The organism is Myceligenerans halotolerans (genome assembly GCF_054782975.1).
The window spans coordinates 29852-86510 of the sequence record NZ_BAAGRL010000027.1 but is presented as its reverse complement, the minus strand read 5'-3'; the positions used below and the strand labels follow the sequence as shown (position 1 = coordinate 86510).

Annotated in this window: 54 protein-coding genes and 8 tRNA genes (1 of these 62 only partly in view); 19 read left to right on the top strand and 43 right to left on the bottom strand. The window is 71.0% G+C overall.

The window, feature by feature from the left end:
* The 22 genes from ACYVK5_RS18320 to ACYVK5_RS18215 all read right to left on the bottom strand — a co-directional run.
* A protein-coding gene (locus ACYVK5_RS18320; protein ID WP_460707393.1) for a RelA/SpoT family protein crosses the window boundary here: on the bottom strand, nucleotides 1-709 show its 5' portion. 1622 nt of this gene lie to the left of the window's left edge; only the first 709 of its 2331 coding nucleotides appear in the window; it begins with the start codon at nucleotides 707-709; the stop codon falls past the left edge of the window.
* Between the two features lie 70 nt (nucleotides 710-779).
* Nucleotides 780-1364 (bottom strand): adenine phosphoribosyltransferase, encoded by a 585-nt coding sequence (locus ACYVK5_RS18315; RefSeq protein ID WP_460707392.1) that lies wholly within the window; start codon nucleotides 1362-1364, stop codon nucleotides 780-782.
* A 198-nt stretch (nucleotides 1365-1562) separates the two neighbouring features.
* Nucleotides 1563-2657: a protein translocase subunit SecF gene (gene secF, locus ACYVK5_RS18310; RefSeq protein WP_460707391.1), complete on the bottom strand. Its 1095-nt coding sequence runs from the start codon at nucleotides 2655-2657 to the stop codon at nucleotides 1563-1565.
* Nucleotides 2657-4567 carry a protein translocase subunit SecD gene (gene secD / locus ACYVK5_RS18305; protein ID WP_460707390.1) on the bottom strand — a complete coding sequence of 637 codons (1911 nt, stop codon included), beginning with the start codon at nucleotides 4565-4567 and terminating at the stop codon, nucleotides 2657-2659. The genes secF and secD overlap by 1 nt, the downstream gene beginning before the upstream one ends.
* A gap of 132 nt (nucleotides 4568-4699) precedes the next feature.
* Nucleotides 4700-5146 carry a preprotein translocase subunit YajC gene (gene yajC / locus ACYVK5_RS18300; RefSeq protein ID WP_460707389.1) on the bottom strand — a complete coding sequence of 149 codons (447 nt, stop codon included), beginning with the start codon at nucleotides 5144-5146 and terminating at the stop codon, nucleotides 4700-4702.
* A 41-nt stretch (nucleotides 5147-5187) separates the two neighbouring features.
* Nucleotides 5188-6309, bottom strand: coding sequence for a Holliday junction branch migration DNA helicase RuvB (gene ruvB, locus ACYVK5_RS18295; RefSeq protein ID WP_460707388.1), 1122 nt, complete (start codon nucleotides 6307-6309; stop codon nucleotides 5188-5190).
* Nucleotides 6302-6940, bottom strand: coding sequence for a Holliday junction branch migration protein RuvA (ruvA, locus tag ACYVK5_RS18290; protein ID WP_460707387.1), 639 nt, complete (start codon nucleotides 6938-6940; stop codon nucleotides 6302-6304). Before ruvA ends, ruvB begins: the two co-directional genes overlap by 8 nt.
* A 165-nt stretch (nucleotides 6941-7105) precedes the next feature.
* The gene (ruvC, locus tag ACYVK5_RS18285; protein WP_460707386.1) at nucleotides 7106-7666 is read right to left on the bottom strand and encodes a crossover junction endodeoxyribonuclease RuvC; all 561 of its coding nucleotides are present in this window, start codon (nucleotides 7664-7666) and stop codon (nucleotides 7106-7108) included.
* Nucleotides 7667-7842: 176 nt separating this feature from the next.
* Nucleotides 7843-8604: a YebC/PmpR family DNA-binding transcriptional regulator gene (locus tag ACYVK5_RS18280; protein ID WP_460707385.1), complete on the bottom strand. Its 762-nt coding sequence runs from the start codon at nucleotides 8602-8604 to the stop codon at nucleotides 7843-7845.
* Nucleotides 8605-8611: 7 nt separating this feature from the next.
* Nucleotides 8612-9247, bottom strand: a complete 636-nt coding sequence (gene pdxT / locus ACYVK5_RS18275) for a pyridoxal 5'-phosphate synthase glutaminase subunit PdxT (protein WP_460707384.1) — start codon at nucleotides 9245-9247, stop codon at nucleotides 8612-8614.
* Nucleotides 9248-9258: 11 nt separating this feature from the next.
* Nucleotides 9259-11790: a tetratricopeptide repeat protein gene (locus ACYVK5_RS18270; protein WP_460707383.1), complete on the bottom strand. Its 2532-nt coding sequence runs from the start codon at nucleotides 11788-11790 to the stop codon at nucleotides 9259-9261.
* A 14-nt stretch (nucleotides 11791-11804) separates the two neighbouring features.
* Entirely contained in the window at nucleotides 11805-14462 is a 2658-nt protein-coding gene (locus tag ACYVK5_RS18265) for a tetratricopeptide repeat protein (RefSeq protein WP_460707382.1), read from the bottom strand.
* Nucleotides 14463-14564: 102 nt separating this feature from the next.
* Nucleotides 14565-15506, bottom strand: coding sequence for a 4-hydroxy-3-methylbut-2-enyl diphosphate reductase (ispH, locus tag ACYVK5_RS18260; protein ID WP_460707381.1), 942 nt, complete (start codon nucleotides 15504-15506; stop codon nucleotides 14565-14567).
* A complete protein-coding gene (locus ACYVK5_RS18255) occupies nucleotides 15503-16516 on the bottom strand; it encodes a polyprenyl synthetase family protein (protein ID WP_460707380.1) in 1014 nt (337 codons plus the stop codon). The genes ispH and ACYVK5_RS18255 overlap by 4 nt, the downstream gene beginning before the upstream one ends.
* A 95-nt stretch (nucleotides 16517-16611) precedes the next feature.
* Complete coding sequence (locus tag ACYVK5_RS18250) at nucleotides 16612-18033, bottom strand: family 2B encapsulin nanocompartment shell protein (protein WP_460707379.1); 1422 nt, start codon at nucleotides 18031-18033, stop codon at nucleotides 16612-16614.
* Nucleotides 18034-18247: 214 nt separating this feature from the next.
* Complete coding sequence (locus ACYVK5_RS18245; protein WP_460707378.1) at nucleotides 18248-20431, bottom strand: terpene synthase family protein; 2184 nt, start codon at nucleotides 20429-20431, stop codon at nucleotides 18248-18250.
* A gap of 215 nt (nucleotides 20432-20646) precedes the next feature.
* A complete protein-coding gene (locus ACYVK5_RS18240) occupies nucleotides 20647-21198 on the bottom strand; it encodes an NUDIX hydrolase (protein WP_460707377.1) in 552 nt (183 codons plus the stop codon).
* A gap of 152 nt (nucleotides 21199-21350) precedes the next feature.
* The gene (locus ACYVK5_RS18235; protein WP_460707376.1) at nucleotides 21351-21629 is read right to left on the bottom strand and encodes a hypothetical protein; all 279 of its coding nucleotides are present in this window, start codon (nucleotides 21627-21629) and stop codon (nucleotides 21351-21353) included.
* A 51-nt stretch (nucleotides 21630-21680) separates the two neighbouring features.
* On the bottom strand, nucleotides 21681-24206 hold the full coding sequence (gene hrpB / locus ACYVK5_RS18230) for an ATP-dependent helicase HrpB (RefSeq protein WP_460707375.1): 2526 nt from the start codon (nucleotides 24204-24206) through the stop codon (nucleotides 21681-21683).
* A 36-nt stretch (nucleotides 24207-24242) separates the two neighbouring features.
* Entirely contained in the window at nucleotides 24243-24584 is a 342-nt protein-coding gene (locus tag ACYVK5_RS18225) for a type II toxin-antitoxin system PemK/MazF family toxin (RefSeq protein WP_460707374.1), read from the bottom strand.
* Nucleotides 24581-24829: a ribbon-helix-helix domain-containing protein gene (locus ACYVK5_RS18220; protein WP_460707373.1), complete on the bottom strand. Its 249-nt coding sequence runs from the start codon at nucleotides 24827-24829 to the stop codon at nucleotides 24581-24583. The genes ACYVK5_RS18225 and ACYVK5_RS18220 overlap by 4 nt, the downstream gene beginning before the upstream one ends.
* A 734-nt stretch (nucleotides 24830-25563) precedes the next feature.
* On the bottom strand, nucleotides 25564-26826 hold the full coding sequence (locus tag ACYVK5_RS18215; protein WP_460707372.1) for an ATP-binding protein: 1263 nt from the start codon (nucleotides 26824-26826) through the stop codon (nucleotides 25564-25566).
* Nucleotides 26827-27131: 305 nt separating this feature from the next.
* Here ACYVK5_RS18215 and ACYVK5_RS18210 point away from each other — a divergent pair, with 305 nt between their 5' ends.
* From ACYVK5_RS18210 to ACYVK5_RS18200, 3 genes are all read left to right on the top strand, one after another.
* Nucleotides 27132-27836, top strand: coding sequence for a class I SAM-dependent methyltransferase (locus ACYVK5_RS18210; protein WP_460707371.1), 705 nt, complete (start codon nucleotides 27132-27134; stop codon nucleotides 27834-27836).
* Nucleotides 27837-28160: 324 nt separating this feature from the next.
* Nucleotides 28161-29396 carry an IS256 family transposase gene (locus ACYVK5_RS18205; protein WP_460707370.1) on the top strand — a complete coding sequence of 412 codons (1236 nt, stop codon included), beginning with the start codon at nucleotides 28161-28163 and terminating at the stop codon, nucleotides 29394-29396.
* On the top strand, nucleotides 29393-29623 hold the full coding sequence (locus tag ACYVK5_RS18200) for a hypothetical protein (RefSeq protein ID WP_460707369.1): 231 nt from the start codon (nucleotides 29393-29395) through the stop codon (nucleotides 29621-29623). Before ACYVK5_RS18205 ends, ACYVK5_RS18200 begins: the two co-directional genes overlap by 4 nt.
* Nucleotides 29624-29712: 89 nt before the next feature.
* On the opposite strand, the gene ACYVK5_RS18195 is transcribed toward ACYVK5_RS18200, so the two are convergent.
* On the bottom strand, nucleotides 29713-31068 hold the full coding sequence (locus tag ACYVK5_RS18195) for an ATP-binding protein (protein WP_460707368.1): 1356 nt from the start codon (nucleotides 31066-31068) through the stop codon (nucleotides 29713-29715).
* Nucleotides 31069-31257: 189 nt separating this feature from the next.
* Between ACYVK5_RS18195 and ACYVK5_RS18190 the strand changes: the two genes are divergently transcribed.
* On the top strand, nucleotides 31258-31800 hold the full coding sequence (locus ACYVK5_RS18190) for a hypothetical protein (RefSeq protein ID WP_460707367.1): 543 nt from the start codon (nucleotides 31258-31260) through the stop codon (nucleotides 31798-31800).
* 104 nt (nucleotides 31801-31904) lie between these two features.
* On the opposite strand, the gene ACYVK5_RS18185 is transcribed toward ACYVK5_RS18190, so the two are convergent.
* The 3 genes from ACYVK5_RS18185 to ACYVK5_RS18175 form a co-directional block, all read right to left on the bottom strand.
* Nucleotides 31905-32384, bottom strand: a complete 480-nt coding sequence (locus ACYVK5_RS18185) for a PIN domain-containing protein (protein ID WP_460707366.1) — start codon at nucleotides 32382-32384, stop codon at nucleotides 31905-31907.
* A 323-nt stretch (nucleotides 32385-32707) separates the two neighbouring features.
* Complete coding sequence (locus ACYVK5_RS18180) at nucleotides 32708-33352, bottom strand: PIN domain-containing protein (protein ID WP_460707365.1); 645 nt, start codon at nucleotides 33350-33352, stop codon at nucleotides 32708-32710.
* Entirely contained in the window at nucleotides 33349-33711 is a 363-nt protein-coding gene (locus ACYVK5_RS18175) for an excisionase family DNA-binding protein (RefSeq protein WP_460707364.1), read from the bottom strand. Before ACYVK5_RS18175 ends, ACYVK5_RS18180 begins: the two co-directional genes overlap by 4 nt.
* A 355-nt stretch (nucleotides 33712-34066) precedes the next feature.
* Between ACYVK5_RS18175 and ACYVK5_RS18170 the strand changes: the two genes are divergently transcribed.
* On the top strand, nucleotides 34067-35008 hold the full coding sequence (locus ACYVK5_RS18170; protein WP_460707363.1) for a hypothetical protein: 942 nt from the start codon (nucleotides 34067-34069) through the stop codon (nucleotides 35006-35008).
* A 269-nt stretch (nucleotides 35009-35277) separates the two neighbouring features.
* Here ACYVK5_RS18170 and ACYVK5_RS18165 read toward each other — a convergent pair whose 3' ends face one another.
* The 14 genes from ACYVK5_RS18165 to ACYVK5_RS18100 form a co-directional block, all read right to left on the bottom strand.
* Entirely contained in the window at nucleotides 35278-35892 is a 615-nt protein-coding gene (locus ACYVK5_RS18165; protein WP_460707362.1) for a PIN domain-containing protein, read from the bottom strand.
* Nucleotides 35889-36719, bottom strand: coding sequence for an ImmA/IrrE family metallo-endopeptidase (locus tag ACYVK5_RS18160; protein WP_460707361.1), 831 nt, complete (start codon nucleotides 36717-36719; stop codon nucleotides 35889-35891). Before ACYVK5_RS18160 ends, ACYVK5_RS18165 begins: the two co-directional genes overlap by 4 nt.
* Nucleotides 36716-37096 (bottom strand): helix-turn-helix domain-containing protein, encoded by a 381-nt coding sequence (locus ACYVK5_RS18155; protein ID WP_460707360.1) that lies wholly within the window; start codon nucleotides 37094-37096, stop codon nucleotides 36716-36718. The genes ACYVK5_RS18160 and ACYVK5_RS18155 overlap by 4 nt, the downstream gene beginning before the upstream one ends.
* 102 nt (nucleotides 37097-37198) lie before the next feature.
* Nucleotides 37199-37330: a hypothetical protein gene (locus tag ACYVK5_RS18150; RefSeq protein WP_460707359.1), complete on the bottom strand. Its 132-nt coding sequence runs from the start codon at nucleotides 37328-37330 to the stop codon at nucleotides 37199-37201.
* Between the two features lie 190 nt (nucleotides 37331-37520).
* Nucleotides 37521-38444: a pyridoxal 5'-phosphate synthase lyase subunit PdxS gene (pdxS, locus tag ACYVK5_RS18145; RefSeq protein ID WP_460707358.1), complete on the bottom strand. Its 924-nt coding sequence runs from the start codon at nucleotides 38442-38444 to the stop codon at nucleotides 37521-37523.
* A gap of 60 nt (nucleotides 38445-38504) precedes the next feature.
* Complete coding sequence (locus ACYVK5_RS18140; protein ID WP_460707357.1) at nucleotides 38505-39101, bottom strand: hypothetical protein; 597 nt, start codon at nucleotides 39099-39101, stop codon at nucleotides 38505-38507.
* Complete coding sequence (locus tag ACYVK5_RS18135) at nucleotides 39098-40300, bottom strand: glycosyltransferase family 4 protein (protein ID WP_460707403.1); 1203 nt, start codon at nucleotides 40298-40300, stop codon at nucleotides 39098-39100. Before ACYVK5_RS18135 ends, ACYVK5_RS18140 begins: the two co-directional genes overlap by 4 nt.
* A 64-nt stretch (nucleotides 40301-40364) precedes the next feature.
* Complete coding sequence (locus tag ACYVK5_RS18130; RefSeq protein ID WP_460707356.1) at nucleotides 40365-41363, bottom strand: phosphatidylinositol mannoside acyltransferase; 999 nt, start codon at nucleotides 41361-41363, stop codon at nucleotides 40365-40367.
* Nucleotides 41360-41980 (bottom strand): phosphatidylinositol phosphate synthase, encoded by a 621-nt coding sequence (gene pgsA, locus ACYVK5_RS18125; protein WP_460707355.1) that lies wholly within the window; start codon nucleotides 41978-41980, stop codon nucleotides 41360-41362. The genes ACYVK5_RS18130 and pgsA overlap by 4 nt, the downstream gene beginning before the upstream one ends.
* A gap of 35 nt (nucleotides 41981-42015) precedes the next feature.
* A complete protein-coding gene (locus tag ACYVK5_RS18120; RefSeq protein WP_460707354.1) occupies nucleotides 42016-42594 on the bottom strand; it encodes an HIT family protein in 579 nt (192 codons plus the stop codon).
* A gap of 13 nt (nucleotides 42595-42607) precedes the next feature.
* A complete protein-coding gene (gene thrS / locus ACYVK5_RS18115; protein ID WP_460707353.1) occupies nucleotides 42608-44641 on the bottom strand; it encodes a threonine--tRNA ligase in 2034 nt (677 codons plus the stop codon).
* 129 nt (nucleotides 44642-44770) lie between these two features.
* Nucleotides 44771-45115, bottom strand: a complete 345-nt coding sequence (locus tag ACYVK5_RS18110) for a hypothetical protein (RefSeq protein WP_460707352.1) — start codon at nucleotides 45113-45115, stop codon at nucleotides 44771-44773.
* 190 nt (nucleotides 45116-45305) lie between these two features.
* Nucleotides 45306-45491, bottom strand: a complete 186-nt coding sequence (locus tag ACYVK5_RS18105; RefSeq protein ID WP_460707351.1) for a hypothetical protein — start codon at nucleotides 45489-45491, stop codon at nucleotides 45306-45308.
* A 151-nt stretch (nucleotides 45492-45642) separates the two neighbouring features.
* Nucleotides 45643-46470 (bottom strand): tyrosine-protein phosphatase, encoded by an 828-nt coding sequence (locus ACYVK5_RS18100; protein WP_460707350.1) that lies wholly within the window; start codon nucleotides 46468-46470, stop codon nucleotides 45643-45645.
* Between the two features lie 69 nt (nucleotides 46471-46539).
* On the opposite strand from ACYVK5_RS18100, the gene ACYVK5_RS18095 reads away from it, so the two are divergent.
* The 5 genes from ACYVK5_RS18095 to ACYVK5_RS18075 all read left to right on the top strand — a co-directional run bounded on the left by ACYVK5_RS18095 (nucleotide 46540) and on the right by ACYVK5_RS18075 (nucleotide 51447).
* Nucleotides 46540-47172, top strand: a complete 633-nt coding sequence (locus ACYVK5_RS18095; RefSeq protein WP_460707349.1) for a hypothetical protein — start codon at nucleotides 46540-46542, stop codon at nucleotides 47170-47172.
* Nucleotides 47173-47366: 194 nt separating this feature from the next.
* Nucleotides 47367-47996 carry a copper chaperone PCu(A)C gene (locus ACYVK5_RS18090; RefSeq protein WP_460707348.1) on the top strand — a complete coding sequence of 210 codons (630 nt, stop codon included), beginning with the start codon at nucleotides 47367-47369 and terminating at the stop codon, nucleotides 47994-47996.
* The gene (locus ACYVK5_RS18085; RefSeq protein WP_460707347.1) at nucleotides 47993-49258 is read left to right on the top strand and encodes a Dyp-type peroxidase; all 1266 of its coding nucleotides are present in this window, start codon (nucleotides 47993-47995) and stop codon (nucleotides 49256-49258) included. Before ACYVK5_RS18090 ends, ACYVK5_RS18085 begins: the two co-directional genes overlap by 4 nt.
* Nucleotides 49259-49437: 179 nt before the next feature.
* Entirely contained in the window at nucleotides 49438-50277 is an 840-nt protein-coding gene (locus ACYVK5_RS18080; RefSeq protein WP_460707346.1) for a bifunctional helix-turn-helix transcriptional regulator/GNAT family N-acetyltransferase, read from the top strand.
* 234 nt (nucleotides 50278-50511) lie between these two features.
* Nucleotides 50512-51447, top strand: a complete 936-nt coding sequence (locus ACYVK5_RS18075; protein WP_460707345.1) for a hypothetical protein — start codon at nucleotides 50512-50514, stop codon at nucleotides 51445-51447.
* A 397-nt stretch (nucleotides 51448-51844) separates the two neighbouring features.
* Here ACYVK5_RS18075 and ACYVK5_RS18070 read toward each other — a convergent pair.
* The 3 genes from ACYVK5_RS18070 to ACYVK5_RS18060 all read right to left on the bottom strand — a co-directional run bounded on the left by ACYVK5_RS18070 (nucleotide 51845) and on the right by ACYVK5_RS18060 (nucleotide 54200).
* Nucleotides 51845-51918, bottom strand: a tRNA-Val gene (locus ACYVK5_RS18070).
* A 54-nt stretch (nucleotides 51919-51972) separates the two neighbouring features.
* Nucleotides 51973-52827, bottom strand: a complete 855-nt coding sequence (locus ACYVK5_RS18065; protein ID WP_460707344.1) for an aminotransferase class IV — start codon at nucleotides 52825-52827, stop codon at nucleotides 51973-51975.
* Nucleotides 52824-54200 (bottom strand): chorismate-binding protein, encoded by a 1377-nt coding sequence (locus ACYVK5_RS18060; protein WP_460707402.1) that lies wholly within the window; start codon nucleotides 54198-54200, stop codon nucleotides 52824-52826. The genes ACYVK5_RS18065 and ACYVK5_RS18060 overlap by 4 nt, the downstream gene beginning before the upstream one ends.
* 172 nt (nucleotides 54201-54372) lie before the next feature.
* Between ACYVK5_RS18060 and ACYVK5_RS18055 the strand changes: the two genes are divergently transcribed.
* From ACYVK5_RS18055 to ACYVK5_RS18015, 9 genes are all read left to right on the top strand, one after another.
* Nucleotides 54373-54445, top strand: a tRNA-Gly gene (locus ACYVK5_RS18055).
* 42 nt (nucleotides 54446-54487) lie between these two features.
* A tRNA-Cys gene (locus tag ACYVK5_RS18050) sits at nucleotides 54488-54558 on the top strand.
* An 11-nt stretch (nucleotides 54559-54569) separates the two neighbouring features.
* Nucleotides 54570-54644 (top strand) — tRNA-Val (locus ACYVK5_RS18045).
* A 12-nt stretch (nucleotides 54645-54656) separates the two neighbouring features.
* A tRNA-Val gene (locus tag ACYVK5_RS18040) sits at nucleotides 54657-54730 on the top strand.
* A 306-nt stretch (nucleotides 54731-55036) separates the two neighbouring features.
* Complete coding sequence (locus ACYVK5_RS18035; RefSeq protein ID WP_460707343.1) at nucleotides 55037-55513, top strand: GNAT family N-acetyltransferase; 477 nt, start codon at nucleotides 55037-55039, stop codon at nucleotides 55511-55513.
* Between the two features lie 237 nt (nucleotides 55514-55750).
* Nucleotides 55751-55823: transfer RNA gene (locus ACYVK5_RS18030), tRNA-Gly, on the top strand.
* A 23-nt stretch (nucleotides 55824-55846) separates the two neighbouring features.
* A tRNA-Cys gene (locus ACYVK5_RS18025) sits at nucleotides 55847-55917 on the top strand.
* Between the two features lies 1 nt (nucleotide 55918).
* Nucleotides 55919-55990: transfer RNA gene (locus ACYVK5_RS18020), tRNA-Val, on the top strand.
* 314 nt (nucleotides 55991-56304) lie between these two features.
* Nucleotides 56305-56628 carry a DUF2277 domain-containing protein gene (locus ACYVK5_RS18015; protein WP_460707342.1) on the top strand — a complete coding sequence of 108 codons (324 nt, stop codon included), beginning with the start codon at nucleotides 56305-56307 and terminating at the stop codon, nucleotides 56626-56628.
* Nucleotides 56629-56659: the final 31 nt, after the last annotated feature.

Genomic DNA, 56659 nt, shown 5'->3' with positions numbered 1-56659 from the left:
CGGAGACCAGGTGCACGATCTCGTCGTAGACCTTGGGGTACAGGTTCTGGAAGGAGAGATCCTCCAGCTCCCACTTGATCGTGTTCATCCCGAGGCGGTGCGCCAGCGGGGCATAGATCTCGAGCGTCTCGCGGGCCTTCTTCTCCGCCTTGTGCGCGGGCACGTACTTCCAGGTGCGCGCGTTGTGCAGGCGGTCGGACAGCTTGATGACCAGCACGCGGATGTCCTTGGCCATCGCCACGACCATCTTGCGCACGGTCTCGGCCTGCGCGGCGTCGCCGTACTTCACCTTGTCGAGCTTGGTCACGCCGTCCACGAGCAGCGCGACGTCGTCACCGAAGTCGGCGCGGAGCTGATCGAGGGCGTAGTCCGTGTCCTCGACCGTGTCGTGCAGGAGCGCCGCCGCGATGGTGGTGCCCTCGAAACCGAGCTCGGCCAGGATCGTGGAGACCGCCACGGGATGCGTGATGTACGGATCGCCGCTCTTGCGCATCTGGCCGCGGTGCGCCTGCTCCGCGGTGACGTAGGCGCGCTCGATGAGCGCCAGGTCGGACCGCGGGTGGTTGCTGCGGATCACCTGCAGCAGGGGCTCGATGGCGGCGGGCGTCGTGGAGCCGGCACGCGCTCCGAACCGGGCCAGGCGGTGACGCAGGCCAGGTGCCGTGGTCGGCGTGGAGGCCGGCGCGGGCGAGGCGTCGTTCTCGGCCATGTGCATGCCTCCTTTGCGCCGGTAAGATGGCTCAGTCTAACGGCCGTGTGGTCTGACCCGGGCCTTCACCTCATTCCTGCGCGGGTCCGACTCGCAGGAGAGTAGTCACTTCGTGACCGTCGAGCCTCTCACGGCCGTGAAGCGCGGCGAGCTCGAGCAGAAAGGCCAGTCCGGCGACCACTCCGCCGCCGCGCCGTACGAGATCCGCGGCGGCGGCGGCCGTGCCGCCGGTAGCCAGGACATCGTCTACGAGAAGAACACGGGAACCCGCCTGAAGTGTTCCCGACCGCAGCTCGATCGACGCCGAGCCGTACTCCAGGTCGTAGTCGACCCGCTCGACCGGGGGCGGGAGCTTGCCCGCCTTGCGCAGGGGCAGGAAGCCGACGCCGAGCTTCGTGGCGAGCGGGGCCCCGAACAGGAACCCCCGCGCCTCCATACCGGCTACCAGGTCGACCTGCCCGAGCCCCGCGACCGCGACAGCAAATCCGTCGACGACGTCGGCCAGCCCGGACGCGTCCGCCAGCAGCGGCATGATGTCACGGAAGAGGATGCCCTCGGCCGGGTAGTCGGGAACGTCTCGGATCAGGGAGCGCACACGCGCCGCACGCTCCGGTGAAAGACCGGAGAGTGCGGAGAGAGCGATGTCGTCGGTCACGGGACGTGAGCCTACCGGGCGGGTACGACAGGGCCACGCGAGCAGTCCGGCATGCGACGTGGGACCCTCCCGGCGCGCTCGGCCCGCCGGGAGGGTCCGCCTCCTGAAGCATTCGCCACCGGAACGGCACAGCCACTGGAACGACCCGACCCCCGAGGGCGCATGCCCTCGGGGGTCGGGTCTGCCGCGAGATCGTGCTCAGCGGCCCTTGCGGCGCGGCTGCGCCCGCTGCCCCTGGTGGCCTCCCGGGATCAGCTGGGACGTGCCCGCCGCGGCGGCGGCCAGGGCGGCCTCCGACGCGCCGTCGCTCGCCAGCTCGTCACGGGCGGCCAGCACCTTGGCCGTGTGCTCCTTGATCTTCGGCTCGCTCTCCCGGAACAGCACGTCCAGCGGCGGGGCGAGGAAGATCGACGACGCGGCGCCCACGGCGATGCCGACGAACAGCGACAGCGACAGGTCCTTCAGCGTGCCCGCGCCGAGCAGGAAGGCACCCACGAAGAGGATGCCCGCCACCGGCAGGAGCGCCACCACCGAGGTGTTGATCGAGCGCACGAACGTCTGGTTCACCGCGAGGTTGGCCCGTTCGGCGTACGTGCTGCGCGTCTGCTCCAGCACCGTGGCGGTGTTCTCCCGGACCTTGTCGAACACCACGACCTTGTCGTAGAGCGAGAAGCCGAGGATCGTCAGGAAGCCGATGATGGTCGACGGCGTGACCTCCCAGCCGATCGCCGCGTACACGCCCGCCGACACCAGCAGGTCCAGGAGGACCGCGACGACGCCGGCCATGGCCATCCGCCACGCCCGGAAGTACAGCGCCATGAAGACGACCACCGCGCCCACGAACACGAGCGTGCCGTACAGCGCCTTCTGCGAGACGCTCTCGCCCCAGGTGGGGCCGATAAAGGAGGTCGTCACCTGCTCGGCGGAGACGCCGTAGGCGTCGGCCAGCGCATCGCGGACCGCGTTGAGCTCGGACTCGTCCGTGAGCTCGGCCGTCTGCACGCGGACCGCTCCGTCACCGACCTGGGTGACCAGCACCTCCTGGTTGGGTGCTACCGAGTGCACGGCGTCGATCCCCGGGTCCTCCTCGGTGCTGGCCGCATTGGAGACGGTGAACTCGGAGCCGCCGCGGAAGTCGATGCCGAGGTTGAGCCCCTGCAGCGCGATGATCGCGATCGACGCCACCGAGAACAGCGCGACGATCGAGAACCAGACCCGGCGCTTCTGCATGATCGGGTAGGACCGCTGGCCCGTGTACAGGTCGTTGCCCCACTGGGCGAAGTTGAACGCCATCAGAGCTGCTCCTCGTTCTTCGCGGCCTCAGAGGCGGCCTTGCGCTCCGCGGCCCGCCGCTCGGCGATCGTCATCCTGCGGCCTTCCGCCGTCCGGACGGGGGCCGCCGTGCCGGCGCCGCTCGGGACGCTCTGCGGCTGCGCGCCAGCGTACGCGGGCGTCCGCTCGGCGGGCTCGGGCTCCTCCTCGACGGCGTCCGGCGGCGTCTGCGTGGTGCCGGGCTCCCACTCGACCCGGCCGGCGCCCTTGTAGCGGGGGCCGGACGACAGCTGCAACCGGTCCGGCGACAGGCCGGACCACTTGTGACCGTCGCGGAAGAACGAGACCTTCGCGATCAACTCCATCATCGGGTGGGTGAACCAGATGACGACCAGGATGTCGATCACCGTGGTGAGCCCCAGCGTGAACGCGAAGCCGCGCACCCCGCCGACCGTCATGAAGTACAGGATGATCGCGGAGAGCAGGCTCACGGACTTCGCGGCGTAGATCGTGCGGCGGGCGCGGACCCAGCCGCGCTGCACCGCGAGGCGCAGGGAGCGCCCGTCGCGGAGCTCGTCCCGGATACGTTCGAAGTACACGATGAACGAGTCCGCGGTGAAGCCGATCGCGACGATCAGGCCCGCCACACCGGGCAGGGACAACCGGTAGCCCATCCCCCACGACAGCAGGGCGATCACGACGTAGGTCATGACACCGGCCACGACCAGCGAGGCGACCGTCAGGGCGCCGAGCGTCCGGTACTGGAACAGCGAGTACACGACCACGAGGATGAGGCCGATCAGTCCGGCGAACAGGCCACGCTGCAGCTGCTCCTCACCCAGCGTCGCCGAGACGTTGTTCCGCGACTGCACGTCGAACGTCAGGGGCAGCGAGCCGAAGCTGAGCTGGTTCGCCAGGGTGGCGGCGGAATCACGGGTGAAGGTGCCGGAGATCTCCGCCTGGCCGTTCGTGATGATGACGCCCGGGCTCAGCGAAGGAGCCGAGACCACGAGGCCGTCGAGCGTGATCGCGAACTGGTTCCGCGGCGACTCGAGGCCCTGCAGGCGCTCGGTGGTCTCGCGGAACGCCGTGGTGCCCTCGTCGTTGAACGCCAGGTTCACGACCCACTCGCCGGTCTGCACGCCGTTCGCCCCGACGCCGAGACCCGACGACGCCGAGGTCAGCTCGGTGCCGGCGACCTCGACGGGCCCGAGGATGTACTTGGCGGCCCCGGCCTGGTCACAGGTGACCAGCGGCAGGTTCGGGTCGTCGCCGCCCCCGCCCTCGAGGTTCTCCGGGTCGGTGCAGTCGGTCCGGTCCGCGAGCTCCTGGACGGCGGGCGTGATCTGGGCCAGATCGCTCGGGTCGGTCGGGTCGAGGTCCGCCTGCTCCTGCTTGATCTGCTCCAGCAGCTCCTCGTCCGAGGCGGCGGCGTTGCCTTCCTCGTCCTCGGTGGCAGAATCCTCGCCGTTCGCGTTCTCGCCTTCGCTGTCCGCGTTCTCGGAGTCGGCCTCGTCGCCGGACTCTCCCTCCGCGGCGGGATCGGCCGTCGCGAAGGGCGACGCGACCGTCAGCACCGGTCGGAACTTCATCTGCGCCGCCTTGGAGATCAGCGCGATCGTCTCGTCGTCCACCTTGCCGGGGATCTCGACGATGATCTGCCGGTCACCCTGCACCGCGATGTCCGCCTCGGTGACACCGTTCGCGTCCACGCGCTGGCGGATCACCCCAACGGCCTCTTCCATGGCCTCGGGGGTGATGTCCGAACCGTCGCTCGTGACGGCCTGCAGCACGATCTGGGTACCGCCCTGCAGGTCGAGGGCGAGTGCCGGGGCGAAGCTCGCCCCGCCGGGATTGTCTTCGGAGCGCGCGTCGAACTGCGATCCGGCCACGAGCACCGCGAGGGGCAGGAGCATCGTGAAGATCGTCATCAGGACGATCGTCCGGACCGGCCGTGAGCGCCGGTTGTCAGTCGCCAACTTGTCGTCTCTTCTCGGTTGCGCGCCGCTGCGGCGGCACGGGTTCGACGCCGCCGCAGGCTCACACCCCCAGCGACGCGGTCGTCACTTGCCGTCGGTGTCGTCGTCCTTGCGCGCCTGCTGGTCGCGGTACTCGCGCTGGGCGGAGTCCAGACCGGAGATGTCGTCCGGGACGTCGATCACGTCGGGCCCGATGGTACTGCCCGAACCTTCTTGCTCGCTGACCTCGGACTCGTCCGTGTCGTCCGAGTCCTCCGGGACCGGCGTCGCGAACTGGGCCGGGATCTCCTTGACCGCGGGCATGACCCAGTCGGTCACGTGGCCGTCCGAGGACTCGATCCGCACGAGCTGCCGGTCCGTGTCGACGGCGACGACGACGCCGACCATGCCGGACTGGGTCATGACCTCGATACCGGGCTGCAGGCTCTCACGGAACTGGGCAGCGGCCCGCTGCTGCTTGCGGCTGCGGCTCGTGGTGAAGAAGAGCATCGCCGCGAGCGCGATGATGAGAATAAGGAAGGTGATGTCCACGTCTGTCCAGTCAAGGTCGGTGTCAGGGGTGCCGACCCAGTCTATGCGTCGAAGAGCGTGTCCGTCGTCGCCCTTGTGGACGGCGCCTCGCCGCCCTGCTGCGCCGGGGCTCCCGAGGCGTGCGGAGGCGTCAGCCCCAGGTGCTCCCAGGCCGCGAGAGTGGCCACCCGGCCCCGGGGCGTGCGGGCGATGAGACCCTCGCGCACCAGGTAGGGCTCCGCGACCGTCTCGACGGTGTCCGACTCCTCCCCGACGGTCGCCGCAAGCGTCGTGAGGCCGACAGGGCCGCCGCCGAACCGCGTGCACAGCGCCGTCAGCACCGACCGGTCCAGCCGGTCCAGCCCGATCGCGTCGACCTGGTACACCCGCAGCGCGGACTTCGCCGCGTGCAGGTCCAGCGTGCCGTCGCCGCGCACCTGCGCCCAGTCCCGCACGCGGCGGAGCAGGCGGTTCGCGACCCGGGGCGTGCCACGCGAGCGCCCGGCGATCTCCGCGGCGGCGTCGCGCCCGACGCCGGTCCCGAGCAGGCCGGACGAACGGAGGATGACCTGCTCCAGCTCGGCCGGCGAGTAGAAGTCCATGTGCCCGGTGAACCCGAACCGGTCCCGCAGCGGCGCGGGCAGCAGACCGGACCGCGTGGTCGCCCCGACGACTGTGAACGGCGGCAGCGCGAGCGGGATCGCGGACGCGCCCGGCCCCTTGCCGACGATGATGTCGACCCGGAAGTCCTCCATCGCGGAGTACAGCAGTTCCTCCGCGGGCCGGGCGAGGCGGTGGATCTCGTCGATGAACAGCACCTCGCCCTCCTCCAGGGAGGAGAGCACGGCCGCGAGGTCTCCCGCGTGCTGGATCGCCGGCCCGGACGTGATGCGCAGGTTGGCGCCGATCTCGGCCGCGATGATCATCGCCAGAGTGGTCTTGCCCAGCCCCGGTGGCCCGGACAGGAGCACGTGGTCCGGCGCGCTCCCCCGGGCGACGGCCGCCCGCAGCATGAGCGAGAGCTGCTCGCGCACGACGGGCTGGCCCACGAACTCCTCCAGCCGCTTGGGGCGCAGCGCCGCCTCGGCCGCCCGCTCGACGTCGTCGGACGCCGTGCCGACGAGCCGCGGAGGGCCGTCCTCCGTGGTGAACGCGCCCGCCCCGGTGGTCGCCTCCTCAGCCACGAGCGCCCCCGAGGACGCGCAGCGCCGCCCGCAGCGTGGTGGCCACGTCCGCCGGCGCGACGGCGTCCTCCCCGGCCTCGGCGAGCACCTTCGCCACCGCGTCCTCCGCCGACTTCACCGGCCAGCCCAGGCCCGCGAGCGCCTCGACGACCTGCTCGGTCCCGGGGTCGGTCACGAATGCGCCCGTCGGCCCCGGGCCGTCGTCGGGCACCCGTCCGGCGACGGCGGACGGCGGGCCGAGTCGGTCGCCGAGTTCCAGGAGGATGCGCTGCGCGCCCTTCTTGCCGATGCCGGGCACGCGGGTCAGCGCCGCCGTGTCCTCGGCAGCCACGGCGCGACGCAGCCCCTCGGGCGGGTACACGGCGAGCATCGCGAGCGCCAGGCGCGGCCCGACGCCGCTGACGGTCTGCACGATCTCGAAGACATCACGCTCGTCGGCGTCGGCGAAGCCGTACAGGGTCATCGAGTCCTCTCGGACGACCATGCTGGTGGCGACCCGGGCCTCCGCTCCGACCCGCAGGGCGGCGAGGGTGCCGGGCGTGGCGTGCACCAGATAGCCGACGCCGCCGACGTCGACCACGGCGCGGTCCAGTGTCACGTGCTGCACGGTTCCCGTCAGCGAGGCGATCACGGGTGCTCCTTCCGGCGGCTGCGGTGGTCGGGCTCGCCGGGGCCGGCGTTCCCCTCGAACGTCCGTGCGATCCTAGCGTGACCGCCGGCCCCGGCGAAGGCGACGCGCAGGGACGGGCGGAAGCCCACCCGGAACGGGGAGGCGCGTCCTCAGGACGGCAGCGTGTCAGCCCTTGCGGCGTGCCGCCGCCTCCGCGGCCGCCCAGGCGCGCTGGGCGGAGGTCAGCTCATGCCGCTCTCCCCCTTGCAGCGCGCCCGCCGGGCGCCACAGATGGCAGACCGCGAGCGCCAGTGCGTCCGCGGCGTCGGCGGGTTTCGGGGGGTCGTCGAGCCGCAGGATGCGGCTGATCATCTTCGTGACCTGCGCCTTGTCGGCGCGGCCGGAGCCTGTCACGGCGGCCTTGACCTCGCTCGGGGTGTGCAGGGCCACGGGGATGCCGCGGCGGGCGGCGGCGAGCATCGCGATGCCCGCCACCTGGGCGGTGCCCGTCACGGAGGCGACGTTGTGCTGTGCGAAGACCCGTTCGACGGCGACGACGTCGGGCACGTGTGCCTCGATCCACTCGTCGAGGCCCTCGGCGATCCGCAGGAGACGCAGGTCCACCGACAGGTCGGCGTCGGACCGGATGACGCCCACGCCGGCCATCTGCGCCCGGCGCCCGGGCAGGGAGTCGACGACGCCGACTCCGCACCTGGTCAGGCCAGGATCGACTCCGAGAACGCGCACGCCTCACGATCTCACACGAACACCGCTGCCCCCGGCACGCACGCCGGAGGTTGCTTCCGTGACCTCGCGTCGAGCGACGGCGGCCCCACGGGACCGTCGAGCGCGCTTCATACGATGTGAGGCGAGTCCCGCTGCCAGGCACCCCACACGGGTGGCCCGGCAGCGGGGTGAGGTCGTCACTCCTCGGCGTCGAGTGCTTCCATGACCTCGTCGCTCGCGTCGAAGTTCGCGTAGACGTTCTGTACGTCGTCGCTGTCCTCGAGGGCGTCGATGAGGCGGGTGATCTTCTTCGCGCCCTCGACGTCGACCTCGACCTGCATCGACGGGTGGAATACGACGTCGGCGGAGTCGTAGTCGATTCCGGCGTCCTGGATGGCCTTGCGCACGGGGACCAGGTCCGTGGCCTCGGACATGACCTCGATGACCTCACCGAGGTCGGTGACCTCCTCGGCACCGGCGTCGAGCGCGGCCATCATGACCTCGTCCTCCCCCACGCCGTCGGACTTCGGCACGACGACCAGGCCCTTGCGCGAGAACAGGTAGGACACCGAGCCCGGGTCGGCGAGCGAGCCGCCGTTGCGGTTGAACGCGGTGCGCACCTCGGCCGCGGCACGGTTCTTGTTGTCGGTGAGGCACTCGACCAGCACGGCGATGCCGTTGTTGCCGTAGCCCTCGTACATGATCGTCTGGTAGTCGACGGCGTCGGCGCCCTCGCCGGAGCCGCGCTTGACCGCGCGATCGATGTTGTCGTTCGGGACCGAGGACTTCTTCGCCTTCTGGACGGCGTCGAACAGTGTCGGGTTGCCGGCGAGGTCACCACCACCGGTACGCGCCGCGACCTCGATGTTCTTGATGAGCTTCGCGAACAGCTTGCCGCGCTTGGCGTCGATCGCCGCCTTCTTGTGCTTGGTCGTGGCCCACTTGGAGTGACCTGACATGTACCCGTTAACTCCTTCGCGAATCTTCGATGATGCGGGCGAACAGTCCGTGCACGCGCGCGTCCCCCGTGATCTCCGGATGGAAGGCGGTGGCGAGCAGCGGGCCCTGCCGTGCTGCGACGATCTTACCGGCGGCCGCCACCTCGCGGCCCGACGTGTCGGTCCCGGGGATCCGGGCGAGCACCTCGACGTCGTCGCCGGCCTCCTCGATCCAGGGCGCACGGATGAAGGCGGTACGCACGGGGCCGCCGGGGACGCCGCCCATCTCCAGGTCGGTCTCGAACGAGTCGACCTGCCGCCCGAAGGCGTTGCGCCGCACCACGACGTCCATGCCGCCGAGCGTCTGCTGGTCGGCGGTGCCCGACGTGATGCGGTCCGCGAGCAGGATCATTCCCGCGCACGAGCCGTACACGGGCAGGCCTTCCTTGATCATCGCGCGCAGCGGCTCGGCCAGGCCGAACACGTGCAGGAGCTTGTCGATGGTGGTCGACTCCCCGCCCGGGATCACCAGCCCGTCGACCGCCTCCAGCTCGGAGGTGCGGCGCACCGGGATCGCGCGGACGCCCACGCTCCCGAGCGCCGCGGCATGCTCTCGGACGTCGCCCTGCAGGGCGAGGACTCCGACGGTAAGTGTGCGTGTCACGGGAGTCGATCCTATGACGACGTCGGAGCCCCGCCCTCCTCGATGTCCACCAGGACGTCCACGGCCCCCGTCGGCGAGCCGCGCAGCCTCCGCTCCCGCGCGACGAGTTCGACGCTCTCGTCGCGCAGCGCGAACGCCTCCTGCACCGCGGCGGTGGCGGCCTCGGCGCGACCGAGGCTACGCAGCACCGTGGCGAGATTCGTCAGGGCGACGGCGAGGCTGTCCTGGTGGTGCGGGCGCTTCGAGCGCGCGAGGTCGCGCAGCATGCTCACGGCCTCCGTCGCCGGGGCGACGGCGTCGAGCGGCCGGCCCGCCTCGGTCAGCCGCACGCCCAGGCGCGACAGCGAGCGGGCCAGATCCTCCTCGTACCGGCCGGGCAGCCGGGCCGCCAGCTCGCGGCGGATGGCCACCGCCTCCTCCTCCAGCGGCAGCGCCTCGGCGAACCGGCCGAGCCGCGCGTAGGTGACCGCCAGGTTGGAGCACGACGTCGCGAGCATGTCGCGGTAGCGCTGCGGTGTCTCCTCGGCCAGCTCACGGCGGATCCTCACGGACTCCTCCTCCAGGCCCGCGGCCTCGGCCGCGCGGCCCTGCTCCGACAGCAGCGACCCGAGGCCCGCCAGCGACCACGCGACCAGCCACCGCATCCCGACCGGGTCCTGCCGCGCGAACCGGCGCCGGATCGACAGGGCCTCCCGCGCCGCCGCGACCGCCTCGGCCGGCCGGTCGAGCTGCGCCGCCGCGTCGCTGAGGTTCGACAGCGCGAAGGCGAGGTACTGCTCGTGCTCCCCGGGACGACGCAGCGTGAGCCGCCGCCGGATCTCCACGGACTCGCGCAGCCCGTCGATCACGTCGGCCGCCCGGCCGAGGTCGACCTGCCCCACGGTGTTCGCCAGCACGAGCGCGAGCATCGCCTCGTGCGCGGCGGGGTCGCGGGCCACGAGCCGCCGCAACGTCGCCACGGAGGCCGTGTGGCACACCTCGACCTGCTCCGGGCGCCCCAGGAAGTCGTAGGTGATCGCCATCCCGTTCAGGGCGTTCGCCAGCATCGGGTCCATCCACACCCGCTCCCCGGCAGGCGCGGCCCGGCACACGGCCGCGACCTCGTCCGAGATCTGGAGCGACTCGGTGTACCTGCCCTTGCCGAACAGCACGCCCGCCATCACCATGCGGGCCTCCAGCAGCGGCACGTGGTACCGGTGCGGGGCGTGCCGGGCCAGCTCGCGCCACGCCGTGACGGCCCCCTGGGCAGACGGCGGCACCTCGTCGTACGTCTCCGGCGCCCCCAGCGCCCGCGCGAGCGTCGCGGTGGCGTCCGCCTTCTCCGGCGTCACAGGCCCGCTGTCGGAACCGTGCTCGCCGACGACGGCGGTGAGCCGCTCCGCCAGCCCCAGCGCCACGTCACGCGGCAGCGGGCGGCGGCCGAACAGCCGCAGCACCTGGGCGAGCGCCTCCGCGTCGTCGGGCAGCGCGTCCGCCACCCGTTCCAGCAGCACCGTCGCGAGGCGCGCGGCCTCGGGCACACCCGGGTCGTCGACGTCGAGCCGGTGGGCGAAGACGGCGACACGGAACGCCTGCGGTGCGTCCAGGCCCGTTGTGCAGGCCCGGACCCGGGCGGGATCGGCGGCCAGGGTCCGCGCGACGTGCAACTCGGCCAGCCGGTTCGGCAGTCCTCCCGGCCCGCTCATCGGTGACGGGCGCCGGGGGCCGGGGCCGGGCACGCCGTGGAGCGGGCGCTCGGGCCCGAATTCCTCGCCGCGCAGCAGCGCTCCGGCGATCTCCTCGTCCGGGGCCTCCCATCCCTCGCGCTCCACGTCGAGCAGCGCCCCGACGCCGCGCGAGACGTCCGCGACACCGCCGCGCAGGAGCGCTGCCAGGGCCGCGGCGTGAACGTCCAGGAAGGGCGCCGCCTCGGGACCTTCCCGCACCTCGGGGACGGCGGGCGCGGTCGCTGCGAGTTTCCGCTGCACCCCGGCACGCCGGGCGAAGGCGCGCATGGCGGCCGACACCAGCGTCGCGGCGGGTACCCGGGGCGGGGCGAGGTGGACCTGCGACGTCGGCACCGGCTCCGGGCCTGCCCAGAGGTCACACGCCCAGCGCAGCCGGGTCCACCATTCCCGCCCGGCGCGGCCCAGCAGGACCACGCGCAACCGGGTGTCCCCCGCGCCGGCCAGCGCGCCGAGCTGCTCGGCCAGCCGGGGGTGCGCCGCGGCGTCGTCCACCACGACCAGGACGCGCCCGCCGCGGCAGGCCGCGGCGACCTCGGCCGGCGAGTCGTCCGGTTCCGGCCACACGCACGTCCACCCGCGCCGGCGCAGCCGCGCCGCGAGCTCCAGCGCGAGACGCGACTTCCCGACCCCGCCCGTGCCGGTGACGAAGCGGACCTGGACGCGGGAGCGCTCCCGGCACCACGAGTGGAGCTCGTCGAGTTCGGCGTCGCGCCCCGCGAACGGAACGATCCGCAGCGCCGGATCCAGCAACCCGGCCGCGGAGACCTTCGCACGCTGTGCACGCAGGCGGCTGTCGGGGTGAGGGGGACGCCACATAGGCATATTCAAACTCATGCACGCTCCGATCGCGCAGTGATGAAATGACCTTTGCGCGATCCATCGTTCGGCAATACCGCCTCGATGTCCGCAAGCACACGCACCGAACGCGCAAGATCGTCGCCGAAGCGCCGTTGGTCCGTGGCGGCGAGCCGGTCCCGGATCCGCACCGCCTCCCGTGCGGACGCGGCCGCCGAGACGTACCGGCGCTGCTCGCCGAGCGCGACGGCCAGGGCCGTCAGGGCCGAGGCCAGGCCCGGCAGGTGCTTCTCCGGATGCTCCCTGCTCAGGTCGCGCAGCGCCCCGACCGCCTCGTGCAGCGGGCCGACGGCGTCCTGGGCGCGAGAGAGATCCGTGAAGGTCGCCCCCAGGTTGGCGAGCACCGTCGCCAGGTCCGGGAGGTGCTGCCACCGGTCGTCGCGGGCCACCTGCCGCATGAGTGCCACGGCCTCTCGCGTGGGCTCGACGGCGTCCTCGGTGCGCCCCATGTCGGAATACCGGACGCCCAGGTTCGACAACGACCGGGCAAGGTGCTGGCGGTGCCGGCTGACGGAGGAGCGCAGGACCAGGTCCCGGCGGATCTCCACGGCCTCGTGCTCCAGCCGCAGGGCGTCGCCGAACCTCCCGAGCCGCGAGTACGTCACGCCGAGGTTGGAGCAGGACGTGGCTAGCTCCTCGCGATAGCGTCCGGGGGCCTCACCGGCGAGCTCACGCCGGATCGCCAGCGCCTCCTCCTCCAGCGACAGCGCCTCGTGCGGCCGCCCCTGCTCCGACAGCAGGACGCCGACACCGGACAGGGACCACGCCAGCTCGAACCGCAGCTTGGGCGCGCCACCCCGGTCCGACGACGCCGCCTTCCGCAGGGCCCGCCGCCGCAGCGCCAGCGCCTCCTGCCCCGCGGCGAGGGCCTCGGCCGCCTTTCCCAGCCCGGCGAGCGCATGGCTGAGATTCGACAGGCTGTACGCCAGGTGCCGCTCGAACGCGTCCGGCCGGTCGCGCGCGAGCCTGCGCCTGATCGACACCGATTCGCGCAGGCCCTCCAGCGCCTCGCCGGGCCTGCCCCGGTTCACCAGGAGCAGCAGGTTGGCCTGAACGCGCGCGAGGGTCTCCTGGTACGCCACAGGGTCGCGGCCGACCAGCCCGCGCAGGAGCGATACGGCGCGCTCGTGGTACCAGCGCGCCGCGTCCACGCTGCCCGGGGCGGTCGTCAGCTCCAGCGCGTACATCCCCCACGCGAGCTCCGGCTCCGACCACGCCGCCTCCGCTTCGGGTACGGAGCTCCACGCCGACACGGTCTCTTCCACCAGCCGGGCGCCCTCCTCGTCGCGTCCGGTGCCGAAACTCACGACCGCGAGGTCGCGCATCGCGCGCCACAGCGCGGTCCGGTAGCGCAGCGGGTCGGCCCGGGTGATCCTCCGCCACATCGCCTCGGCCCGCTCGGCGGGGTCGAGCGCCTCGTCCGAGTGGCCCGCCTCCTCGAGCGCGCGCGCCCAGGCGCCGAGCGCCTCGGCCTGGCCGGTCGTGTCCCGGCCCGCCGCGTTCGCCGTGACCACCGTCACGAGCCGGGACGCCAGGTCCGCGGCCTGCGCCGCAGGCACCGGCCGCGCGGGGAACAACCGCAGGATCCGTTCCAGATGCTCCGGGCCGTCCGACAGCTGGGTCGCCACGCGCTCCAGCAGCGCGCCCGTGAGGCGACCCGCGCCGGTCACCGCCGGGGTGTCGACGTCCAGGCGGAACGCGAACATGGCGACCTCGAACGCCTCGTCGGGCGTGATCCTGGCGGTGCAGACCTCCGTCATCCCGGGCGCGGCGGTGAGCGTCCGCGCCACGTGCAGTTCCGCGAGCCGGTCCGGCAGGTCGCGGCGGTCGCCGCAGAGCAGGGCGCGGGCGACGGCGGCGTCGGTGTCCTCCCACCGGTCCCGTTCCTGGTCCAGCAGCGCCGCGGGTCCCCTGGCGACGTCGACCACCGCCCCGGCACCGCCTGGGTCGTCCGTGGCAAGGACCGCCAGGACGGCGGCGTGCACGTCACCGAAGCACGGCGGATCCGCGTCGGCGGGCAGGTCGCCGGCAACGAGTTCCGGGGCCTGCGTCCCGAGGCGGGACGCGAACGCCGCCGCCGCGGTCCGGACCAGCCGGTCCAGGCTCTGCGCCGGGGGGCCGGCATGCGCGATCGAGGTCGGCACGCTCGCCGCGTCCGCCCACAGGGTGCTCGCCCACCGCAGCCTCGTCCACCATTCCCGGCCCGTCCGGGCGAGCAGCAGCACCCGTATCCGCCCCGCCTCGGTGTCCCCGAGCGCGGCGAGCTGGTCGCCCAGGCGGGGGAACGACGCGGCGTCGTCCACGACGACGAGGACGCGCGGGCCGCGGCACGCCGCCGCCACGTCCCGGGGGTCATCGGCAGGGTCGAGCCAGACCGACCGCCAGCGGCGGCGGTTCAGGCGCGCGCTCAACTCCACGGCGATCCGCGACTTGCCGCTGCCTCCGAGCCCGGTCAGCAGCCGCACCCGGACGGCCTCGGATCCGCCCGCCCAGTTCGTGAGGTCGGCCATCTCGGCGTCGCGCCCGGAGAACGGCACGACTCTCAGCGCGGGATCGAGCAGGCGCACGGGCCCGCCGTCGGGCAGTGACGACGCCGGCCCGCGACGGTTCCAGCCCTCTCGCCCACGCAGCACGGGGCAAGTCAACCGCAACCAGGGCACTCAACACCAGAACGCCGTGCGTGTCCGCGCGGTCGCGGGCGGTGTCGATCCAGGATGGCGCGGGCCGCGGCACGCTCACGGATCCGATCGGAGCCGGCTCGGCAGCAGGAACTCCAGGTGTTCCTCGGCCACCCTGCGCTCGACGACCTCGATCGGCCCCTGCTCGGCGATCGTCGTGACCACCTCGTCCACCAGGGCCGGCGGGGCCGAGGCCCCGGCGGTCACCGCGACGGTCTCCTTGCCCCGCAGCCACGCGAGATCGATCTCGTCCGCGTCCTCGATCAGGTGCGCCTCGGTCCCCGAGCCCCGCGCCAGCTCCACCAGGCGGTTCGAGTTGGAGGAGTTCGCCGAGCCGACCACGAGGACCAGCTCGGCCTCGTCCACCACCGCCGCGACCGCCGCCTGGCGGTTGGTGGTGGCGTAGCAGACGTCGTCGCGACCCGGCCCCTTGATCCGCGGGAAGCGCCGTCGCAGCGCAGCTACGATCGCCTCCACCTCGGCGACCGCGAGGGTGGTCTGGCTCAGGTAGGTGAGGCGGTCCGGATCGGGGACCTCGAGACGCCCGACGTCCCCGACCCGCTCGACCAGCACCGTCCGCTCCGGGGCCACCCCCGTCGTGCCGATGACCTCCTCGTGGCCCGCGTGACCGATGAAGACGATCGTGTCCCCGGCTCCGGCGGCCCGGCTCGCCTCGTGGTGGACCTTGGTCACCAGCGGGCAGGTGGCGTCGACGACGTCGAACCCGCGCCGCTCGGCCTCCCGCCGGACGGCCGGCGCCACGCCGTGAGCCGAGAACACCACCCGCGCCCCCGCGGGTACCTCGTCCAGCTCCGAGACGAACACCGCTCCCCGTGCCTCGAGGTCGCCGACGACGTGGGAGTTGTGGACGATCTGGTTGCGCACGTACAGCGGCGGGCCGTGCCGGTCCAGCAGCCGCTCCACGATGTCGATGGCGCGCTCGACCCCGGCGCAGAAGGACCGGGGCGAGGGCAGCAGCACGCGGCGGGTCGCGGTCACGACAGCCTCCCGATCGTCCTGACGGCCAGGGCGCCGAGTTCGTCGGCCACCTCGGGCACCAGGCCCGCCTGGTCCAGGCTCGCCACCGCGGCGGCGACGAGCGACTCGGCCGACTCCAGGCTGGCCCGCCGCCCGCCGCAGGCGTCGACCAGGTCCGCGGCGCGCCGCAGCCCGGCCTCGTCGAGCGGTTCGACCGCGGCGAGGAAGCGGGCCAGGTCTGCGGATTCGGGGTGGCCCGAGCCGAGCGCGGCCGTCACCGGCAGGGTCTTCTTCCGGTTGCGCAGGTCGGAGTAGACGGCTTTGCCGGTGACCTCCGGGTCGCCCCAGATGCCCAGCAGGTCGTCGACGTGCTGGAAGGCGAGGCCGAGCTGGGCCCCGAACTCACGCAGGGCCTTGACCTGGTCCCCCGTACCACCGGCGAACAGGGCGCCGAGCGCGGTCGCACAGGCCATGAGCGAGGCGGTCTTGGCCTCGGCCATCGCCACGCACTCGGCGAGGCCGACCCGTTCGCGTTGCTCGAAGCGGGCGTCGGCCAGCTGCCCGTCGACCAGCGCGCGGACCGTCGCCGCCAGCAGGCCCGTCCCGGTCGCGGCCCGCTCGTGGCCGGAGCCGGCCAGGACCTCGAAGGCCAGGGCGTGAAGCGCGTCGCCGACGAGGATCGCGTCGGTGACACCGAAGACCTTCCACACCGTGGGGCGGTGCCTGCGCATGGTGTCCTGGTCGATGATGTCGTCGTGGACGAGTGAGAAGTTGTGCACGAGCTCCACGGCCACGGCCGCGGGCACGGCGGGCCTCCAGTCGTCGGCCACGGCCTTGGCGGCCAGCAGGGTCAGCAGCGGTCGCAGGGCCTTGCCGGAGTTCGCGCCCGCGGGTTTCCCCGCGGCGTCCGCCCAGCCGAAGTGGTAGGACGCGACGCGGTAAGCGGCATGCGGAAGCCGGGCGACGGCCGCCCGCAGACCGCCGTCGACGGCCTCGCGCTCGAACGTGTATCGGTCGGTCAGGACGGTCATGGGTCCTCCCCTGGACGGTCGGTTCGGGATCGTCTCCACCACGGATCCGGGGCGGCCGGCGCGACGTCCGACGCCGCGCGGGCCGCCCCGGCCGGTCAGCGTCCGACCTCGACGTTCTCGAGCACGCCGAGCGCGTCTGGCACCAGGACCGCGGCGGAGTAGTAGGTGCTGACGAGGTAGGACATGACGGCCTTCTCGTCGATCCCCATGAACCGGACCGACAGACCCGGCTCGTACTCGTCCGGGAGACCGGTCTGACGCAGGCCGACGACGCCCTGGTCGGCCTCGCCGGTACGCATGCACAGGATCGACGTGGTCCGCGCCTCGGTGATCGGGATCTTGTTGCACGGCAGCACGGGGATGCCCCGCCAGGCCGGGATGTGGTGACCGTGGAAGTCGACCGTGGCCGGGTAGAGGCCCCGCTTGTTGCACTCACGCCCGAACGCGGCGATCGCCTTCGGGTGGGCCAGCAGGTACTCGGGCTTGCGGCGCCGGCTGATGAGCTCGTCCATGTCGTCCGGCGTGGGCGGGCCCGAGCGGGTCGGGATCCGCTGGTTCAGCGCGGCGTTGTGCAGCAGGCCGAACTCACGGTTGTTGACCATCTGGTCCTCCTGCTGCTCGCGGAGTGCCTCGACGGTGAGACGGAGCTGCTGCTCCATCTGGTTCATCGGCTTGTTGTACAGGTCCGCGACGCGGGTGTGGACGCGCAGCACCGTCTGCGCCACCGAGAGTTCGTACTCACGCGGCGCGAGCTCGTAGTCGACGAACGTCCGCGGCAGGTCCGGCTCCCCCGCGTGGCCGGCGGCGATGTCGATCGCGGACTCGCCGTACCTGTTGGCCCGCGCCGACACGCGTGCCCGGTAGGCGTCGAGGTGCCCGGCCAGGGACGGGGACCGTTCGGCGAGTTCGGCGATCGCCGCGACCGGGAGGGTGAGCACCGTCGTGTCCACGTCGGCCACGATGTCGCGGCGCCAGACCGGCTCGCCGTCGGTCAGCGCCTGCTCGCCGATGTGCGCGCCGTCGGCCATGCGTTCGAGGATCGCCCGTTCCCCGTAGGGTCCGTCACTGAGGTGGTCGACGCGCCCGTGCGCGATCAGGTACAGCCCGTCGACCGGTTCGCCGACGGTCGCGATCGCCTCACCCCGCCGCACCACGCGCTGCTCGAAGCGCTCGGCCATCGCCTCGAGCACCGGCAGGTCCTCGTACCCGCGCAGCTCGGAGATCTCGTTCAGCTCGGCCGGGATGACACGGATCGTGTCGCCCTCGGTGATGAACTCGATCTTGCCGTCTCCGACGGTGTACGTCAGGCGGCGGTTGACGCGATAGGTGCCGCCGGACGTCTGGACCCACGGCAGGATCCTGAGGAGCCAGCGGGAGGTGACCTCCTGCATCTGCGGCACGGACTTGGTGGTCGATGCGAGATTCCGGGCTGCGGCAGTGCTGAGACTGGTCGGCGCGGATCGATCGTCGGCGGTCAGGCCCGAGGGGGCCGGGCTGTTGAGAGCGGGATCAGTCACGCTGAGTGTTCCTCTCGTCGTAGCTGCTGCGATGCGGAGATCGCCGGTGGCATCCCGGCAGGAATGCCGCTCGTGATGCACTCGTCCGGGCATGTCACCCGTGAGGCACCTGTGCGGGTTCGACGACGGCCGGGTGGCCGGCGGCTCCCCCACCCGCCGCTGTTCGCGGCGGAGTCCGTGAACGGACCGAGCCGGACGGCCCGGCCCCCGCGCCTCAGCGCACCGCCTGGAGCAGGCGCTCGACGCCCGGCCCCGCCGTCGATCCGGGCGCCGCGTCCGGAGTGCGCCGCAGTTCCTCCGGGCGGTACCGGCTGGTCTCGGCGTGCCAGTGGTGGATCGCCGCGACCCAGTTGCGCAGGTCCTCGACGTAGGCGTCCAGGCCACGGCGGGCGGGCTCGTCCAGTCCGAACTCCGCGGCGAGTCCGGGGATCTCGGTGGCGGCGACCAGCTCGAACTGCTCGATGCGGGAGGTCATCAGATCGTTCACCACCGCGACCGCCTCGTCCTTCGAGCAGCCCAGATACTCCTCGACCACGACGACCCCGTTGACGAGCTCGCCCTCGATCTCGATCTCCTTCTGGTAGGAGAAGAGGTCGTTGAGCAGGCAGCAGGCGTCCTGAACGCTGTTCTCCAGCGCCCGGACCGGACGGCTGGCGAACACCTCGTCGGGAACCGTCCGCCCGGTCGTCAGGCGCGCCAGCGCCATCGTCATGTCCGAGCCGAACGTGCCGCGCCGCATCTCGATGTAGTCGACCGGGTCGGGCACGCGGTTCTGAGCGGACTGGTGCAGTTCCCACGTCATGGCCTCGAGCATCGACTCGACAGCGGCGCGGAACTCGGCTCGTCCCCGCTCGTGCAGCCGGGCGGCGGTGCGGCGCCACAGGTCGGCGAGGCCCTTCTCGACCGGGTTCGCGGGCTCGGGAGCCGGGCGGAGATCGGTCGGCATGCACCGCACCAGGCGCGCATTCTGCGCGAGGGCGGCTGCCGGTCCCCGCCCCCTGCCGAAGACCGCCGGATAGTAGTCGTCGATGTAGGTGCCCCAGGTCAGCCAGTCGGCGGAGGTCTCGAGCTCCGCGGGAGTGGCGTCCGGGTCGATCCCGGCCGAGCACAACGCGAAGTCGAACCCCGCGCACTGGCGCGCCGTCCACAGTCCCGAACCGGGCAGCAGCGGGTCGGGCGCGAGAAACCCCATCCTCGCCGCCCACTCGTTGCTGTGGCGCCGCGCCTGCTCCAGGTGCGGGCTGAGCCGCAACGGGAACGGCTGGTACAGCTCGGGAAGCCGCGTCGGGCCCACCGCCCGGAACGGCTCGCGCACATGCTGCCTGAGCACCGAATGAGAGACGCGGGCCGCCGAGGTGCCGATCCCGTTCGGACCGCCCAGGACCCGATCGGCGTCGTCGTTCATGTAGCGGCTGGAGCGCATGTGCCACTCGTGGCCCCCGGCCTGCCAGTCCTGGAGGCCCTTGGCATACGAGGCGATCGCCCACTGCTCGGGGGGCGTGAGCGAACGGTCGGCCACCAGGATCGGGATCTCCGTCAGCGCCGTGTTCTCGAACTGGTGCAGCCGAGAGGTCAGGATGTCGTTGACCAGGTCGGCCGCACGCTGCGGGTCGTAGCCGAGGAACCGCTCGAAGACCAGGACGGCGTTCGCGTTCTCACCCTCCTCGGTCACCTCGCGCTGGTAGGAGAACAGGTCGTTGCGCAGGTGGACCGCATCGGAGAAGGTGTCGCGCAGGACCTGTAGCGGCCGCTCGGCGGCCGTCCTGGCGGGCACCTCGGCACCGACGGCGATCTCGACCAGGCCCGCCGACCAGGGCGCACCACCGACCTTGCGGCGCATCTCGATGTACTCGACCGGGTTCGCCACACGGTCGGTCGCGATGTTCGACAGCTCCCACAGCGACTCCATCAGCAGTCCCGTGGTACTGGCGAGGAACCGCTCCCGCCACTCCATCGACATCGACGGGGCCGTACGCCCCCACAGGTCGGCCAGACCGCGTTCGACAGGGTTCGTCGGCGCCGGCGAGCCGGCGAGGTCGACCGGCATGAACTGCGGGATGCGGTCGAGGTAGGCCTTCGCACCCTCCGCGTCCTGGCTGTACTTGTAGGCGTCCAGGAAGTGGTCGTCGAAGAAGAACACCCACACGTACCAGTCGGTGATCAGGTCGAGCACCTCGGCCGGGCAGTCCGGGTGGGTGTAGGCGCACAGGAGTCCGTAGTCGTGACGGTCGAGCTCGGCCTGGTCCCAGATGACGCCACCGCCCGCGGAAGGAGCGTCGAGCATGCCCATCCCCCTCGCCCAGACGCGAGCGTGCTCGCGAGCGCCCTCCACGTTCGGGTTCAGACGGGCCGGATACGGGAGATAGAACACGGGTAGCTCGAACGGTTTGCTAGACATGCCACTCCATTTCCCGATGGGGAGGAATTTCCCGATAGTGATGGAATGCAACGGACGTCAGCGTAAGGATCGAGCAATGGATCCACAATCACACGGCATGCTTGCTGCAAATCTACGAACCTGGTAGAGCGATCGGGATCTCGGGCCGCGGCGCTGCCGTTCTACGGCACAACTCTTCCGGCCGGTGGTGACCACCGAGCGCTCGGTCGCCGGGTTCAGTCGTCGTTCTGGGTGCCCAGGTGGCGGACCGTGCCGTCCCAGCCCGCGGCGATCGAGTCGACGACGTCGGGCAGTTCGTGCGGGAACACCTCGAGGGGCTGGGCGCGCATCTCGTCGGCCGACAGCCACGCCATGTCGTCCAGCACCTCGCGCTCGACGTCCGTCCACCCGGAGCGGTCCGGCGTGTGCCCGCCGGGCAGATGGGCGAGGTAGAACACCTCGTGCTGCCGGCACGTCTCGGCGAAGAAGTCGAAGATGCCGGTGCGGGTGAGCACGGGACCGACCAGGTCGCCCGGGGACAGCGTCAGCCCCGCCTCCTCGCGAACCTCGCGCAACGCGGCCTCGAGAGCGGTCTCCCCCGCGTCGATGCCGCCGCCGAGCGTGAACCACCACGAGCGCTCCGGCTCGTCCACGTCGTGCCCGCGCACGAGCAGCACACGGCCGGCGTCGTCCAGCAGGACGACGCGGGCCGCGTCACGCTCGCGGATCCCGTCCGGCGCCACGCGCCAGTCCGGTCCCAGCGAGCGCGTGACGCCCTCGGAACTCACCAGCCCCGCTCGGCCGGGCGGACGGGCTGCGGTTCCTCGACGTTGATGGCGTGACCCAAGGCCGAGAAGTCCCCGACCTGAGCCGCGGGCAACGTGGGATGTGCATGCATGCCGGTAACGATAGTCCGGCGCACGACCCTCCGGCGACGCCGTTACCCGGACAGGGCCTGACGCCACGAGGGCCGCCCGACCTCGGCCTCGAAGGCAGGCCGCACATCGACCGTGTCGTAGACGATGTGAAGCTCCTTGATCTTGCCGTCCGGTCCGAGCGTGGCCACGTCGACGACATCGAACGGCGCCGCCGCCCCGGACGGGAGGCGCCAGTCGAGATGGAACCAGAAACTCACCGTCGTCCGGCCGTCCTGGTCCTTGCTGCTCATCACGGACTTCAGGGTCAGGTTCGCCTGGCTTGTGTCCGCGAACAAGGCCACGTAGAAGTCCTGGGCTGACCGGTACGCACATGCCGGCCGGTGCGGCTCGGTTCACTGACGAGGTTTCACTCGTCTGGTCGGGGTGGCGGTGAGGGGATCTTCCGGCCACGGATGGCGGGGGTAGCGGGCTCGCAGGTCGGCTCGGACCTGGGAGTAGCCCTGCTTCCAGAAGGAGGCGAGATCGCTCGTGATCGCGACTGGGCGCTGTGCGGGCGACAACAGGTGCAGAACGACGGGGACACGACCGTCCGCGACGGCTGGAGTGGTGGTCCAGCCGAATACCTCCTGCAGCTTCACGGCGAGGACCGGCGGCTCGACGCCGTCGTACGCGAGTCGCACCTCGGAGCCCGATGGGACGTGGAGCCGTTCCGGTGCGAGTTCGCCGAACCGGGCCGCTGCAGGCCAGGGCAGGAGTCGCCGGAGCGCCGAGGCCACGTCGATGCGGGCGAGATCGCGCGAGCCTCGCACCGAGGCGAGCTCCGTACCCAGCCACTCGTCGAGATCGGCCAGCAGTGCGTCGTCGTCGACCGCAGGCCACGGGGCGCCGAGGTGGGCGTGGCAGAACGCGAGGCGCTCCCGCAAGGCGAGTGCAGCCTCCGACCAGCGCAGTACGGACAGGCCGCTGCGCCGGATGCCGTCGCGGACGGCCGCCTGGACGAGCAGCGGGTCGGGCCTTGCCAGCGGGACGTCGTTGAGCACGATCGCGCCGAGTGCCTCGACGCGCCGCGTCACGATCCGGCCGTCGTCCCAGCGGATCTGGTCGGTGGTCGAGACGAGGTCGCCCGCGATGTCTCGCGCGGTCTGCTCGTCGATCGGTGCCGCGGAACGGATCCTGGCGTCGGCGCGACCGGGTGACCGGTCGGCAACCGCGATCGCCAGCCAGGTCGTGGTCCGCAGCGGCGACTGCGGATCCAGCGCAGCACCCGTGCCACCAGACATCTGGTACGTCGCCGAGTCGGTCCCCCGGGCCCGTGCGATCCGATCCGGATACGCCAGCCCCACCACGATCCCCGCCGCGAGATCGTCCGGCACTCCGCGTGTCGCGCGGCCACGTGGCCCACCCGACGGGTCGCCGGTCGTCGTTCCTCGGCCGAGGCGCTTCGTCTCTTCTCTCCAGCGGGCCGTGGCTCCGCGGTCGTCGCCACGGCGAAGGGCCCGCCAGCGGGCCGGTAGATCGTCGCCGGAGTCGCGGCCGGAGTCGTCCGAGAGCATCGCGACGACCTCGCGTGCCCGGTCGGCGCCGACCCGCGGCGCCCCGTCGAGCAACGCACGAGCCAGCCGGGGATGCGCCCCGATCGCCCTCATCCGCCGGCCGCGCTCGGTGATCCGGCCGCGGTCGTCGATGGCATCGAAGCGGCGCAGCAGTTCGATGGCAGCGTTCATCGCCACCGGTGACGGTGCGTCGAGCAAGGTCAGACCGTCGCCGGCGGGCGCACCCCACGCCGCGAGGTCAAGGGCGAAAGCTGCCAGGTCGGCGATCGCGATCTCCGGCGCCGGATGATCGTCGAGACGCGCGTGGTCGGTGGCGGACCAGCATCGATAGACCCGGCCGGGCGCCTCCCGCCCCGCGCGCCCCGCTCGCTGGTCGGCCGACGATCTCGAGACCCGGCAGGTGACCAGCGCGCCGAGGCCACGGGACTGGTCGGTCCGCGGCTCCCGGGCAAGACCCGAGTCGACCACGACCCTGACCCCGGGCACGGTCAGTGAACTCTCCGCGACCGACGTCGTGACCACGATCCGGCGCGCGGCGGCCGGCGCCAGCGCGCGGTCCTGGTCAGCCCGTGACTGGCGGCCGAACAACGGCAGGACGTTCTGACCGGCCAACCGGCGACCCACACCGTTGATCTCGGCCTCCCCCGGGACGAACACGAGGATGTCGCCGTCGGTCTCGGTCAGTGCACGCCGGACGACGGTCGCGACGTGATCCAGCAGGCGCGGGTCGACCCGCCCGCCGGGAAGCAGCGGCGCGGGGACCGGTGGTGGGGCCCACTCGACCGCCACGTCGAACAGAGCGGCAGAGGCGGTGATCACGGGCGCCGGCTCGTCCGCGCCCAGGGCGCGGCTCAGGCGGACCGTGTCCGCCGTGGCCGAGGTCGCGACGATCGCCAGGTCTTCCCGGAGATTCGCCCGGATGTCGACGCAGAGCGCGAGCAGCAGATCGGCATCGAGGTGCCGCTCGTGGCACTCGTCGATCACGATCGCGGCGACACCCGCCAGCTCCGGGTCCTGCTGCAGACGCCGCACGAGGAGCCCTGTCGTCACCACCTCGACACGAAGTCCCTTGCCGCCGCGGCGTTCACCACGCATCGCGTAGCCGATCCGCTGCCCGAGCGGTTCGCCGACCAGCATCGCCAGCCGAGTCGCGGCCGCGCGGGTGGCCATCCTCCGCGGCTCGGCGACGATGATCGTGCCCCCGAGCGCGTCGGCCAGCGCAAGCGGCAACAGCGAGGTCTTCCCCGATCCAGGCGGCGCGACCAGCACCGCTGCACCACGCGACCGCACGGCGTCGACCGTGGCAGGCAGGACCGCCCGGACAGGCAGATCCGCCCCCGGCACCGACAGTTCAGGCAGCAACACGCTCTGGATGCTAAGGCCCGCCCATCGGGTCGGCCGTCACAGGTCCACGACTCGTCGAAGGCCGGCGTCGACAGCGTCCATCAGGTTGTCGGGAAGCACGAATCCGGTGGCGTCGATGTCGGCGTGATCCACGGTCATCGGCTGGGACACATTGACGACCGAGTCCTTCGGCAGCCCGGACGCCAGGGCCGGCAGGAACACGTTGCCGGGGTGCCGCGCAAGGGCTGTGCTGGAGGTGATCGGCAGAACGACGACGGTCGCGATACGGGACTTGTTGTACTGGTCGGACTGCACGACGACGGCAGGTCGCCGCTTGGCCGGAGCGCTTCCCCGGGGTTCTCCGAAGTCGACCCAGCACACCTCGGCGCGCCGGATCACCACTCGTCCGACGCGTCGACCAGGTGCGCGTTCGCAGCCCGGCGCAGCCCGGCGGAGTCGTCGCCGGGCTGCCCGATGGCGCCGATCGCGTCATCGATCTGCGCGGTCAGGTCCGCACCGGCCAGCTCGTCCGCGTAGTGCTCGGCAGCACGCCGGTAGAACTCGGACCGCGTCATCCCGTGCTTCTGCGCGATGTGATCGAAGCGCTCCGCCGCATTGTCCGGGAGGCTGATCGCTGTCTTCATGAGCCAACGGTATAACTTTTCCTACCGCTCCGCCAGCGAGGCGAGCCTGCGCACCTTCGAAAGCAGAGCTCGCTGCTGAGGGGCGATCAACATCACCGATCGCTCGCCGCAAGACGTCGTGCTCCGACAGATCGAGAGGCCTCGCAGACGCTCACGTCTGCGAGGCCTCTCGATCAGCTCCCGGGCCCCCTACCCAACCAGCCCGGGCAGGGGTAGCGTAGTAACCGGCCTGCGAGACAGGCGAGGGAGCCGAGAGGCTGAGAGGCCAGAAGGTCGAAAGGCCAGCTGGCGACCCCCACGACCTGATCCGGACAATGCCGGCGAAGGGAAATCGCCTCGCAGGTCCTTTCATGCCCTGACGGGCAACCGCGCCGCGGGTCAGCGGCCCGGAGGACCGGGGCGGCTCGGGCAAGAGCGCGAATCAGGTCGCTGCCACTGGCCATCCTCACTCGGCCGCGCTGCACCACCGGCAGCTCTTGATCGCCGTGCACCTATGACACGACGGAGGCTCCGCGGACACGATGTCCGTGGAGCCTCCCCGTCTGCTGCCGAGGCCGTCAGCTGTCCTGGAAGTGTCTGAGCGCGCGGCCGGCCAGCTCGGACGGCCGCGCCGAGACGTCTGTCACCAGCCCCGCTCGGCCAGACGCACGGGCTCCGGCTCCTCCTCGACGTTGATGCCGTGGTTCAAGATTGACGCGCTCCCCGGGCAAACCCCGGATCGACAGGTAACCCAGTCAGAGCTCCCACAACGATGCGATGGGCAGCCCGACGAGATTCTCGCCGAACCGCACCCCCTGATCCGCCGTACCCAGGACGACACCGCCCAGGAACCTGTCGCCCAAACGCTCTGCAAGTCGCTGCAGACCACGGAAGTGCTCGGGCTTGTAGGTCTGCTTCGCTTTCACCTCGAGGCCGAGGACCCGGCCGTCGTCGAGCTCGATGAGGACGTCCACCTCGACGCCCGACGTCTCGCGGTAGTGAAAGACGGAGTACCGGGTGTCGCTCCAGGTCTGCTGCTTGCGCAACTCGGAGACCACCAGCCCCTCGAGCAACGGCCCCAGCAGCTCGCCACCACCGACGAGAGCAGCAGCACGGGCAACCGTGACTCCCGAGAGGTGCATCGCGAGCGCGGAATCGGTGACGAGCCCTTTTGCCTTGCCGGTCTGACGCGTCGTGAGGTTTCCCGTCCACGGGCGGATCCTCTCGACGAGGTACAGCGTCTCGACGAGGTCGAGGTAAGCGGTCACGGTGGTCTCTGGGATGTCGGCATCCCGCGAGAGACGGGCCCGGACCACCTCGCCGGCTTGGTTGGCCGCAACCAGGCGCAGGACAGTCGCCAGGCGGTTGCCGTCGACGAGGCGCCGGACATCACGGGCGTCACGCTGGACGATGCGGTCGATGTACCCGTCGAACCAGGCCGAGCGTAGTCGCGGCGACCGTCGGAAGACCTCCGGATATCCACCCGCTGCAAGCAGATTCGCATAGTCTTCACGCGAGACGGTCGAGCGGACGTCGAACGGATCCACCCCGGCGAGGAAATGGGTCACGAAATCATCGAGTCGACCGTTGATCTCTCCCTGGCTCAAGGTCCGCAGCGGCAGTGTGACGGCTCGGCCCGCGAGGGAGTCCGGCGTCCGTTCGAGCCGCAGCAGGTCGGCCGATCCGGTGAGGAGGAAGCGGCCCGGGATACGGTGCCGGTCGATGGACGCCTTGATCGGCAGCAGCAGTTCGGGAGCGCGCTGGATCTCGTCGATGACCAGCAGCCCGTCCGGGATCTGGTTCACGAAGGCCTCTGGGTCGTTCCGGGCGGCGGCCCGCCGCACGTCGTCGTCCAGGGTGAGGTAGCGGGCCGGGCGCTCCGAGCCCTCGACCAGCATCGTGGCGAGAGTGCTCTTGCCCACCTGTCGCGCACCCTCGACGACGACAGCGGGGAAGGAGTTGACGAGCTCCTTCGCCCACGGGAGAGCATGGCGGGAAAGCATGTCGTTCGTGGTCACAACACCATGACACCTCCCAAGCCGCTGTTCTGCAAGTGCAAACCCGCTGTTCTGCAGGGACGAAGCCGCTGTTCTGCAACACTGATGTCGCTGATTTCGCACGAAGCGGATCGCCGTCAGCTGCGCTCAGCACACGAGCATCTCGCGAGACAGAAGCGGAACACGACCGTGACTCGAAAGACGGCCGACGAGAACGAAAAGGGGCGGCCTCCTGGGGAGAAGGTCAGTAGGCTCGCGACGCGAGTCGCCGACAGCCCCCGAACCAGAGTGACGCGTTCTACTCGAACGCAAGGCTGTACGACCTGATGTTCCCGGGCGGTGGGCCGTCGGTCGACTTCTACCGGGCCGACGCCAACCGGCACGGCGGCAGCGTGCTGGAGCTCGGGTGCGGCACCGGGAACAAGCTCACCCCCATCGCGTCCGGCGGGCAACACTGCGTGGGTCTGGACCTGTCGGCAGACATGCTGGCCGAGGCTCGACGCAAGGCGGACGAGCGCGGTGTCGCGGTGGAGTGGATCCAGGGCGACATGCGGTCCTTCGATCTGGGCCGCACCTTCGACTACGTGTTCATCGCCGCCAACTCTCTGCTGCATCTGCACGAGGCCGAGGACCTGGTGAGCTGCTTCCGGTCGGTTCGCCGACACCTGGCACCTGGAGCGAGGTTCGTCTTCAATGTGTTCAACCCGAGCGTGCGGCTGCTTGCCGAAGCCGACGGGGTACGACGCACCCGGAAGTCGTTGTCGTTCACGGACCCTGACCGGGGCAGCGTCAGCATCGATGTCGCCGAGACCTACGATGCGGCTGCGCAGGTGACACGCGGGACCTGGTACTTCTCGACCGACTCCGAACCCGACTTCGTCGTCTTACCGCTCGAGATCAGGAGCATCTTCCCGCAGGAACTGCCACTGCTCCTCTCCCTCAGCGGCCTTGAGCTTGTCGAACGCTTCGGTGACTGGTCCTGTGGCCCGTTTGCCGTCGACGCGCCCCTTCAGCTCTGCATCTGCGTATGACAAGGAGGGGCCCCGCGGACACGAGGTCCGCGGGGCCTCCCGCTCAGCTTCCGGGCCGGCGGCGTGCCGTCACCGACCCCGCTCCGCCAGCCTGACCGGTTCGGGCGATTCCTCCACGTTGATGCCGTGGCCCAAGATTGACACGCCCCGTCGGCGGGCGGCGCCGGGCTTCGCAGGTGACGTGAGCAGGCTGATCGGCGAAGCCGAAGTTGCGTCCCGGATAGTGGTGTAACGCGGTCGGCGTGATCGTCCAGCAGGACGTGAAGCGGCCACCGCGTGATCCTTCGAGTGAACGTCTCAAGCACTCTCGAACGGAGCATCACGATGACCGCACCTCATATTGTCGACCCTGCCGGCGTTCTGGGCGAGGCCCTGGCCGGGGCGTCTCCGGACCTGATGCGGCACTTGCTGTCGACGATGATCGACGCGGTCTGCGGCGCGGAGTACGGGCGCGCGTCGGCCGAGCGGGTCAACTCCCGCAACGGGTACCGGCACCGGGAGCTGGACACTCGTGTCGGGACGATCGACGTGGCGGTGCCCAAGCTGCGCCAGGGTTCCTACTACCCCGAGTGGCTGATGGACCGGCGCAAGCGCGCCGAGAAGGCCATGATCACGGTCGTGGCGGACTGCTACCTGGCCGGGGTCTCCACCCGGCGGATGGACAAGCTGGTCGGCACGCTCGGGATCACCTCGTTGTCCAAGTCGCAGGTCTCGCGGATGGCCAAGGACCTGGACGAACAGGTCGCTGCGTTCCGCACCCGTCGGCTGGACGAGTCCGGGCCGTTCACGTTCCTGGCGGCGGATGCCCTGTCGATGAAGCTGCGCGAGGACGGACGGGTCACCAGCGCGATGGTGCTGGTGGTCACTGGCGTCAACGCCGACGGGCACCGGGAGGTCCTGGGTCTGCGGGTCGCCACCGCCGAGACGAAGACGGCGTGGAACGCCCTGTTCGCCGACCTGGTCGCCCGCGGCCTTTGCGGGGTCATGCTCGTCACCTCCGACGCGCACCCCGGTCTGGTCGACGCGATCGGCGCGAACCTGCCGGGAGCTGCCTGGCAGCGGTGCCGCACCCACTACGCCAAGAACCTCATGGACACCTGCCCCAAGTCCCAGTGGCCGGCCGTCAAGGCCATGCTCCACTCGGTCTACGACCAGCTCACCCCCACCGAAGTCGAAGCCCAGTACGACCGGCTGCTGGACACCGTGACCGACAAGCTCCCCGAGGTCGCCGCTCACCTGGACGCCGCCCGCGCCGACGTGCTCGCCTTCACCGCCTTCCCGCGCGAGATCTGGCGGCAGATCTGGTCCAACAACCCCAACGAGCGGCTGAACCGCGAGATCCGGCGCCGCACCGACGTCGTGGGCATCTTCCCCGACCGTGACGCCATCATCCGCCTGGTCGGCGCCGTGCTGGCCGAGCAACACGACGAATGGGCAGAAGCGCGCCGCTACCTCGGCCTGGACGTCATCGCCCGCACCCGCGCTCCCCGACCCATGGCCGGCAACCTCACAGGCGACCCGGCCACCGGCCCCACCCCGGAACTGGAGGACGCAGCATGACCTGGAAGGACTACTACGACGAACTCGCCATCCTGAAAGCCGGCGGCTACACCGGCCGGCACGACGAGAACGGGAACTACGCACCCCACCCGCCCGACTTCTACCTGCCCGACGGCACCATCAACCCCGACCGGCAAGGACCCGACCCCGACGAGATCACCACCCACGCCACCCGGATGGCCGACATCGTCGAGCACTGGTACCTAACCGGCGAAACACCCTTCTAAACCAACCCACCCACAAGAATGATCACGAAACGGTTACACCACACCCTGGGACTTGACCGAAGCCGATGTTCCCCGCCCAATCCGCAGGCTCATGCAGATACGGTCTCCCAGAGTGCGCTGATGGGGACCGCCCGGTACTTGTCGCCGAAGGGAAGCGTGTGCGGTCCCGCGTGCAGGACGTAGCCCGCGACCAGATCGTCGCCGACCCGTTCGTGCAGGTGCCGGATGCCGCGGAAATCCTCGGTCGACGGTGTCGCTGACGACTTCACCTCGATCGCGATCACCTCGCCCCGGCGGTTCTCCAGGACGATGTCAACCTCGACCTGGTCCCGTGTCCGGTAGTGAAACAGCTCCGCGCGGGTACGTGACCAGGTGAGCTGGCGGGCGATCTCCATCGCCACGAACCCCTCGAGAAGGCCACCCAGCGGGCTGCCAGGCTTCCGCAGCCGCGAGGCATCCTGGTCGAGCAAGGCCGCCGCGACACCGGAGTCGACGAAGGCAAGCTTCGACTTTGCGATGCTGCGCGTGTTGAGATTCCGAGTCCACGCCGGGATCTGCTTGATCAGAAAGACCTCTTCGAGCAGCGCGAGGTAGCGGCGCACGGTCTGCGCCGACACCTCCAGACCGTTCGCCAAGGACGCCGGAACCACGATCTGGCCAGACCTGGCCGCCAGCAGCCGGACCAGTGCGTGCATCTCCCGACCACGCTCGATGTCCCACACCTGCATGACATCGCGGTTGATCATGTCGGCGACGTACGACTCGAAGTACTGGTCTCGCCGGGTCGGCGCGCGGCGGACCGCGTCGGGAAACCCGCCCCGAACGAGCCGCTCGATGTAGCTGTTGCGGTCCACTGATGACTCATGACGCAACTCAGGACCCAGGTCGAACGCGGCGTCCACGAACCCGTCCGGCGCGCCATCGATCTCCCCCTGGGACAGCGGCCACAGCTCGATCGTCTCCATCCGTCCCACGAGCGTGTCGGGCAGGTCCCGCATCGCCAGCAGGCGCGACGATCCGGTGAGCAGGAACCGCCCGGGATCCGGCTCCTCGTCGACCAGCGCCTTGATGGCGAGAAGGAGCGCCGGGACACGCTGCACCTCGTCGATGATCATCCGCTGGGCAAGCCGAACAAAGCTCCGCGAGTCCTTCGCGGCGAACTCCTGGGTGTCAGCGTCATCCAACGTGTACCAGTCAGCGCCGTGCCCTTTTCCGATCCGTCGCACGAGTGTGCTCTTGCCGCTCTGGCGCGCGCCATTGACTAGGACGACACGCGTGTCCGCAAGCGCATCCCCCACGGGCTCAGCCGCACGGCGGGGCACAAACGTACTGTTCACGGAGCCTCCTCGGGTACTCATGGGAGGATCCTCCCATAGTGACTGCCGTTTTGCCGCCGGGGCGCTGGCTGTTTTGCCGCGCACTCCTTGGTCGTTCTGCCGCCCCATTGCTGGCTGTCTTGCCGCGCTACGGCACTGTCATCAGCCGCCACGGTCCACCGGACCGCCTGGAGCACTTCGCTGGCCGGACTCTGGACTGCCAGCTGGCCCGACAACGAGACCCCCGGCTGGATCATCGAGCACCTCGGTCCGGCAGCTACCTCCCTGCGTGAGGCCGACGCCGACCTGCTCGCCGACGTGGTGACCGCGACAGCCTGGCGTTGGGTACGTGCCGGCATCGAAGCCTGGCTACCCTCCGAGCGAGCGAAGGACCGACGGCCGAGGCTGGCAGAGCTCGGCGACCAGCTGGCCCACCTGCTGTCCGTGGCCGACGGAGTGCTGGGCGAACAGATCCTGACGGATCTCGCCGAGATGCCCGCAACGGTCCTGGAGGCATGCCTCCCGGCTCTGCGGAAGGACACCCTGAGCCGTTCGCCCCTCGCCAAGGCCCTCGCGGCACATGTCCTGCCCCGGGTCGCCGCGATCGCCGAGCGTGCACCACGGGCGAGCGACGACTGGTCGATCGCCTGGACGCCGCGGTGCGCCTGCGGCCTGTGCCAGAGCCTGACCGGCTTCCTCACCGCCCGCGACCGGCAGAACATCGACTGGGCCCGGAAGCAGCGCGAGCGCGACCACCTGGAATCGCAGTTCCGGCGGACGGACTTGCCCGTCCGAGCGATCACGATCCGGACTGGACGCCCCTACACACTCCACCTGGAGAAGACGACCGCTCTCTTCTAGCACGAACGCGCCGCCCAGACACAGGCAACCGCCGACGCGGCCTGGCTACGCGAGACCTACGGCGCCTGACGGTCAGTCAATCCGGTGTAGCTGACGCTCCGGGTCTACGGAACGATGACGCCGATATCGAGGAGTTTCTCGTCGGCCATCCACTTCCAGTAGGTGTCCCGGGTCAGAACCTTGTAACCACGGCCCTCGGTGATCGCCAGGATCATCGCGTCGCCCAGCGAGAGCGTCGCCTCCTGGTCCGAATACTTCGGCTGCGGTCCGGGGTTGTCGTCCGAGACCTCGATCAGCTCGGCAGCCCGTACCAGGTCCTCGTCGGTCGGGTGCAACACGCTGACTCCAAGGGCCAGCAGGGCCTGACGAATCTGTTCGGGCGAGCTCTGGTTCCCCTTCCGGCGGACGACCGCGATGGTCTCCGTCAGCACCGGTCCCGGAAGGTAGCCGTTGACCTCGGGACGTTGGATCGTGCGGTGAATCGCATCCCAGCCACGCTCCTGAAGAATGAGGGTGCAGACAACAGAAGAGTCGAGGCGCAGGTCGATCTCTCGCGGCGGTGTCGGCCGCGGCCCGTCGTTCACAGCGCCAGACCGAGCTGAGCAAGCAGGCCGTTCTCGATCTCCGCCTCGCTACGACTCTCCGCTGCAGCCACGGCCTCCAACCGTTCCTACTGTCAAATCAGCGGTACTTGGCAATGACTGGCTGAGAGAGGCCCCGCGGACACGAAGTCCGCGGAGCCTCTTCAACTCGATCAAGGCAGATCGACGCCCTTGGGGCAGAACCTCACCAGCCCCGCTCCGCCAACCTGACCGGTTCGGGCGATTCTTCGACGTCGATGCCGTGGTTCAAGATTGCGGCGTCGGATGGACGTGGGACCTCTACGATCACAGATTCCGGCCGTGGTTCACCGGAACCCCAGTTCGTCCAGCTCGCTCGACGACTCGGCCGCCGCTTGCCGGCTTCGCGCATCGTCGATTAGGAGCGCCTCGATGAGGTCGGCGGTCCGTGGCGCGTCCGCCCGGCGCAGGGCCGCGATCGTCGACTCGTCGGTCGCACCTTTGAGCCACTCGACACAGACTCGGTGCACGGCCAGCATCTCGATCGGACGGCGGCGGACCAGCCGCATGAGCACCTCGTCGGGGTGCCGCACCTCCAAACCCAGCTCGTTGACGGCCACGACCGGGAAATCCTTCAGATTCGCGGTGCACAGCACCTCCGCGTCACCCGCGACGGCGGCAGCCAGGACGTGACGGTCGTCCTCGTCCGGCAGGGGCAACGCCGCGACCCGGGCTGTGGACGCTTCATTGAGTTCGACGAGCGCGCCGGGGTAGGCACGGTTCATCCCGGCGACCAGCCGCTCACCCTGAGCGGCGGTGAACCCGTCGACCTTGCCGACGAGGTGCCGGGTCATCTCCTCCAGGATCGTGTCACTCCACAGGATCGTGATGAGTTCCCGGTCGGCGGCGTAGAGCAGGTAGTCGCGCAGGACACGGGAGAACAGAACGTTCGCGTCGGACAGGACCACCCGCGGCCGGTCGGGGGCGGTCACTCCGTCAGACCCAGCTCGTTCTGAAGCTCGGCCAGATCGGCCAGCGCCTCGGCCCGCCGGGCACGCTCACGCTCCCGGAACGCCTCGACAGCGGCCAGGGGCAGCCGGTGATGCGAGCCGACCATCCGGAACGGCAGCTCGCCCCGGTCCATAAGCCGCCGCACGTGCGGACGGGACACCCCCAGCAGCTCCGCGGCCCGTGTCGGAGTCACCTCCTCCGGCACCCCGTGGGCCCGCGCGTCGAGAAGGACAGCGACAAGCTCGGCCGTGGACCGGTGGATCGACAGTGACACGTCGTCACCACCCCGTTCGAGGGCATGATGTACAGCGGCGGCATCCCGCGCGAGGAGATCACTCATCCCAGACTCCCATCTGCACTAACTGCAACGCCTCACGATAGGCGCCATCGATCCTTCGCCGCAAGGCGACATACCCGACGAAGGATCAGGTGGCGCTACGCTCCGCCCGAGCCGCCGATCCCGTCGTCGGTTCCTGACCGACGGGAGCTACCACCGTTGGACGGTAGACCATCGCTCGTAGGATCACGGCGTGAACATGGATCAACCTGAGGACCCCGGGCCGCTCTCCCTGTTCGAGCACGCAGTTCACCTCCACGGCGAGAACCCCGACGCGCCGCTGCCACGAGACGGCTACCCGTTCCCGGACGACGCTGTTCACCGCAACCGCCGGATCGATGGTCCGCGTGACCCGCTCATGCGTGGTGCAGCCGCGGCGGACCTGCTCGCCAAAATCCTCGCAGACCCGCACAGCGATCTCGGCCGAGTCGAGGCCGCACTTCACGCCGTGGACATCCCGATCCACTCCAACGAACACATCCGGTCGGTCGCTCTGCGCGCGAACACCGACGTAGTGCGACGGACGGGTCGGTGGCTCGTCGAGCATGGGCGCGACCGCTGCGCAACGACCATCGGCCTGGCGCTCCTCACAGCCCGACCGAGTACCGACGACATCGAGCGCATACGAACCATCGGCCTACTCTCCGATCGATTCGCCCCGCTCGCGGCAGAGGCACTCGCGCGGGTCCGGGATGGTGACGAGAGCCTGGTCTGGCTCGCCCACCGCTCGTCCGGCTGGGGACGGGTGTACTACGTGGAAGGGTTGTGCGCGCGTGCGCACCATCACCGGGACTGGCTGCTTCGCCACGCGTGCGACGGGGACTTTCTCAACGCCTACTTCGCGGGCAAGGTCGCGGTCGCGACGAGCCTGCACGAAGCAATCATCCGGCCAGCAGTCGACGACCAACTGATCGACCACACCGGTCGCCTGCTCAGCGCGATGGCCGGTGCCAGAGGCATGGGCACGGACCTCTCCCAGTACCCGCCATCTCCGGCTGTGCTTGCCGCATACGCCCGACACCTCGCGCTGCAGGAACCCACCGGCGAACGGGCCCGGGTCGCAGTTACCCTCGCCCATGTCGTGCGCTCCCGTGAACCCTCAGACCTCGGATACTCTGCCGACGAGAGGGCCATGGTCCGCGGTTCGCTCGACGAGACGCTCACCCACCCGGCCTGGGCCGCGGCAGCCGCTGCGGAAATGGATCGCACCACGTGGTGGGCCACGTGGGTCCAGGCGAGCGGCGCATTGCCAGCAGCCCGACGAGGAGCCCACACGGAAACACTGAAGACAACGAACTGATCCCGCCAGGACGACCGCCGCCGTGGTCCTTGCGAAGTTCAGTCGCTTGCCAGATCAGGTGAGATGCCATCGTCCAGGATCGACCAGGAACGACGCCCAGCACACAAGCGGCGCCGGGGAGCTACCGCTCCCCGGCGCTCGCTCCGGTCAGACGGCAATCACCAGCCCCGCTCCGCCAGCCTGACCGGTTCGGGCAATTCCTCCACGTTGATGCCGTGGTCCAAGATTGCGATGTCGCACAGCACGGCGAGCGTCACCGACCCTGGCTGCTACTGCCAGCAGGGCAGGTTCAGGAGGTTCGTGGTGGCCAATGGCGGGAGCCCATCGTCCAGGTTCCGCAGTCTCCCGTACAGGTCCCGCATGGCGCTTCTGTCAGGCAGGTGCTCGCCACCTGCGGCGCGCTCGAGCACGGTCAGGGTGTGGATGAGGCGAATGCTGCCCACCGCCTTGCCGGCCGCTTGAAGCCGCTGCAAACGACGGCCTTCGGCTGCGGCGGCACGGCATCCTCCGCCGTCATCGATGAGGACGATGACATGTTCCCCGGCCTCGGCTGCCACAGCGGCGTGCGCGACGACCATGGTCTCGCCGAGATCCTTCCCGGAGCGCACACGCTGATCGAACGGGACCCCGCTGATGCGCTGGACGGCCGCTGCCAACGTTTCGGTCACGTCGTCGGAGAGCACCTCCATGAGGCGCTCGGGGAGCTTCTTCCAAACTCGTTCGGCAGCTGCGAAGCGCTGATCCTGACGCGCCTTGCGGAGGATTTCGCTCTCTACCGCCTCGGGAACGCAGAGCGCCCCCAGAGCGCCGAAAAGCAGCCGTTCCTTGTTGAGCGAGAGGAAGTTGATACCGGGTCCGGCATCCATGATGGGGCGCTGGCTCATTCGTCGGCGCCCTCGATCTTCTCCTCGTCGTCCAGGTCGCTGAGGTCCACGACGATCTGGGGCAGCTCGGACGCCGCCATCCAGGACGGCTCGTGCTCCTTCGGTGCGATACCGGCCTCCGCTAACTCGTGGGCGACCGCTTCGGCGCTGATTCCCCTGAGGGTGGCGACGGCCTGGACCGTCGCGACGCCCTCACTGAAGCCGACGATGGCACGAGTGAGCAGGCGTTGCGGTGCGCGGGTACGGTCGGCGTCGTTCTGGAGCGACTGGTACTGGTCGGTCCAGCCGAAGCGGGTCGCAAGCCGGGGCGTCGAGAACCTCATCCATTCCTGCTTGGTCACGGCGTCGATGTACCCGGAGTCGCAGAGCGCGATCGCTGCGATCGCCGGAGACACGAGGAACCGCTGCACGACGGCAGACAGGTCGGCCTCGGTCAGGCCCACCCGTCGCCCGAGGAACAGTCGGAGCCCTTTGCCCGGCACGAGCAGGTGCCGGGCAAACGCGTCTGCCCTGATCTCCTCGGAGGAACGCTCGCCAAGGGACTCGCCCTCGGTCCAGTCGCCGAAGACCACATGTGCGAGTTCGTGGGCCAAGGTACTGCGCTGCCGCATGGGGTTACGGGTCCGCGCAACGCCGATGAAGGCGACGCCACGCGCGGGATCACGCATCGTCAGACCGTGCTCGTCAGGTCCCGCGTCGAGCACGGCGACATCGCAACCCGTGGCTTGTTCGATGAGCGCGACGAGATCGCCCAACGGCTGCTCCCCCAGGCGATGCTCCTCGCGGAATGCCGCGGCTGCCCTCTCGCCTTCCTGCTCCAGCGTCATGCCCGGCCTCCCCGTGCCGGAAGCTCGGGAATGCCCTGGTCATCGAGGTAGGCGTCCAACTCGATGAAGTGTAGGAGCCGCTGGCGCATCTTTTCCATGCCCGAACCGTTCGTCGCGCGCGCCGCGCACCGCACCCGGTCGGCAACGGCCGTACCCGTCAGCTGCGCCACCGTGCAGCCGACCGCGTCGGCGATCAAGATGATCTCGGTCATCTTCGCCGGGCGCTTGCCAGAGAAGATGCGACTCAGTGTCGCCTGCGAGATGCCCGTGCGATCCTCAAGCGCTCGCTGCGACAGCCCAGCAGCCTCGCGGGCGCTCTCGATGGCCGCGCCTATCCGTGCACCCACCTGAACCACCTCCTGAATCAGGTTTCTCAATGTGATTCAGTCTAGCGGGTGGGACTGACACGCCCCGAAGTTCGAGCTTCCTGCCGTTCGTGGATGCGCCCTCCATCGCGCGCCCGCTGAATCGACACGCGGTCACAACTGCTTCGTCAGGAACAGTGAGTCCCCGTGGACCGCTTCCTGTTCGACGCGATCAGTCGTCTCGAACCCGAGCTTCGCCAGGACGCGCAGCGAGGCGTCGTTCCACGCCCGGACGGTCGCCCACACCCGGCGGTGGCATACTCCTCGGCGGCCTTGAGCTCGTCGAGCGCTTCGGGTGACTGGTCCGGTGGCCCGTTCGCCGTTGACGTGCCCCTTCAGCTCCGCATCTGCGCATAACGACGAGGGCCCCGCGGGCACGAGACCCGCGGAGCCTCTCCCACCGTTCAGGGCAGGTCAGCGCACCAGAGCCAGAACGTCACCAGCCCCGCTCCGCCAGCCTGACCGGTTCGGGCGATTCCTCCACGTTGATGCCGACCATCGCCTCGCCGAGTCCGCGGGAGACCTTGGCGAGCACGTCGGCGTCGTCGTAGAACGTCGTGGCCTGCACGATCGCCTTGGCGCGCGTGACCGGGTCGCCGGACTTGAAGATGCCCGACCCCACGAACACGCCCTCCGCGCCGAGCTGCATCATCATCGCGGCGTCGGCCGGAGTGGCGATGCCGCCCGCGGTGAACAGCACGACGGGCAGCTTGCCCTCCCGCGCCACCTCCGCGACCAGCTCGTACGGGGCCTGGAGCTCCTTGGCGGCGACGAACAGCTCGTCCTCGGGCAGCGAGGAGAGCTTGCGGATCTGCTGGCGGATCTGCCGCATGTGCGTGGTCGCGTTCGACACGTCGCCCGTGCCGGCCTCGCCCTTGGAGCGGATCATCGCCGCGCCCTCGGTGATGCGGCGCAGTGCCTCGCCCAGGTTGGTCGCACCGCACACGAAGGGCACGGTGAAGCCCCACTTGTCGATGTGGTTGGTGTAGTCCGCGGGGGTGAGCACCTCGGACTCGTCGATGTAGTCGACGCCGAGGGCCTGCAGCACCTGCGCCTCCACGAAGTGCCCGATGCGCGCCTTCGCCATCACCGGGATGGAGACGGCCTCGATGATGCCGTCGATCATGTCCGGGTCGCTCATACGGCTCACGCCGCCCTGCGCCCGGATGTCCGCCGGGACCCGCTCCAGGGCCATCACGGCCACCGCGCCGGCGTCCTCGGCGATCTTCGCCTGCTCGGGCGTGACGACGTCCATGATCACGCCGCCCTTGAGCATCTCGGCCATGCCGCGCTTCACGCGCGCGGTGCCGACAGTTCCAGCACTGCCCACGCCAGCGCCCGTCGTCGTCTCGTCAGCCACCACTACCTCGCTCGTTCCGATCCGTTCCGGACGCCGGTCCGGCGCCCCTCACAAGCGATCCTACGCGCCGGGTCCGGCACTCCGGTCCAGCCCTTCCGGCATCCGGTCGTCCAGTTCCACGGTGTGCGGCATCGGCGCACGTCCGGGCAGGTGCGCGGCACGCACGTACCAGCGCCGGCGCACCTGCCGGGCCTGGGAGACCGCCTCGTTGTGGAACCTGCGCGCGAGCGTCGCCCGGTACCAGGCCGCGGCCAGGGCACCGGCCTGCTCCGCGGCCGGTCCGTGGCGCAGCCGCGCGATCTCGTCCGGATCGCCCAGCGCCTCGCGCAGTGCCGCGCTCAGGTTGCTCTCGGCGTCCTCGCGCGCCGTCGGCAGGCCGTCGATCGCGAGCACGTGCTCACCGGTCTCGGGATCGGCGGTGTCCAGCACCACGTAGGCGGCGTCGACCACGACCAGGGCCGACGCCGGGTCCATCCCGCCCGAGGACGCCAGGTCGACCGCCGCCCACGCCCGGCGTACGAGCTGCGCGTCCAGCGCGGCCCGGGACCCCGCGACCTTGCGGTGCAGCCCGTCCAGGCGCGAGGCCACCTGCCATGCCGCCCACACCACCACGAGGGCGGCCACCAGGGACCAGAACGCGATCTCCGACCAGCTCATCGCCATCCCCTGCGAGCCCGGCCGAGCACGCCGCGCACGCCGTCGCTCAGCCCCGGGAGGGGACCACCGGCTCCGAGCGCGTCGCCGGCCGACAGGACCGTCTCGTACACGGCCAGCACCTGCCCCGTGACCACCGACCAGTCGTACTGCCGCACCACGTCCCGCGCACGGTCCCGGTACCGCTCGCACCGTTCCGGGTCGCCCGCCAGCGCGAGCACCTCGGCCGCGAGCGCCTCCGGGTCGCCGGTGTCGAAGAGGGCACCCGCCGTGCCGTCGTCCAGGACGCGCCGGAAGGCCCCGAGTCCGCTGGCGACGACGACGGTTCCGGCGCTCATCGCCTCGACGAGCACGATGCCGAACGACTCGCCGCCGGTCTGGGGCGCGACGTACAGGTCGGCGGACGCGAGCAGGGCCGCCTTGTCCTCGTCGGTCACGCGCCCGAGCAGTTCGACGGCGTCGGCGCGTTCCCCGAGGACGGCACGGACGCGCTCCGGCACGTCCGTGCCGCTGCCGGCCACGAGGAAGCGGGTGCGCGGCATCCGGTCGAGGATCGTGGTGGCGGCGGCGAGGAGGACGTCGAGGCCCTTGCGTGGTTCGTCGAGCCGGCCGAGGAACGCGATGGTCGGCGCGCCGGGCGCGCCCCGCCACTCCGGGCGCGCGGGCGCGTCCGCGAAGTCCTGCGTGTACACGCCGTTGGGGATGACGACGGCGTCGCCGCCGAGGTGGTCGACGACGGTGCGGCGGGCGTCCTCGGAGACGGCGATGCGCGCGGCGATCTTCTCGACGAAGGGGCCGACGAGCGGGAAGGCGGCCCGCAGCGCGCGCGAGCGCGGCATCGACGTGTGGCACGTGGCCACGACGGGCACCTCGGCGTACCGGAGCGCGAGCAGGGCGACCGACGGCGTCATCGGCTCGTGCAGGTGGACGACGTCGAACCGGCCGTCGGCGAGCCAGCGGCGGACCCGGCGGGCCGTGACGGGCCCGAAGGTGAGGCGGGCGACGGACCCGTTGTAGCGGATGGGGACGGCGCGGCCCGCCGGTACGACGAACTCCGGCACCGGGGTGTCGTCGGACGCCGGGGCGAGGACCGACACGTCGTGCCCGGCGGCGCGCAGCGCCCGGGCGAGGTCGCGCACGTGGAACTGCACGCCGCCGGGGGCGTCGAACGAGTAGGGGCACACGATGCCGATGCGGAGCACGCGTGCCTGGCCGGCACGGACCCTGCGCCGGCGTGCCGGACTGGTGGAGGGCGTGCGACGCCGGTCAGGCACGCGGGCTCCGGCCGTCGAGGTCCTCGGTGAAGACCCGTTGCAGCATGTGCCAGTCGGCCGTGTGCTCGGCGATGGAGCGTCCGAGCGCGTCGGCCCAGCCCTGGGTGAGGCGCCGCACGCGTTCCGCGCGCGGCAGGGTGTGCTCGGGGACGACGACGGGCTCGTGGAACGTGATGACGACGCCCCACGGGCTGCCCGCGGCACGACGGCGGGCGCCGTGGAGACGTTCGTAGTGGATGCCGGCGGGGACGAGCGGCACGTCGGCGTCCAGCGCGAGGGCGGCCGGCCCGGCGGCGACCCGTGCCGGGTGCCCGAGCAGGTCGACCTCGACGCCGCGGGACGTGAGGTCACGGTCGGCCAGCAGCGGCACGAGGCGGTCACCCTCCTTGGCGCCGGCGACGAGCGCCTGGAAGACGCCCTCGTCCCCGAGGCCGAGGGCGGTGATACCGATCGAGCGGCGGAACTCGACGAACAGGTCGAACAGTTCTGCGGGCCGTAGCTTCTCCGCGACGGTCAGGACCGGCGCGATGTGCAGGGTGCCCCACGTCCCGGCGAGGTCCCAGTTGCCCTGGTGGCCGACCGCGAGGGCCGCGGCGCCGCGCCTCTCGGGCGGGGTGCCCGGCCCGTCGAGGTCGAGGAACGGGCGCAGGTTCTCCTCGTAGCCTCGCGCGCGGACGCGGGCGTCGATCTGCTCCCGGCTCAGCGCGTGCAGCGTGAACGCCTCGCGGAAGTACCGCATGTAGGAACGCATCCCGGCGCGGGACAGGCGGCGGATGCCGGCGACATCGAGGTCGGGCCGCACGCGCCCGTAGTTGGCCTCGAGGCGCCGCACGCCCTTGGTGCGGCGCAGCCAGGTGACGTCGGCGATCACGGTGAACAGGCCGCGCAGCAGCGGTTCGGGCACTCTCGGGGCGAGTTTCCAGGCGAGCACGTAGGCGCGCGTGGCCAGGTCGGGCCCGGGCTGTGCGTCGTCCGCGGAGAAGGCGTTCACCGGGGGACCCTCACGAGTTGCCGGTGGACGGTGGTCATGCGCTGCCCGACGGTGACGGCGCTCGCGACCGCGAGCACCGTGAGGGCGGTAGTGGCGGCCACCATCGGCAGTCCGGCGTCGGTGAACGCGAGGGGTGCGAGTCCGATCACGAGGCGGTCGGTGCGCTCGGCGATGCCGTTCTTCGCCGTCGCACCGACCGCTTCCGCCCGGGCCCGCGCGTACGGGACGACGCCGCCGAGCGCCAGGCAGGCCAGGGCCGCCACGGCGCCCCAGGTCGCGTACGGCACGCCGGGGTGCAGCACGAAGTAGAGGGTGATGCCCGCGAACACGGCGCCGTCGGACACGCGGTCCAGGGTGGAGTCCAGGAAGGCTCCCCACCGGCTGGCGTGGCCGGACAGTCGCGCGAGCACGCCGTCCAGCGAGTCCAGGAGGGCGAAGAACCCGATCAGGAGCCCGCCGAGCAGCAGGTGTCCCGACGGCAGCAGCGTGAGCGCGAGCGCCGTGACGACGGCGGTGCCAGCGATCGTCACGGCGTCGGGTGTGACGCCGAGGCGCAGCAGCAGGCGGGCCACCGGCGTGAGCACGGTGGTCATCAGGCGGCGAAGCCGACCGAGCATCTCTGCCTCCGATCGCTGCGATGCCCCTCTGCTGCTCAAGTATGCCGGGGCTCGGCCCTCGGACCGGGTCCTGGCCATGCGTCGGCGAGTCGGCGCCTGGTATCGGCGAGCAGTTCGGGCAGCGACTTCGTCTGCGCGACGACGGGCAGGAAGTTCGAGTCGCCGGGCCAGCGGGGCACCACGTGCTGGTGCAGGTGCGCGGCGATGCCCGCGCCGGCCACCTCACCCTGGTTGAGACCCAGGTTGAACCCTGCCGGGGCGTAGGCGGCCCGCGCGGTGCGCATCGCCGCCTGTGTCATGGCTGCCAGCTCGACGGTCTCGGCGTCGTCGAGGTCGGTGTAGTCCGAGACATGCCGGTAGGGCAGCACCATCATGTGGCCGGAGTTGTACGGGTAGAGGTTGAGCACCACGTAGCACCGCTCCCCGCGGGCGACGACGAGGCCCTGCTCGTCGTCGCCCTGCGGGATGCGGCAGAACGGGCACCGATGCTCCGAGCCGTCGGCGGGCTTGCCCTGCCCGCCCACGTAGATCATGCGGTGCGGGTTCCACAGACGCTGGTAGTGGTCGTCAGGCGGACCGAAGGCGCCGGCCTCGTCGGTACCGGTCACGTCCATGCTCTCCGGCCGGTCAGACCTGGGCCCGGTCCCGGACCGCCGCGACGATCTTCTCGATCGCCTCGGCGACGGGCACCCCGTTCTCCTGGGTTCCGTCCCGGAACCGGAACGAGACCGCCCCGGCCTCGACGTCCTCCCCGCCCGCGATGAGCGTGAACGGCACCTTCTGCTTGGAGGCGTTGCGGATCTTCTTGGCGAAGCGGTCGTCCGACAGGTCGGTCTCGGCACGGATGCCGTGGGCCTTGAGCTGCGCGACGACGTCCTTCAGGTAGTCGTCGAACGCCTCGGCCACCGGGACGGCGAGCACCTGCACGGGCGCGAGCCAGACCGGGAACTGTCCGGCGTAGTGCTCGATGAGCACGCCCATGAACCGCTCGATGGAGCCGAACTTCGCCGAGTGGATCATCACCGGGCGCTGCTTGGTGCCGTCCGGCGCGGTGTACTCCAGGCCGAAGCCCTCGGGCTGGTTGAAGTCGTACTGCACGGTGCCGAGCTGCCAGGTGCGCCCGATCGCGTCCTTCGCCTGCACCGAGATCTTCGGGCCGTAGAACGCGGCGCCGCCCGGGTCCGGGACCAGCTCGAGCCCGGTCTCCTCGGCGACGTCCTGCAGCACCTTGGTCGCGGCGGTCCAGTCCTCGTCCGAACCGACGAACTTCCCCGGCTTGGCGTGGTCGCGGGTGGAGATCTCCAGGTAGAAGTCGTTCAGGCCGAAGTCCTTGAGCAGGCTCAGCATGAACTCCAGGAGGTGCTTCACCTCTGCCGGCGCCTGCTCGGGCGTCACGTACGAGTGCGAGTCGTCCTGCGTCAGGCCGCGCACGCGGGTGAGGCCCTGCACCACGCCGGACTTCTCGTACCGGTAGACCGACCCGAACTCGAACAGCCGCAGCGGCAGCTCACGGTAGGAGCGGCCACGGGAACGGAAGATCAGGTTGTGCATGGGGCAGTTCATCGCCTTGAGGCGGTACTCCGACCCCTCGAGGTCCATCGACGGGAACATCGTGTCCGCGTAGTACGGCAGGTGGCCCGAGGTGTGGAACAGGCCCTCCTTGCTGATGTGCGGGGTGCCGACGTAGTCGAAGCCCTCCTCGATGTGCCGCCGGCGAACGTAGTCCTCCATGACCCGCTTGATGACACCACCCTTGGGGTGGAAGACGGGCAGGCCCGAGCCGATCTCGTCCGGGAAGCTGAACAGGTCCATCTCCGTGCCCAGCCGGCGGTGGTCACGACGCTCGGCCTCCGCGAGGCGCTCCTGGTAGGCCTTGAGCTCGTCCTTGCTGGGCCAGGCGGTGCCGTAGACGCGCTGCAGCATCGGGTTCTTCTCGCTGCCGCGCCAGTAGGCGGCGGCCGAGCGCATCAGCTTCACGCCCTGGCCGAGCAGCTTCGTGTTCGGCAGGTGCGGTCCGCGGCACAGGTCCTTCCAGACCACGGTCTCACTCTCGCGCCCGGCTCCGCGCACGTTCTCGTAGATGGTGAGCTCGGCGCCGCCCACCTCGACGCTCGCGCCGTCCTCGTCCAGGTCCGCCGTGTCGCCGGTGCCCTTGATGCCGATGAGCTCCAGCTTGTACGGCTCGCCCGCGAGCTCCGCGCGGGCCTCCTCCTCGGTGACGACGCGCCGGCGGAAGGTCTGGCCCTCCTTGATGATGCGGGCCATCGCCTTGTCCAGGGCCTTGAGGTCGTCCGGCGTGAACGGCTCGGCGACGTCGAAGTCGTAGTAGAAGCCGTCCTTGACGGGCGGCCCGATGCCGAGCTTCGCGTCCGGGTTGATCTGCTGCACGGCCTGGGCGAGCACGTGCGCGGCCGAGTGCCGCAGCACGTCCAGCCCGTCCGGCTCGTCGACGGTCACCGGCTCCACGACCGCCCCGCCCGGGATCGCGCGGTGCAGGTCCCACAGTGTGCCGTCGACCCGCACGACCACGACGTCCTTGCGGTCGCCGTACAGGTCGGCGCCGGTGGTGGGGACCGTGGTCGTCATCGTCGTCGCCTCCGTGTCGGTGACGTCACCGGGGGTGAGGTCCTGCTGAGTGGGCGGCGATACGACGTCGGACACGAATGGTCTCCTTCAGCGAGCTCATGACCCCCGCACGCGCGAGGGGCGCCGTCCAGACGAGCGACGCCCCTCGATCGTACCGATCCGAGCGCCCAGGGCGAACTCGATACCGGCCCGCTGTGCAGCTTCTCAGTCGCCGAGCTTGCCCTCGCCCTCGGCCTCGGCAAGGCTGTCCGGCTTCTCGTCCGACGCCTTCTCTTCCGGCGCCGCGGTCTTCTCCTCCGGCACCGCAGCCGACCCCTCCGACACCGGGGCCTTCTCCTCCGGCGCCGCGGCCGGCTCCTCGTCCTCGGGGCCGCCCCACTCCTTGGCCTTCTCCGCGAGACCGTCGAGCGCGCCCCGGGCCTGCTCGGGCGCCAGCTGCTTGAGCTTACCGGCCGCCATGTCCACGTTCTCGTCCGTGGCCAGCGCCTTCGCCCGGGCGATGTTCTCCGGGTCGGTGACGAACGCCTTGGCCGCCTCGAAAAATCCCATATCCGGCTCCTCCTGCCGTTCGCAGGCACGCCGTAGTGCGTGACTCCCTGCAGACGACGGCACCTCCGTCGCTGCCCGAGAAGGTACACAAGACGGACGAAGGCCGCATCCCTGAGCGACAGAATCGCTCCAGGACGCGGCCTCGCGGAAGCCGGCGGACGGACTCCCCCGCCCGCCCGGCCCCACCGGGTCAGCTCTCGCCGAACTCCTTGGCCTTGTCGGCGAGACCGTCGATCGCGCCGTCCGCCTGGTCCGGCGCGATGTCCTTGAGCTTGTCGGCAGCCGCGTCGACGTTCTCGTCGGTCAGCAGCTCCTTCGCCTTCTCGACGTTCTCCGGGTCCGTCGCCATGTCCTTGGCCTTGTCGAAGAGTCCCATGTCTGCCTCCTTGTGCCGATGGCACAGGCGCGTGTCCACGCCCCCTGTGAGCGACGGATCGTCCGCCGCCGGTCCCGAAGGTAGACCCCCGAGGCAGGGCCCGCCACCGCACACAGCCCGCCCCGGGAGCCGCCGCGAAGCCCGCACCCCGTCACCCTTCGGCGCGAATCCGCTTCACCAGCGCCTCCCGCTGACCGTCGGTCAGCCCGCCGCTCGCGAGATACCCCGCGACCGCCCCGTACTCCGCGCGCAGGCCCGCCAGGGTCTCGAGCATGACCTCCCGCGTCCCCGCCCTGCTCCGCGCCGGATGCAGATGGCCCGGGAGCGCATCGCCGCCGCCGTCCGCCGCCTCCCCGGACACCGGCCGGGCCGCCGCACGCTCCTCGTGCACGGCCCGCGCACGCTCCATCGCCGCCACGTGGACCGCCAGGCGCGGGGCGAGCCGGACGTTGGTCAGCTCGTAGTCCACGGCGATCGCCTCGTCGTCCGCACCCGCCAGCGACAGCGCGAACGCCACCACCAGCCCGGTGCGGTCCTTGCCCGCCGCGCAGTGCACGAGCACCGGCCCCTCCGGCGCCTCCGCGATCGCACCGACGGCCCGGGCGAACAACTCGGGCCGGCGCTCCAGCATCCCCGCGTACAGGTGCGCCCACGGCCCCTCCACCGGATCCCCGTACTCTTGGACCGGCGGGTTCAGATACTCCGGGTCGCCCGGCTCCCGCACCTCGCCGTCGTCCGCAGGATCGCCGAACGGATGCGGGTACTTCCTGGTCTCCGCCGGGAGCCGCAGATCGATGACCCGTACGGCCCCGTACGCGCGCGCCGCCCGCACGCCGTCGTGCTCGAGCCAGCTCAGCGACTCCGACCGGACCAGGGCACGCTCCCGCACGAGAGCGCCGCCATCGAGCGGCATCCCGCCCAGGTCACGCGCGTTGAGCAGTCCGGACCAGTCCAGGTGCAAGGGAGTGTAAGAGGTCACGACGCCGAGCGTAGACGGGGTCACCGACAACGCTCCGGGTGTCCGACCCACCGCGTAGAGTCTCCTGCCATGGGTGAGCTCGGACAGGTGATGCGCGTGGTGCGCACGCTCCTGCTCGCGTCCACCTCCCTCAGCCTGGCCACCCTGGCCCACAGCCTCGGTGGTGGCGCACTCCCGGACGCCGGCGCGATGGCGGCGCTCGCGGTCCTCACGGTCGCGGCCTCCTGCGTCGTCGCACAGGCCCGCCCGCGCGTGTGGATCCTCGCGCCGTTCCTCGGTGCCCTGCAGCTCTGCCTGCACCAGGCCCTGACCTGGTCCGCCGCCGCGAGCGCCGCGGCCGTGCCGGGCACCGCGCCCTCCGGCCACGCCCGCCACCACGCCGGTGCCGCCGTCGCGCCCGCCGCGCACGCCACGCTCACCGTGACGCACGACCACCTGACGAGCCCGCGCATGGTGGCCTTCCACATCGCCGCGGTCCTGGTCACCGCCGTCCTCATCACAGCGGGCGAGGGCACCGCGCGGGACGCCCTGCAGATGTTCGGGCACATGCTGCTCACGCTGGCGACACCACGCATTCCCGCGCCGGCCCGGCCCACGACGCCGCACCCGCGCCCGGCCACCCTGCCGACGCCGTCGTCCGTGCTCGTGGCCAGGAGCACACCCCGCCGCGGCCCGCCGGCGGCGCTCGCGGTTCTCGCCTGAGCCGGTCCCCACGTCCCGCCGTCGTGCGGACGTGCGGTGGCGCGCGTCTCGGGTGAGGCCGCACCGCGGCTCGCGCCGCACGGCACGTGTCGCATGAGCTCCCCACCCGGGCATCCCCGCACGCCACGACCCGCCGCAGGCACACTCCGCCGGCGCCGGGCGTCTCGGCGTGCTGCGCAGAAAGCTGAGAAACCATGAACCGCAACACCATCTCCCGTCCCCGCACACTGGCCGCCGCGGCCGTCGTCTCCCTGACACTGCTGCCCGCTGCCTGTACCGCCGGGTCGCAGGCCGCCTCGGAGGACGCACCGGCGTCCGAGACGGACGCGGAGGCGCTGACCATCGAGGACCCGTGGGCCAAGGCCATCGACGAGGGCATGACGGCCGTCTTCGGCACCCTCACGAACTCCTCCGGCCACGACGTCCGGCTCGTGTCGGCCGAGTCGGACGCCGCGGAGTCCGCGGAGCTGCACGTGTTCGCCGACGACGGCGGCACGCCCGTCATGCAGGAGGCGGACGGCGGGCTGATGATCCCCGCGGACGAGCCCTTCGACCTGGAGCCGGGCGGGCCGCACCTGATGCTGCTGGGCGTCACCGACCCGCTCGAACCGGGCGAGGACGTCACCGTCGTCGTGACCGCGGAGGACGGGTCCGAACTGGAGATCGTCGCCCCCGTGCGGTCGTTCGACGGCGCGAACGAGAGCTACGAGCCGGACGGCGGCGCGGACGGGGAGTCGATGGACCACTCCGACCACTCCGACCACTCCGACCACTCCGACCACTCCGACCACAGCGAGCACGGCGACGGCGAGGAGGACATGTGACCGGCGGCCCGGCCCGCGCGGACGGGGCCGCCGACGACGGCCCCGACGGGACGCCCGGACCCTCGCGCCGGGGATTCCTGCGCGGCGGGGCCACCTTCCTGGGCGGCGCTCTCGGTGGAGCGGCCGCCACCGTGGGCGCGACGACCGCCCGGAGTGCGACGGTGACACCGTCGGACACCGCCGGACAGACGCCGGACCAGGCGGGCCGGGCGACCGTTCCGTTCCGCGGGCCGCGTCAGCCGGGTGTCGACACCACGCCGCAGGCGTTCGCGACGCTCGTCGCGCTCGATCTGGCCGGCGGGACGGACCGCGACGCCCTGGTGCGTCTCATGCGGATCTGGACCGATGATGCGGAACGGCTCATGTCCGGACGCCCGGGGCTGACGGACACCGAGCCGGAGCTCGCGGCGGTCCCGGCGCGGCTGACGGTGACCGTGGGCTACGGGCCCGCGGTGTTCGCGGCGGCGGACCTGGCCGGCCGCATGCCGTCGTGGCTGCACCCGCTGCCGTCGTTCGGCGTCGACCGGCTCGAGGACGCCTGGTCGGGGGGCGACCTGCTGCTGCAGGTCTGCGCCGACGACCTGGTGACCGTCTCCCACGCGGTGCGCGTGCTGGTGCGGCAGGCGCGGACGTTCGCTCGTCCGCGGTGGCTCCAGCGCGGCTTCCGCAACAGCCCGGGCACCGTCGCGCCAGGCACGACGTGGCGCAATCCCATGGGGCAGGTGGACGGCACGGGGAATATCGACCCCGCAGCCGAACCTCACCTGGTCTGGCACACGGACGACACAGCGGGCTGGCTGGCCGGTGGCACCTCCGTCGTCGTACGCCGGATCGCGATGGATCTCGACGGCTGGGACAAGGTCGACCGCGAGGGGCGGGAGAACACCATCGGGCGAAGGCTGTCCGACGGCGCTCCCCTGACCGGCAGCCACGAACACGACGAGCCGGACCTGGAGGCCAAGGGGCCCTACGGCTTCGGCGTCATCGACACCGCAGCGCACATCCGCCGGTCCCGGAGCGACGACCCGTACGAGCGGTTCCTGCGCCGCCCGTACGGGTACGACGACGGGCCGGGCGACACCGGTCTCGTGTTCGTCAGCTATCAGGCGGACGTCGACCGGCAGTTCCTCCCCGTCCAGCGCAGGCTGGACGAGATGGATCTGCTCAACCAGTGGACGACGCCGGTCGGCTCGGCGGTCTTCGCCGTGCCGCCGGGCGCGAGGCCGGGTGAGTACCTGGGCCAGGCCCTGCTGGAGGCGTGAGGTCGCGCCGGGCCGACCGGTCCGGCGCGATGGCCCGTCGTGACGGCCCGTGGTGAGCGGCTGGCCGCCGTCCTGGCATGCCGTGCTGTCTCGGCATGCCAGGAGGCGGCCCCATGTCAGGCGGCAGCCGCCGCTACGCTGTCTCGACGGAGGCCATTTCTCTGACTAAGGTCAGCGATATGCCGATCGACTCCCGGACCGCCGTCGTACGCCGCTTCAACCGCAGCTACACCCAGCGCATCGGAGCGCTGGAGGACTCGTTCCTGGGCATGGGCGCGCCGCTGGGCACGATGCGGCTGCTGTTCGAGATCGGGACCCGCGCGGGGACCGTCGCCGACCTGCGCGCACGCACCGGCCTCGACTCCGGCTACGTCAGCAGGCAGCTCAAGCGCCTCACCGGCGCCCGCCTCGTGGACCTCACGCCGCTCGGCAGGACGCGCTGGAACGAACTCGAGGCCCGCTCCGCCGAACGCGCCCGTACCCTCCTGGAGCCCCTGACCGAGCGGCAGCGCGACCGCCTCGTGCGCGCCCTCGCCGAGGCCGACCTCCTCGTACGCACCGCCGCCATGACCTTCGAGACGGTGGATCCGCTGTCGCCGGGAGCCCGGGCAGCCGTCGGGCAGTATGCCGCCGAGCTCGCGACGCTCTTCCCGTTCGACCCGGGCGAGCCGTCCGAGGCCGACGCGGCGCAGCTCCTGCCGCCGTCGGGCCGGTTCGTGCTGGCGGTCGACGACGGCGAGCCGGTCGCATGCGGCGGCGTCCGGGCCTTCGGCGACGGCGTGGCCGAGATCAAGCGCATGTGGGTGCACCCCGACTGGCGTGGCGCCGGACTGGCCTCGCGCCTGCTGCAACACCTGGAGACCGCTGCAGCCGACGCCGGCCACACGACGGTCCGGCTGGACACGAACGAGGCCCTCACGGCCGCGATCGCCATGTACGACCGCGCCGGCTACCACCGCATCGACCGCTACAACGACAACCCGGACGCCACTCACTTCTTCGAGAAGCACCTGAGCTGAGCCCCAGATTCCCACCCGCCCGGTTGCGGCTCCGCCGCTTGGCACACTTTTACCGTGCCCCATGAGCCTGCTTACACCTACAAGGGCCATGGCGTAAGCAAGCTCATGGCCGAGCTCGATCCGGCCTGTGGATGGACAGCGGTCGGCCGCCGCGTGTGGTGCGGTGAGGAAATGCCACGTCATCGATCCGGCGTTCCTACCGACCTCCTGGCACTTGCTCGGGATCGCGGCGGTATGCTCTCCGTCCGGCAGTGCGAGGAGCACGACGTCACCGCGATCAGGCGGCATCGGCTCGTCGCGTCCGGCGCCTGGTCCCGAGCGGCACGCGGCGTGTTCGACACCAGGCTGCGCGACGTCACGCTCCACAAGTACGACCAGGAACGATGGCGAGCCGTCTGGCTCGCGCTCTACGCCTATCCCCGAGGGATCGCGTTGAGCGACATCGCGCTGATGCTGCATGGCGCGCAGGGCCTGCCACGGCGGCTCACCCCGGAAGTTGCGCTCCCGGGCGGGGCGGCAGCCAGGTCGCGGGCCGGCGTCGCCGTCCGCCAGACCGATGTCACCGGAAAGACCGTGCAAGTCGATGGACGCGATGTCGTCGAACCCGTCCTGGCCCTCGTCCAGGCGATGCGAACCCTGGGTCGCGACAGCTGGGTACGGTGCGCGGACAGCCTGATCCACCAGGGAGTCATCGGACCGGCGAGCCTCCGTGAGGTCTCCCGGCTCATGCGTCGCGCCGGCCACTCGGACAAGGCACGGTGGCTGAGGCTCGTCGACGGACGCGCCGAGTCCCCCCTCGAGACCGATGCGCGCCTCCAGTGCGAGGATGCGGGAATACCACCGGATGACCTGCAGCGAGCGTTCTACGACGGCTGTGGCCAATTCGTCGGCAGGTCCGACCTCGTCTGGCACCTCGGTGCTGACAGATGGCTTGTCGTCGAGATCGATGGCAACGCCTACCACGCGTCGCACGATCAACTGGGCTACGACGCGCTCCGGCAGAACGAACTGCTCCGCGACCGACGATTGCTACTGCTCCGCTTCCGGAGCCGCCACCTCTACGAGTACCCGGGCATCGCCGGGGACATCGCCTCCATCCTGCATGCCGAAGGGTGGAAACCGGGCCGCGAACTCCCGGCGGACACCGCACATCGTCGCGGGACGCCATGAGGTAGGCCTCGAGCCACGAGCTTGCTTACGCCCAGGGCCGTTGAAGCGTAAGCAAGCTCATGGCTCATGGGCTCCGCATCGAGAGGCGCGGGCGGGAGTGAAGCCCCCCATGCCCGCTGACCGCCGAGCTGCCGGAGGAGCCGCCCCGAGCGGGGCCGCGGTGCCGCGCCCCTACAAGATTGACGAGGCGACGTGGCCTGCTCACGGTCACACGCTACTGGTCCATCGGGCGGGGCTGTGGTGGCCGCGCCCTCGCGGGAATTGACGAGGCGGCGTGTGCCCACTCGTGGACACGCTCCGCCGATCCGTCGGGCCGGGTGCGGGGGCCGCGCCCCCGCAAGGCATGACGAGGCGGAGTGGTCCAACCCTGTTGGACACACTCCGCCGATCCGTCTCGTGGGCGATACAGGACTCGAACCTGTGACCTCTTCGGTGTGAACGAAGCGCGCTAACCATCTGCGCCAATCGCCCCTGGTCGTGCGCAGCGATCCTAGCATTCGCCGGGCCGCCTGCGACGACCGTCGCTCAGGGGTCGATCAGCTCGCGGCGCATCTTCTCGAACACGTCGCGCGCCGCCCTCGACAGCTCGCCGGCCAGCAGGTCGACGCCGTCGAGCCAGGTCGTGGGCTGCACGTTCCGCACGGATCCGGTCAGGAGCATGTGCGAGCGTCCGGCCGAGACGTCGTCGAGCGCGTCGAACGTCAGCTCGCCCTCACGCGCCTCCCGCACCGGCAGCCCGGCCTCGGCGCCCCATTCCAGCAGCAGCTCGCGGGTGATCCCCGCGAGGCAGCCCACCGACAGCGGCGGCGTCACCAGTTCGCCGTCGCGCTCGACGAAGACGTTGGATCCGGTTCCCTCGCACAGCTCGCCGCGCGTGTTCGCGAGGACGGCCTCGTCGCCGCCCTTGGCGACGGCGTCGGCCAGGGCCACGACATTCTCCGCGTACGACGTCGTCTTCAGGCCCGCCACGGCCGACCGCTCGTTGCGGGTCCACGGCGAGCGCACGGCACGACCCTCGGCCCGGATCTCCGCGGGGCCGGCAGCGACGATGACAGTCTGCGGCCCGCCGGACCGTCCCGACGCGAGCGGTCCGACGCCGTCGGTCACGGTGATCCGCAGCCGGCCGGCGGCAGGCCCGGCGGCGAGGACGGCGGCGACGCCGTCGCGAATGTGCTGCTCGTCGGGTTCGGCGATGCCGAGCCCCGCGGCGGACCGCGCGAGCCGCTTCAGGTGGCGCGTGAGGGCGAACGCCTGGCCGTCGAACACGGCACACGTCTCGAACACCCCGTCGCCCACCGTGATGCCGTGGTCGACCGCGCTGATCGCGCCCTCGTCGGGCGCCACGAGTCGCCCGCCCGTCCAGATCACCGTCTGCGTCATGGGGTCATCCTGCCTGCCGGGGCGGCGGACCGCGAAACCGGCCGTTCTCCGCCCGGCTCGGTGCCCGACGATGCGAGCCCCACCAGGCGTTCCGCCTTGAGTTCGGTCTCCCGCCACTCCGCGGTGGGGTCGCTGCCCCAGGTGATGCCGGCTCCGGTGCCGAAGCGGAGCGTGCCCGCCCCGGGACCGTCGTCGTCCCCCCGTTCCCACCAGAACGTGCGGATGCCGACGGCGAGCGACGCCGTGCCGGCGTCGCCGTCGACCCAGCCGACCGCACCGCAGTACGGACCGCGCGGGGCCGGTTCCAGGTCGTCGATGATCCGCAGCGCCGACGACTTCGGCGCTCCCGACACGGACCCCGGCGGGAACGTCGCCGCCAGCAGGTGCCGCCAGACGTCAGGGGCGCGGGCGACGTCGTCGGACAGCACGCCGCGGACGCGCGAGACCAGGTGCACCAGGCCGGGGTGGTGCTCGACGGCGAGCAGCCCGCTCACCTCGACCGTGCCGGGCCGGCAGACGTGCTGCAGGTCGTTGCGGACGAGGTCCGTGATCATGACGTTCTCGGCGTGATCCTTGTCGGTGAGGCCGTCGGGTGTGCGGGCGGTGCCCTTGATGGGTCCGGAGGTGACGACAGGGCCGTCGGGGCCGGGTTCCAGCGACAGGTACAGCTCCGGGGAGGCGCTGACCACCCAGACCGGGTCGACGTCGCGGCCGTCGACGCCGGTCGTGGCCGCGGGGACATGGATCGCGCAGGCGTGCGGCGCGGGGTTGCCGACGGCGAGCCGGGCGGCGAGGGCGCGGGCGTCGGGCTCGGTGGTGGTGCCGTCGTCGCGGGCCCGGGCCGGTAGCGGAGCGGCCAGGACCCGGCAGAGGTTGGCCTGGTAGACGGCGCCCTCGCGCACGTGCTCGCGGATCCGGCGCACCGCCGCCTCGTAGGCGGCGCGGTCCATCGAACTCGTCCAGGCCTCGGGGTCCGGCCCGGTCCAGGTGCCCGACGGCGGTCCGGGGTGCGGCACGTCGTCCCTGCCCGACGGCGGTCCCGGGTGGGGTGCGGGGTGCGCGTCCGACGCCGGCTCCGGGTGAGACGTGTCGTGCGCGTCGTGCGCGTCGTGCGTGGCGGACGACGGTCCCGGGCGGGACAGGTCGTGCACGTCGGACGCCGAGCGCGTGGGGTTTCCGCTCGGGACGGCCACGGGACCCGGGGGCGGGGTGACGTGCCGGAACTGCCATGCGCGGGCCCGGCCCTCGAAGTCGGCGACGACGAACCACATGCCCTCTGCCAGCGCCTCCGGCTCGGCATCGACGTCGACGCAACGGGTCACGTGCGTGGCGACACGTCCGTCGAAGGTCGCCCAGCCGGTGTTCCCGGTCACGTCACGGGTGGCCAGGATCGTCGCGGTGGCGCGGGTTCTCGCGGGTCGGCGCGGAGTAGGGGACACATCGTCCACGCTAACGCCGCGCAATCGATTGGACGGCCACACCGATGTTCGATTAATGTTCAGACCACGCCGGAGCACACGGGGAAATCCCGTCAGGTCCGGCTGTGCGGACGTAGCTCAGTTGGTAGAGCATCACCTTGCCATGGTGAGGGTCGCGAGTTCGAATCTCGTCGTCCGCTCGGAGGCCCGCTCCCGTGCTCGTCTCGCAGGAGCATCCTCGCGGTGGGTTGGCCGAGAGGCGAGGCAGCGGCCTGCAAAGCCGTATACACGGGTTCGAATCCCGTACCCACCTCGCATGAACTCGAGCGATTGGCGCAGCGGTAGCGCGCTTCCCTGACACGGAAGAGGTCACTGGTTCGATCCCAGTATCGCTCACCACTACCCCACCAGGGGCGATTGGCGCAGATGGTTAGCGCGCTTCGTTCACACCGAAGAGGTCACAGGTTCGAGTCCTGTATCGCCCACGAGACGGATCGGCGGAGTGTGTCCAACAGGGTTGGACCACTCCGCCTCGTCATGTCTTGCGGGGGTGCGGCCCCCGCACCCTGCCGCGCCTCTCGATGCAGATGCCCATGAGCCATGAGCCATGAGCCATGAGCCATGAGCCTGCTTACGCCTCAACGACCCTGGGCGTAAGCAACCTCGTGGCTCGCGGCTTTCCTCATGGTTGAGAGGCGCGCCCGGCCGCACCCGCCGTCTCGGGCGGGCCGTGTCGGCAGGCTTGGTGATGGGCCTGGCCGTGTGCGGGGTTCGGGTGGCACTCTGCTCAGATGATCCTGCGAGACGTGTCCGACGACGACCTGGACGTCCTCTTCGACATCCAGGCCGACGGAACGGCGCAGCACATGGCTGCCTTCACCAGCCCCGATCAGGGTGATCGAGAGGAATATCGCGCCCGATGGCGGAAGTTCATGGGCGACGACTCGATCACGAGCAAGGTGATCGTCGTCGACGGTGATGTCGTCGGCAGTGTCGGGAGCTTCGTCGTCGACGGTGACACGGAGGTCACCTACTGGGTGCGGCGAGACGTCTGGGGGCGAGGCATCGCCTCGGCAGCGCTCGCGAGCCTGCTCCGGCAGGTGACCGTCCGCCCGCTGTACGCACGTGTCGCGGCTGACAACACCGCGTCGGCGCGGATCCTGGTGCGCAACGGTTTCACTCGGGTCGGTGAGGAGACGTCCTTCGCCGAGGCACGTCAGGCGGAGATCGAGGAGCACATCTACCGGCTCGACGAGTCGGGGCCATAGGCCCCGAGCCCGCCGCCGGGTTGCCGGCGAGCCAGGAGCTTGCTTACGTCCAGGACCCTTGAGCCGTAAGCAAGCTCCTGGCTCGCCCGCATCCTCGACGTGTGGTTCCGCGCCCAGGACCACGCCGCGACCCGTGTGACGTACACCCGTCCGCGAACTGCCCGTTCGATTGGACCTTTGGACGGTGCGTCCCGTAATCTTCTGGAGCGCCGGTTCGCGGAAGCGGGCCGGAATCGTGCGGACGTAGCTCAGTTGGTAGAGCATCACCTTGCCATGGTGAGGGTCGCGAGTTCGAATCTCGTCGTCCGCTCTGAAGTGGGTGAGAACCCTCGCGGTGGGTTGGCCGAGTGGCGAGGCAGCGGCCTGCAAAGCCGTATACACGGGTTCGAATCCCGTACCCACCTCGCGCGATTGGCGCAGCGGTAGCGCGCTTCCCTGACACGGAAGAGGTCACTGGTTCGATCCCAGTATCGCGCACGAGACGGATAGGCGGAGTGTGCCCATGAATGGGCCACTCCGTCTCGTCATTCCCTGCAGGGGCGGAGCCCCCGCGCCCCGCCCCGGGGGCAGGCCCCCGAACCCCCGCCATGGTGCACCGGGTAAGTACCTGCCGGGTCGGAGGGGTACAGCAGGCAGATGCCCGCCGGCTCACGCTGCACCGGGCAGGTGCCTGCCGCGTAGGAGGGGTACAGCAGGCAGGCACCCGCCGGTCCGGGGTGCACCGGCCGGCTCGGGCCGCATCCGGCCCCTCGCTCTGTTGTCGTGGGGTGGCGCGGCGTACCGTCGGGAGCATGTGCCGCAACATCACGACCCTGCGCGGGCTCGAACCGCCCGCCACCGACGAGGAGATCACGGCCGCGGCCTTGCAGTTCGTCCGCAAGGTGACCGGTGTGACGAAGCTTTCCGACGCCACGCGGGAGCCGGTCGAGCGGGCCACCGACGAGGTGGCCGCGATCGTCACCCGGCTGCTCGAGGAACTGCCCGCCCGGCGGCAGCCACCCAAGTCCGTCCCGCCGTTGCGCCGCGCCGAGGTGCAGGCCCGCATCGCGGAGCGGCAGCGCGCCCGCGAGGAACACGAGCGCATGCACGAACTGGGCATCGCCCACCAGCACTGATCCAGCGCTCATCCGGCCGGTCCGGCGCAGG

Coding starts and splice junctions, on each gene's coding strand:
- secF (WP_460707391.1), bottom strand. CDS start 2,657: ATGGCGTTCAACTTCGCCCAGTGGGGCAACGACCTGTACACGGGCCAG.
- secD (WP_460707390.1), bottom strand. CDS start 4,567: ATGACGATCTTCACGATGCTCCTGCCCCTCGCGGTGCTCGTGGCCGGA.
- ACYVK5_RS18280 (WP_460707385.1), bottom strand. CDS start 8,604: ATGTCAGGTCACTCCAAGTGGGCCACGACCAAGCACAAGAAGGCGGCG.
- ACYVK5_RS18270 (WP_460707383.1), bottom strand. CDS start 11,790: ATGTGGCGTCCCCCTCACCCCGACAGCCGCCTGCGTGCACAGCGTGCG.
- ACYVK5_RS18255 (WP_460707380.1), bottom strand. CDS start 16,516: ATGACCGTCCTGACCGACCGATACACGTTCGAGCGCGAGGCCGTCGAC.
- ACYVK5_RS18245 (WP_460707378.1), bottom strand. CDS start 20,431: ATGTCTAGCAAACCGTTCGAGCTACCCGTGTTCTATCTCCCGTATCCG.
- ACYVK5_RS18220 (WP_460707373.1), bottom strand. CDS start 24,829: ATGAAGACAGCGATCAGCCTCCCGGACAATGCGGCGGAGCGCTTCGAT.
- ACYVK5_RS18210 (WP_460707371.1), top strand. CDS start 27,132: ATGTTCCCGGGCGGTGGGCCGTCGGTCGACTTCTACCGGGCCGACGCC.
- ACYVK5_RS18205 (WP_460707370.1), top strand. CDS start 28,161: ATGACCGCACCTCATATTGTCGACCCTGCCGGCGTTCTGGGCGAGGCC.
- ACYVK5_RS18200 (WP_460707369.1), top strand. CDS start 29,393: ATGACCTGGAAGGACTACTACGACGAACTCGCCATCCTGAAAGCCGGC.
- ACYVK5_RS18195 (WP_460707368.1), bottom strand. CDS start 31,068: ATGGGGCGGCAGAACGACCAAGGAGTGCGCGGCAAAACAGCCAGCGCC.
- ACYVK5_RS18175 (WP_460707364.1), bottom strand. CDS start 33,711: ATGAGTGATCTCCTCGCGCGGGATGCCGCCGCTGTACATCATGCCCTC.
- ACYVK5_RS18170 (WP_460707363.1), top strand. CDS start 34,067: ATGCGTGGTGCAGCCGCGGCGGACCTGCTCGCCAAAATCCTCGCAGAC.
- ACYVK5_RS18165 (WP_460707362.1), bottom strand. CDS start 35,892: ATGAGCCAGCGCCCCATCATGGATGCCGGACCCGGTATCAACTTCCTC.
- ACYVK5_RS18160 (WP_460707361.1), bottom strand. CDS start 36,719: ATGACGCTGGAGCAGGAAGGCGAGAGGGCAGCCGCGGCATTCCGCGAG.
- ACYVK5_RS18140 (WP_460707357.1), bottom strand. CDS start 39,101: ATGAGCTGGTCGGAGATCGCGTTCTGGTCCCTGGTGGCCGCCCTCGTG.
- pgsA (WP_460707355.1), bottom strand. CDS start 41,980: ATGCTCGGTCGGCTTCGCCGCCTGATGACCACCGTGCTCACGCCGGTG.
- ACYVK5_RS18120 (WP_460707354.1), bottom strand. CDS start 42,594: ATGGACGTGACCGGTACCGACGAGGCCGGCGCCTTCGGTCCGCCTGAC.
- ACYVK5_RS18110 (WP_460707352.1), bottom strand. CDS start 45,115: ATGGGATTTTTCGAGGCGGCCAAGGCGTTCGTCACCGACCCGGAGAAC.
- ACYVK5_RS18105 (WP_460707351.1), bottom strand. CDS start 45,491: ATGGGACTCTTCGACAAGGCCAAGGACATGGCGACGGACCCGGAGAAC.
- ACYVK5_RS18095 (WP_460707349.1), top strand. CDS start 46,540: ATGGGTGAGCTCGGACAGGTGATGCGCGTGGTGCGCACGCTCCTGCTC.
- ACYVK5_RS18090 (WP_460707348.1), top strand. CDS start 47,367: ATGAACCGCAACACCATCTCCCGTCCCCGCACACTGGCCGCCGCGGCC.
- ACYVK5_RS18080 (WP_460707346.1), top strand. CDS start 49,438: ATGCCGATCGACTCCCGGACCGCCGTCGTACGCCGCTTCAACCGCAGC.
- ACYVK5_RS18075 (WP_460707345.1), top strand. CDS start 50,512: ATGCTCTCCGTCCGGCAGTGCGAGGAGCACGACGTCACCGCGATCAGG.
- ACYVK5_RS18065 (WP_460707344.1), bottom strand. CDS start 52,827: ATGACGCAGACGGTGATCTGGACGGGCGGGCGACTCGTGGCGCCCGAC.
- ACYVK5_RS18035 (WP_460707343.1), top strand. CDS start 55,037: ATGATCCTGCGAGACGTGTCCGACGACGACCTGGACGTCCTCTTCGAC.
- ACYVK5_RS18015 (WP_460707342.1), top strand. CDS start 56,305: ATGTGCCGCAACATCACGACCCTGCGCGGGCTCGAACCGCCCGCCACC.